The 55,851-nt window shown below is 67.6% G+C and carries 54 protein-coding genes and 1 tRNA gene (2 of these 55 cut by a window edge); 23 read left to right on the top strand and 32 right to left on the bottom strand.

The window, feature by feature from the left end; translation table 11 throughout:
• A protein-coding gene (locus CR918_RS13460) for a ligase-associated DNA damage response exonuclease (RefSeq protein ID WP_033831729.1) crosses the window boundary here: on the bottom strand, positions 1–71 show its 5' end (the start). 928 nt of this gene lie to the left of the window's left edge; 71 of the gene's 999 nt are visible here — the first part of the coding sequence; the start codon lies at positions 69–71; its stop codon lies off the left edge, out of view.
• Positions 72–185: 114 nt separating this feature from the next.
• On the opposite strand from CR918_RS13460, the gene CR918_RS13455 reads away from it, so the two are divergent.
• Entirely contained in the window at positions 186–1,823 is a 1,638-nt protein-coding gene (locus tag CR918_RS13455) for an acyl-CoA dehydrogenase family protein (RefSeq protein WP_099843265.1), read from the top strand.
• A 277-nt stretch (positions 1,824–2,100) separates the two neighbouring features.
• On the opposite strand, the gene CR918_RS13450 is transcribed toward CR918_RS13455, so the two are convergent.
• The 3 genes from CR918_RS13450 to CR918_RS13440 all read right to left on the bottom strand — a co-directional run bounded on the left by CR918_RS13450 (position 2,101) and on the right by CR918_RS13440 (position 4,302).
• Positions 2,101–2,511 (bottom strand): hypothetical protein, encoded by a 411-nt coding sequence (locus CR918_RS13450; protein WP_025879171.1) that lies wholly within the window; start codon positions 2,509–2,511, stop codon positions 2,101–2,103.
• Positions 2,512–2,660: 149 nt separating this feature from the next.
• Positions 2,661–3,002, bottom strand: a complete 342-nt coding sequence (locus CR918_RS13445) for a hypothetical protein (RefSeq protein WP_025879170.1) — start codon at positions 3,000–3,002, stop codon at positions 2,661–2,663.
• A 124-nt stretch (positions 3,003–3,126) separates the two neighbouring features.
• Positions 3,127–4,302 carry a thiolase family protein gene (locus tag CR918_RS13440; RefSeq protein ID WP_025879169.1) on the bottom strand — a complete coding sequence of 392 codons (1,176 nt, stop codon included), beginning with the start codon at positions 4,300–4,302 and terminating at the stop codon, positions 3,127–3,129.
• Between the two features lie 181 nt (positions 4,303–4,483).
• Between CR918_RS13440 and CR918_RS13435 the strand changes: the two genes are divergently transcribed.
• A complete protein-coding gene (locus CR918_RS13435; protein ID WP_099843263.1) occupies positions 4,484–7,321 on the top strand; it encodes a S8 family serine peptidase in 2,838 nt (945 codons plus the stop codon).
• An 85-nt stretch (positions 7,322–7,406) separates the two neighbouring features.
• Here CR918_RS13435 and CR918_RS13430 read toward each other — a convergent pair whose 3' ends face one another.
• Positions 7,407–8,504, bottom strand: coding sequence for a Glu/Leu/Phe/Val dehydrogenase dimerization domain-containing protein (locus CR918_RS13430; protein WP_025879167.1), 1,098 nt, complete (start codon positions 8,502–8,504; stop codon positions 7,407–7,409).
• Positions 8,505–8,776: 272 nt separating this feature from the next.
• Between CR918_RS13430 and CR918_RS13425 the strand changes: the two genes are divergently transcribed.
• The gene (locus CR918_RS13425; RefSeq protein WP_059064774.1) at positions 8,777–9,856 is read left to right on the top strand and encodes an HDOD domain-containing protein; all 1,080 of its coding nucleotides are present in this window, start codon (positions 8,777–8,779) and stop codon (positions 9,854–9,856) included.
• 2 nt (positions 9,857–9,858) lie between these two features.
• On the opposite strand, the gene CR918_RS13420 is transcribed toward CR918_RS13425, so the two are convergent.
• The 3 genes from CR918_RS13420 to CR918_RS13410 form a co-directional block, all read right to left on the bottom strand.
• Positions 9,859–11,427, bottom strand: coding sequence for a phospholipase D family protein (locus tag CR918_RS13420; protein WP_099843261.1), 1,569 nt, complete (start codon positions 11,425–11,427; stop codon positions 9,859–9,861).
• A 246-nt stretch (positions 11,428–11,673) separates the two neighbouring features.
• Positions 11,674–12,372 (bottom strand): RNA pseudouridine synthase, encoded by a 699-nt coding sequence (locus tag CR918_RS13415; RefSeq protein ID WP_025879164.1) that lies wholly within the window; start codon positions 12,370–12,372, stop codon positions 11,674–11,676.
• A 46-nt stretch (positions 12,373–12,418) separates the two neighbouring features.
• Positions 12,419–12,919, bottom strand: coding sequence for a M48 family metallopeptidase (locus tag CR918_RS13410; RefSeq protein WP_059064772.1), 501 nt, complete (start codon positions 12,917–12,919; stop codon positions 12,419–12,421).
• A gap of 61 nt (positions 12,920–12,980) precedes the next feature.
• Between CR918_RS13410 and CR918_RS13405 the strand changes: the two genes are divergently transcribed.
• Positions 12,981–13,538, top strand: coding sequence for a DUF2058 domain-containing protein (locus tag CR918_RS13405; protein ID WP_033831722.1), 558 nt, complete (start codon positions 12,981–12,983; stop codon positions 13,536–13,538).
• 158 nt (positions 13,539–13,696) lie between these two features.
• Entirely contained in the window at positions 13,697–13,963 is a 267-nt protein-coding gene (locus CR918_RS13400; RefSeq protein ID WP_025879161.1) for a DksA/TraR family C4-type zinc finger protein, read from the top strand.
• Positions 13,964–14,549: 586 nt separating this feature from the next.
• Here the strand turns inward: CR918_RS13400 and CR918_RS13390 are convergent.
• Positions 14,550–15,143: a mechanosensitive ion channel family protein gene (locus CR918_RS13390; RefSeq protein ID WP_025879067.1), complete on the bottom strand. Its 594-nt coding sequence runs from the start codon at positions 15,141–15,143 to the stop codon at positions 14,550–14,552.
• A 35-nt stretch (positions 15,144–15,178) separates the two neighbouring features.
• Entirely contained in the window at positions 15,179–15,358 is a 180-nt protein-coding gene (locus CR918_RS13385; RefSeq protein WP_032977115.1) for a hypothetical protein, read from the bottom strand.
• A gap of 126 nt (positions 15,359–15,484) precedes the next feature.
• Between CR918_RS13385 and CR918_RS13380 the strand changes: the two genes are divergently transcribed.
• The 3 genes from CR918_RS13380 to CR918_RS13370 are packed head-to-tail and all read left to right on the top strand — an operon-like array spanning position 15,485 to position 17,475.
• Positions 15,485–16,063, top strand: a complete 579-nt coding sequence (locus tag CR918_RS13380; RefSeq protein WP_032977116.1) for an RNA polymerase sigma factor — start codon at positions 15,485–15,487, stop codon at positions 16,061–16,063.
• A complete protein-coding gene (locus tag CR918_RS13375; protein WP_099784998.1) occupies positions 16,060–16,584 on the top strand; it encodes a hypothetical protein in 525 nt (174 codons plus the stop codon). The genes CR918_RS13380 and CR918_RS13375 overlap by 4 nt, the downstream gene beginning before the upstream one ends.
• Before the next feature lie 12 nt (positions 16,585–16,596).
• On the top strand, positions 16,597–17,475 hold the full coding sequence (locus tag CR918_RS13370; RefSeq protein ID WP_099843257.1) for a DUF4097 family beta strand repeat-containing protein: 879 nt from the start codon (positions 16,597–16,599) through the stop codon (positions 17,473–17,475).
• Between the two features lie 49 nt (positions 17,476–17,524).
• Here the strand turns inward: CR918_RS13370 and CR918_RS13365 are convergent, their stop codons facing one another.
• The 3 genes from CR918_RS13365 to CR918_RS13355 all read right to left on the bottom strand — a co-directional run bounded on the left by CR918_RS13365 (position 17,525) and on the right by CR918_RS13355 (position 19,604).
• A complete protein-coding gene (locus CR918_RS13365; RefSeq protein WP_025879072.1) occupies positions 17,525–17,707 on the bottom strand; it encodes a hypothetical protein in 183 nt (60 codons plus the stop codon).
• Between the two features lie 11 nt (positions 17,708–17,718).
• On the bottom strand, positions 17,719–18,012 hold the full coding sequence (locus tag CR918_RS13360) for a YkgJ family cysteine cluster protein (RefSeq protein ID WP_051501656.1): 294 nt from the start codon (positions 18,010–18,012) through the stop codon (positions 17,719–17,721).
• A 230-nt stretch (positions 18,013–18,242) separates the two neighbouring features.
• On the bottom strand, positions 18,243–19,604 hold the full coding sequence (locus CR918_RS13355; RefSeq protein WP_025879074.1) for an Hsp70 family protein: 1,362 nt from the start codon (positions 19,602–19,604) through the stop codon (positions 18,243–18,245).
• Between the two features lie 179 nt (positions 19,605–19,783).
• On the opposite strand from CR918_RS13355, the gene CR918_RS13350 reads away from it, so the two are divergent.
• Complete coding sequence (locus CR918_RS13350) at positions 19,784–20,119, top strand: zinc ribbon domain-containing protein YjdM (protein WP_025879075.1); 336 nt, start codon at positions 19,784–19,786, stop codon at positions 20,117–20,119.
• A gap of 7 nt (positions 20,120–20,126) precedes the next feature.
• Here CR918_RS13350 and CR918_RS13345 read toward each other — a convergent pair whose 3' ends face one another.
• Positions 20,127–21,284, bottom strand: a complete 1,158-nt coding sequence (locus tag CR918_RS13345) for a tetratricopeptide repeat protein (protein WP_099784996.1) — start codon at positions 21,282–21,284, stop codon at positions 20,127–20,129.
• A gap of 229 nt (positions 21,285–21,513) precedes the next feature.
• Here CR918_RS13345 and CR918_RS13340 point away from each other — a divergent pair, with 229 nt between their 5' ends.
• The 4 genes from CR918_RS13340 to CR918_RS13325 all read left to right on the top strand — a co-directional run bounded on the left by CR918_RS13340 (position 21,514) and on the right by CR918_RS13325 (position 24,390).
• Positions 21,514–22,116 carry an HD domain-containing protein gene (locus CR918_RS13340; RefSeq protein ID WP_099843256.1) on the top strand — a complete coding sequence of 201 codons (603 nt, stop codon included), beginning with the start codon at positions 21,514–21,516 and terminating at the stop codon, positions 22,114–22,116.
• Between the two features lie 49 nt (positions 22,117–22,165).
• Positions 22,166–22,345, top strand: a complete 180-nt coding sequence (locus tag CR918_RS13335; protein WP_099844378.1) for an oxidoreductase-like domain-containing protein — start codon at positions 22,166–22,168, stop codon at positions 22,343–22,345.
• Positions 22,342–22,959 (top strand): DUF998 domain-containing protein, encoded by a 618-nt coding sequence (locus tag CR918_RS13330; protein WP_099843254.1) that lies wholly within the window; start codon positions 22,342–22,344, stop codon positions 22,957–22,959. Before CR918_RS13335 ends, CR918_RS13330 begins: the two co-directional genes overlap by 4 nt.
• A 96-nt stretch (positions 22,960–23,055) precedes the next feature.
• Complete coding sequence (locus CR918_RS13325; protein WP_279323983.1) at positions 23,056–24,390, top strand: virulence factor family protein; 1,335 nt, start codon at positions 23,056–23,058, stop codon at positions 24,388–24,390.
• Positions 24,391–24,484: 94 nt separating this feature from the next.
• Here the strand turns inward: CR918_RS13325 and mprF are convergent, their stop codons facing one another.
• The gene (gene mprF / locus CR918_RS13320; protein ID WP_032977132.1) at positions 24,485–27,049 is read right to left on the bottom strand and encodes a bifunctional lysylphosphatidylglycerol flippase/synthetase MprF; all 2,565 of its coding nucleotides are present in this window, start codon (positions 27,047–27,049) and stop codon (positions 24,485–24,487) included.
• A 192-nt stretch (positions 27,050–27,241) separates the two neighbouring features.
• On the opposite strand from mprF, the gene CR918_RS13315 reads away from it, so the two are divergent.
• Entirely contained in the window at positions 27,242–27,589 is a 348-nt protein-coding gene (locus CR918_RS13315; RefSeq protein ID WP_025879081.1) for a RidA family protein, read from the top strand.
• A gap of 82 nt (positions 27,590–27,671) precedes the next feature.
• On the opposite strand, the gene CR918_RS13310 is transcribed toward CR918_RS13315, so the two are convergent.
• The 10 genes from CR918_RS13310 to CR918_RS13265 form a co-directional block, all read right to left on the bottom strand.
• Positions 27,672–28,046 (bottom strand): hypothetical protein, encoded by a 375-nt coding sequence (locus CR918_RS13310; RefSeq protein ID WP_099843252.1) that lies wholly within the window; start codon positions 28,044–28,046, stop codon positions 27,672–27,674.
• A gap of 814 nt (positions 28,047–28,860) precedes the next feature.
• Positions 28,861–29,274, bottom strand: coding sequence for an Rnf electron transport complex subunit RnfB (gene rnfB / locus CR918_RS13305; protein WP_032952130.1), 414 nt, complete (start codon positions 29,272–29,274; stop codon positions 28,861–28,863).
• A 24-nt stretch (positions 29,275–29,298) separates the two neighbouring features.
• Positions 29,299–29,889 carry an HAD family hydrolase gene (locus CR918_RS13300; protein WP_025879084.1) on the bottom strand — a complete coding sequence of 197 codons (591 nt, stop codon included), beginning with the start codon at positions 29,887–29,889 and terminating at the stop codon, positions 29,299–29,301.
• Between the two features lie 76 nt (positions 29,890–29,965).
• Entirely contained in the window at positions 29,966–32,056 is a 2,091-nt protein-coding gene (gene metG / locus CR918_RS13295) for a methionine--tRNA ligase (protein ID WP_099844375.1), read from the bottom strand.
• Positions 32,057–32,158: 102 nt separating this feature from the next.
• Positions 32,159–32,608, bottom strand: a complete 450-nt coding sequence (locus CR918_RS13290; RefSeq protein ID WP_025879086.1) for a DUF2147 domain-containing protein — start codon at positions 32,606–32,608, stop codon at positions 32,159–32,161.
• Positions 32,609–32,981: 373 nt separating this feature from the next.
• Entirely contained in the window at positions 32,982–33,386 is a 405-nt protein-coding gene (gloA2, locus tag CR918_RS13285) for an SMU1112c/YaeR family gloxylase I-like metalloprotein (protein WP_099843250.1), read from the bottom strand.
• Positions 33,383–34,453: a serine hydrolase domain-containing protein gene (locus CR918_RS13280; protein WP_099843248.1), complete on the bottom strand. Its 1,071-nt coding sequence runs from the start codon at positions 34,451–34,453 to the stop codon at positions 33,383–33,385. The genes gloA2 and CR918_RS13280 overlap by 4 nt, the downstream gene beginning before the upstream one ends.
• Before the next feature lie 16 nt (positions 34,454–34,469).
• Positions 34,470–36,413 (bottom strand): DUF885 domain-containing protein, encoded by a 1,944-nt coding sequence (locus CR918_RS13275; RefSeq protein ID WP_032975066.1) that lies wholly within the window; start codon positions 36,411–36,413, stop codon positions 34,470–34,472.
• 96 nt (positions 36,414–36,509) lie between these two features.
• The gene (locus tag CR918_RS13270; RefSeq protein WP_025879090.1) at positions 36,510–37,295 is read right to left on the bottom strand and encodes a queuosine precursor transporter; all 786 of its coding nucleotides are present in this window, start codon (positions 37,293–37,295) and stop codon (positions 36,510–36,512) included.
• Entirely contained in the window at positions 37,292–37,975 is a 684-nt protein-coding gene (locus CR918_RS13265; RefSeq protein WP_032975065.1) for a DUF502 domain-containing protein, read from the bottom strand. Before CR918_RS13265 ends, CR918_RS13270 begins: the two co-directional genes overlap by 4 nt.
• Before the next feature lie 108 nt (positions 37,976–38,083).
• Between CR918_RS13265 and CR918_RS13260 the strand changes: the two genes are divergently transcribed.
• On the top strand, positions 38,084–39,331 hold the full coding sequence (locus CR918_RS13260; protein WP_243379093.1) for a hypothetical protein: 1,248 nt from the start codon (positions 38,084–38,086) through the stop codon (positions 39,329–39,331).
• A 7-nt stretch (positions 39,332–39,338) separates the two neighbouring features.
• Here the strand turns inward: CR918_RS13260 and CR918_RS13255 are convergent, their stop codons facing one another.
• From CR918_RS13255 to trxA, 5 genes are all read right to left on the bottom strand, one after another.
• Complete coding sequence (locus CR918_RS13255) at positions 39,339–40,058, bottom strand: hypothetical protein (RefSeq protein WP_099843244.1); 720 nt, start codon at positions 40,056–40,058, stop codon at positions 39,339–39,341.
• A 53-nt stretch (positions 40,059–40,111) separates the two neighbouring features.
• Complete coding sequence (locus CR918_RS13250; protein WP_032975063.1) at positions 40,112–40,564, bottom strand: DUF4442 domain-containing protein; 453 nt, start codon at positions 40,562–40,564, stop codon at positions 40,112–40,114.
• 89 nt (positions 40,565–40,653) lie between these two features.
• Positions 40,654–42,288: a CHASE2 domain-containing protein gene (locus CR918_RS13245; protein ID WP_033831706.1), complete on the bottom strand. Its 1,635-nt coding sequence runs from the start codon at positions 42,286–42,288 to the stop codon at positions 40,654–40,656.
• Positions 42,285–43,985 (bottom strand): FecR family protein, encoded by a 1,701-nt coding sequence (locus CR918_RS13240; RefSeq protein WP_099843242.1) that lies wholly within the window; start codon positions 43,983–43,985, stop codon positions 42,285–42,287. The genes CR918_RS13245 and CR918_RS13240 overlap by 4 nt, the downstream gene beginning before the upstream one ends.
• A gap of 107 nt (positions 43,986–44,092) precedes the next feature.
• Positions 44,093–44,950, bottom strand: coding sequence for a thioredoxin (gene trxA, locus CR918_RS13235; protein WP_032975060.1), 858 nt, complete (start codon positions 44,948–44,950; stop codon positions 44,093–44,095).
• Between the two features lie 153 nt (positions 44,951–45,103).
• Here trxA and CR918_RS13230 point away from each other — a divergent pair, with 153 nt between their 5' ends.
• From CR918_RS13230 to CR918_RS13195, 8 genes are all read left to right on the top strand, one after another.
• Positions 45,104–45,712, top strand: coding sequence for a DUF998 domain-containing protein (locus tag CR918_RS13230; RefSeq protein WP_099843240.1), 609 nt, complete (start codon positions 45,104–45,106; stop codon positions 45,710–45,712).
• Positions 45,713–45,817: 105 nt separating this feature from the next.
• The gene (gene leuS, locus CR918_RS13225) at positions 45,818–48,457 is read left to right on the top strand and encodes a leucine--tRNA ligase (protein ID WP_099844370.1); all 2,640 of its coding nucleotides are present in this window, start codon (positions 45,818–45,820) and stop codon (positions 48,455–48,457) included.
• A 139-nt stretch (positions 48,458–48,596) separates the two neighbouring features.
• Entirely contained in the window at positions 48,597–49,172 is a 576-nt protein-coding gene (locus CR918_RS13220) for an LPS-assembly lipoprotein LptE (protein ID WP_033831702.1), read from the top strand.
• 12 nt (positions 49,173–49,184) lie between these two features.
• A complete protein-coding gene (gene holA, locus CR918_RS13215) occupies positions 49,185–50,222 on the top strand; it encodes a DNA polymerase III subunit delta (RefSeq protein WP_059064761.1) in 1,038 nt (345 codons plus the stop codon).
• A gap of 3 nt (positions 50,223–50,225) precedes the next feature.
• Entirely contained in the window at positions 50,226–50,891 is a 666-nt protein-coding gene (gene nadD, locus CR918_RS13210) for a nicotinate-nucleotide adenylyltransferase (RefSeq protein ID WP_025879296.1), read from the top strand.
• Between the two features lie 58 nt (positions 50,892–50,949).
• Positions 50,950–51,363 carry a ribosome silencing factor gene (rsfS, locus tag CR918_RS13205; protein ID WP_025879295.1) on the top strand — a complete coding sequence of 138 codons (414 nt, stop codon included), beginning with the start codon at positions 50,950–50,952 and terminating at the stop codon, positions 51,361–51,363.
• Between the two features lie 63 nt (positions 51,364–51,426).
• Entirely contained in the window at positions 51,427–51,897 is a 471-nt protein-coding gene (gene rlmH / locus CR918_RS13200) for a 23S rRNA (pseudouridine(1915)-N(3))-methyltransferase RlmH (RefSeq protein ID WP_025879294.1), read from the top strand.
• A 22-nt stretch (positions 51,898–51,919) separates the two neighbouring features.
• Positions 51,920–51,996: transfer RNA gene (locus CR918_RS13195), tRNA-Asn, on the top strand.
• 128 nt (positions 51,997–52,124) lie between these two features.
• Here CR918_RS13195 and arcD read toward each other — a convergent pair.
• Positions 52,125–53,546 (bottom strand): arginine-ornithine antiporter, encoded by a 1,422-nt coding sequence (gene arcD / locus CR918_RS13190; RefSeq protein WP_099843238.1) that lies wholly within the window; start codon positions 53,544–53,546, stop codon positions 52,125–52,127.
• A gap of 108 nt (positions 53,547–53,654) precedes the next feature.
• A protein-coding gene (locus CR918_RS13185) for a TonB-dependent receptor (RefSeq protein WP_025879291.1) crosses the window boundary here: on the bottom strand, positions 53,655–55,851 show its 3' portion. 629 nt of this gene lie beyond the right edge of the window; 2,197 of the gene's 2,826 nt are visible here — the last part of the coding sequence; its start codon lies beyond the right edge, outside the window; the stop codon is at positions 53,655–53,657.

Genomic DNA, 55,851 nt, shown 5'->3' with positions numbered 1-55,851 from the left:
ATATGGAAATCGCCTGCCGCGCAGTACAGCCCTTCCGGCCGCAGTACTACCAGATCGTCGTTGCCTGCCATGCCGTCACTGTGGCGGTCCGGTCGTGCACGTGGCGAGAATCGGCCTGAACGCGGGGTTGCCGGGCGATACGGCACAATCGGACCGCACACCTCTTGCCGGCGGGGAAGGAACCGATGAGTGGACCGAGCTTCAACAGCAGCGCCCCCTACGAAACCCATGTGGTGCTCAACCAGCCGCCGCCGTTCGCCGGCCGGCAGCTGTGGACCGACGACATCGCATTGATGGAGGCCGTGCAGCGCGAGGGCGCGGCGGCGTTCGCACCGCGGTTGGCGGTGTACGGAGGGCTGGCCGGCGACGCGCTGTACCGCATCGGCTTCGACGCCAACCGCGATCGCCCACGCCTGCGTACCCATGATGCACAGGGCCATCGCATCGATACCGTGGAATTCCATCCGGCGTATCACCAGTTGATGCAGACGGCGAAGGAACATGGCGTGGCAGGGTTGTCCTGGCACGAGCCGCAGCCCGGCGCGCATGTCGCGCGCGCTGCGCTGAGCTACCTGCACCACCAGGCCGAGGCCGGCACCAGCTGCCCGTTGACCATGACCCACGCCGCGGTAGCCGTGCTGCGCGGGCAGCCGCATCTGGCCGAGTGGTCGCGCAAGGCCGCCGCACCGGTATACGACCCGCGCGATGTGCCAGTGGCCGACAAGGCCGGCATCACCCTGGGCATGGGCATGACCGAGAAGCAGGGCGGTTCGGATGTGCGCGCCAACACCACCCGCGCCGAACCCATCGACGGCGAGCGCTATCGGCTGATCGGCCACAAATGGTTTTTCTCCGCACCCATGTGCGATGGCTTCCTGGTACTGGCGCAGGCGCCGGCCGGATTGACCTGCCTGCTGATGCCACGGCGCCTGGCCGACGGCGATCGCAATGCATTCCGCCTGATGCGCTTGAAGGACAAGCTGGGCGACTGGGCCAACGCATCCAGCGAAGTGGAGTTCTGTGGCGCACAGGCCTGGCGTGTGGGCGAGGAGGGACGCGGGGTGGCCACCATCATCGGCATGGTGATGATGACCCGGCTGGACTGCATGCTGGGCGCGGCGGCGGAAATGCGCATGGCGCTGGCGCAGGCGCTGCATCACGCGCGGCATCGGCGCACCTTCGGCAAGCCACTGATGGACCATCTGCTGATGGGCAACGTGCTGGCCGATCTGGCGCTGGAATCGGAAGCGGCCACGGTGCTGGCTATGCGCATCGCACGCGCGGTCGATCGCGCTGGCAGCGATCCGGCCGAGGCCGCGCTCGCGCGGCTGGGTACGGCCTTGGGCAAGTACTGGATATGCAAGCGCGCACCTGCGTTCGTCAACGAAGCGCAGGAATGCCTGGGCGGTGCCGGCTACGTGGAGGAATCGATGTTGCCGCGGCTGTACCGGCAGGCACCGTTGAATTCGATCTGGGAAGGCAGCGGCAACATCCAGTGCCTGGATGTGCTGCGCGCGCTGGCGCGCGAGCCGGAGGTGCTGGCGGCGCTGCACGGTGAACTGGAGGCGGTGGCCGATCGTGATGCGCGTTATGCGTCGGCACTGCAGCAGTGGCGCGATGCGGCGGCGCCGGAGGAGGCACAGGCACGGGTCTTCTGCGAACGCACTGCCTTGCTGCTGCAGGCGGCGCTGTTGCTGCGTGCACGCAGTCCAATGGCCGAAGCGTTCATCCGCAGCCGGTTGCACGGCGAGCATGGGTTGGCATTCGGCACGCTGCCGGCGGGGTTGGATGTGGCGGCGATGCTGGCGCGTGCGCTGCCGTAGGTGACGGCCAACGGCGAAGCCCCTCGTGGTGGGCGCTGCTGGAGTGTGAGCAGGGCCGCGCGGGTGGGCTGCGCAGGGGGCGCCGTAAATACGACCATTTAGGCTCGGTCGCGCCATTCATGGCGCTTACGCCCCTGCGCAGCCCACCCGCGCGGCCTTGGACGGTTTCCGTGCGCGCCCAGCACGGAATCAACAGAAGAAGCGAAAAGCAGAAAAGCCGCGGCGATGCCGCGGCTTTTCCGGTTGCGCCGGGCGATGCCCGACGAACGCGAAGGCCTTAGTGCTTGGCTTCTTCCTTGGCGGCAGTGGCCTTGGCGTCGTCAGCAACATCGCGGGCCTTGTCGGCAACCTTCTGCGCGGCATCGGCCGTGGCGTCGCTGGCGTGGGCGGCGGCATCGGTGGCTGCGACCTTGGCCTTGTCGGCGGCGGTGGCGGTCGCGGCTGCGGCGCTGTCCAGCGCCTGCTGGGTATCGGCGGCAGCCTGTTCAGAGGCGGCAGCGGTCTTGTCGGCAGCGTCGCGGGTGGCGGCAGCGGCCTTGTCGACGGCATCGCGTGCGGCGACACCGGCGCTGTCGGCGGCCTGCGCGGCATCCTGCTTGGCCTGTTCGGCTTCCGGGCCCTTGCAGGCAGCCAGTGCGAGCAGCAGGGAGGCGGCCAGCAGGGTAGTGGTCAGCGGACGGATCTTCATGGCGGTCTCCGGTACTGCAATGGATGGGGACGCCAGCCTATTCATACCGTTGTGAAGACCTAGTGGTGACCTGCGCACGGAACTGCGCGCAAAGAAAAAGCCGCTGGCGAACCAGCGGCTTCTTCAGAACAGCTTGAAGAAAGAAGTTATTACTTCTTGGCTTCTTCAGCAGCGTCCTTGGCCTGCTCAGCGGTAGCTTCGGCAGCCTTGGCGGCGTCCTTGGCTTCGCCAGCAGCGGCGTCGGTGGCAGCGCCAGCAGCCTGGGCAGCGGCGTCGACCGAAGCGTCAGCAGCGGTGGCGGCGGTGTCAGCGGCCTGCTGGGCAGCGTCGGCGGTCTGGGCGCCAGCAGCGGCGGCCTGGTCGGCAGCAGCCTGGGCTTCGGTGGCGGCCTGGTTGGCCGAAGCAGCGGCGTCCTGGGCAGCTTCCTGCTTCGAGCAGGCGGCCAGAGCCAGAGCCAGGGACATCGCGACCAGCAGCTTGTTGATGCTCATTGTGTAAATCCTCGTCGTTAGAATTAGGCAACGCGCATGCTGCGCGCCGACAACATGATGACAAGCCAAGATTGGGTGTCAAGCGATCCCGCATTCATTTTTGCGAAATAGACGTTAAACCCTTTCAGATCAACTCGATGGCGATAGCCGTCGCTTCGCCGCCGCCGATGCACAGGGTGGCAATGCCGCGCTTGCCGCCGCGCGTGCGCAATGCGTTGACCAGAGTGACCACCAGGCGTGCGCCGGAGGCGCCGATCGGATGGCCCAGCGCGCAGGCACCGCCATTCACGTTGAGCTTGTCGTGCGGGATGCCCAGTTCGCGCATCGGTGCCATCGCCACCACGGCGAAGGCCTCGTTGACTTCGAACAGATCGACCTGGTCCAGCGACCAGCCGGTCTTCGCCAACAGGGTGTGGATGGCACCGATCGGGGCCGTGGTGAACCACTCCGGCTCCTGCGAATGGGTGGCATGGCCGACGATGCGCGCCAGCGGCTGCAGGCCGCGTGCGGCAGCATCTTCTTCGGTCAGCAGGACCACGGCGGCAGCGCCGTCGGAGATGCTGGAGGAACTGGCGGCGGTCACGCTGCCGTCCTTCTTGAAGGCCGGGCGCAGGGTCGGGATCTTGGCAATGTCCGAACGACCAGGCTGTTCGTCGCTGGCGACCTCGACTTCACCCTTGCGGGTGGCGACCTTCACCGCAACGATCTCGTCGGCGAAGGCGCCGTTGGCCTGGGCTGCCTGCGCGCGCTTGACCGATTCGATGGAGTAGGCGTCCTGCTCTTCGCGGGTGAACTGGTACTTGTCCACGGCGCATTCGGCGAACTCGCCCATGGCCTTGCCGTCATAGGCATTGACCAGGCCGTCGTGGGCCATGTGGTCCACCGCCTGGAAGTTGCCGAAACGGTTGCCGGTGCGCGAATTGGGCAGCAGGTGCGGCGCGTTGGACATCGACTCCATGCCGCCGGCGACCACGACCTTGGCCGAACCGGCCTTGATCAGGTCATGCCCGAGCATGATGGCCTTCATGCCCGAACCGCAGACCTTGTTGAGGGTGGTGGCGCCGACCGACAGCGGAATACCGGCGGCGATCGCTGCCTGGCGGGCAGGGGCCTGGCCGAGATTGGCCGGCAGCACGCAGCCCATCAGGACTTCGGAGACGTCGCTGGCAGGCACGCCCGACTGTTCCAGCGCGGCGGCGATGGCGGCCGCGCCGAGGGTCGGGGTCGGAACGCCGTTGAACTGGCCGAGGAAGGAGCCGATGGCGGTGCGCTTGGCGGCGGCGATGACGATGTTGGACATGGCAATCTCGTTGATGCGTGAGCAATGTTCGGAAAGGAGACGACGGGCGTTGGATACGGCGCCGTTTCCCGGCAGACTGCGTGGGGGCCGGCCCAGTATAGAGGGTCGGCGAAGACTGCCGCTGGGCAGTACTGGATGCCTGCCCGGATGGCGGCAGGCCAACGTTCATGGGAAGGAAACGATGGAACGTAAGACGATGGGAAGGTCGGTCCTGGCATCGGCGCTGGCGGTGGCGCTGTCGGCGTGTGGCGGTGGAGGCGGCGGCAGCAACGTGCGCATCGACCCGCCCCCGACCACGCCTCCGGTCACGCCCCCGGTCACCCCGCCTCCCGCTGCCAGACCGCTGGAGCCGGCCGTGGATGCGCATCTGGCACAGACCAACGCGCGTGCCGCACAGGCCACCGGCGCGACCGGTCGCGGCGTGCGCATCGGCATCGTCGATTCGGGCGTGCTGCGCAGTGCCGAGGCGCTGAACGGACGGGTGGTGGCCAACCTCAACTACATCGACCCGAGCCGCAACAATCTCAACGTCGATGACGTGCTCGGCCATGGCACGGCCGTCGCCAGCCTGGCGGCCGGTGTACCGGTGGGGGTCTGGCCCGGCGGCATCGCACAGGGGGCGGAGATCGTCTCGGCACGCATCATTTCCGACACCACGCCCAAGGATGACGGCAGTGGCCGGGGCAACTCCTTCAGCGGCACGCTGGGCGTGGCCGGGGTCCACCAGGACCTGATCAACTACGGCGTGAAGGTGATGAACAATTCCTGGGGCGGCCTGTACTGGACCGACCTCGGCACCACTGCGCAGGTCGCGGGCGAATACCGCCCCTTCATCATCAATCACGGTGGCCTGGTGGTGTTCGCCGCAGGCAACGAAGGGCGCGACCAGCCCAGCAGCGTGGCCGCGCTGCCCAGCCAGCGTGGCTTCGGCGGATCGCTGCCGGCAGCGGATCTGGAAAAAGGCTGGCTGGTAGCTACTGCGATCGATCCGAACAAGCCCGGTGAACGTGCGCCGTGGGCCAATGCCTGTGGCGACGCCGCGCGCTATTGCCTGACCGCTCCCGGCAGCGCGGTGTTTCCGGAGCCGGGTACCGGCAAGTACCTGTGGAACTACGGTACGTCCTTCGCCGCGCCGCTGATCTCCGGTGCTGCGGCGCTGGTCTGGCAGCGCTATCCCTACTTCGACAACGACCTGGTACGGCAGACCCTGCTCGGCACCGCCACCGACATCGGTGCGCCGGGCGTCGATCCCATCTACGGCTACGGCATGCTCAACGTCGGCAAGGCGGTGAACGGTCCCGGCCGCTTCGACTGGGGCGATGCCACGGTCAATGTCGACGCGGCCTCTTCGGGCTCGATCTGGAGCAACGACATCGCCGGCGCTGGCGGCCTGATCAAGCGCGGCGATGGCCGGCTGGAGCTGAGCGGCAACAACAGCTACAGCGGTGCGACCCGCATCGAGCGCGGCAGCCTGGCCCTGCGCGGTGGCGCCGTGATCCGTTCCAACGTGAGCGTCTCCGGTTCCGGTGGTGCCTCGATGGCCGGCCTGCAGTTCATGCCCGGCACGCCGCGGGTGATCGGCAACGTCGACAACGGCGCCAGCGTGGTGCTGGTCAACGCCAACACCACCGCGACCATCGAAGGCAATTACAGCCAGCGGCCGGATGCGCAGCTGATCGTCGCGCTGGGGGTGAACGCGCTGCAGGTGACCGGCACCGCGCGCCTGGCCGGTGGCGTCGTGGTCGATGGCATCGTGTCCGGTTACGTGCCGCAGGTCGGCAGCCGCCAGGGTCTGGTCCATGCCAACGGCGGTATCAACGGCACGTTCACCACGCCGGTGGCCAACACCGGCGCCAACGGCCTGACCCTGCTGCAGGCGCAGTACGGCTATGGCAGCAACGACGCGTGGATGGACCTGACCCAGGTCAACGTTTCGGCAGCCGCATCGGGCCTGGGCGCCAATGCACAGGCATCGGCACTGCGGGTGCAGTCGGCATTCACCGCGCTGGACCGCAATGCGGATCTGCAGGGCTCGGCGTTCGGCGTGGCCGCAGGCGCGCTGCAGCGTACGTCTGGCGGAACCGATGGCCTGTCGGCGAGCCTGGAGAGCCTGTCCGGACAAGCGCATGCGCGCGCTGAAGCGTCGACCTTCGACAGCGTGGACATGTCGCGCCGCGCGGTTGCCGAGCGCTTCGACCGCGTGCAGGCTGCGCCGAAGCTGCGTGGCGCCTGGCAGAGCGCGCTGGGTGAAGCCGGGCAGGGCAGCTTTGCCGGCAACGCCGCCGACAGCCAGGGCTGGATGGCCGGCCAGGACGTGGCACTGGGCAGCAACGGCCTGCTGGGCATGGCCTTTGGCGAAACCCGCAGCAACGGCGGCAGCAACTTCAGTGGTGATCGTGGGCGTGACCGCCAGGCGCAGGCGCAGTTGTATGCCGGCTGGAACCTGGGGCGTGGCTATGCGCTGGCCCAGTTCGGCACCGGCCAGTTCACCCGGGAACTGGATCGCCAGTTGCTGCTGGGTGCCGGTGCCTACGGTGTGTCCGCGCGCTACGGCGGACGTTTCAGCAGTGCCAGCGTTGAAGGCGGCTATCGTTTCGGGCGCATCGGTGCGTCGTTGACACCGTACTTGGGGGCAAGCAGCACCCGCCTGGATACCGATGGCTTCAGCGAGCAGGGCGGCTTCGGCTTCGGCCTGCGCGGTGAGGCGTCGCGTGCACAGCGCAGCCAGATGCTGGCGGGCCTGCGGGGTGAGCGGCAGTGGGGGCGCTGGACGCTGCGCGGCCATGCCGAATGGCAGCAACGGCTGGATGGCGGTGAACAGGCCTGGCAGGCAAGTTTCGTCGGCGTTGATGCCTGGGCGCCGTTGGCCGGTGTTGACGCACCGCGTGGCAGTGCCTTGTTCGGCCTAGCGCTGGAATCGTGGTGGGGCCGCAATGGCCGCCTGAGCCTGGGCATCGACCAGCGCGTGGGTGGCGATGATGCACGTCAGGCGGCGCTGCGCTACAGCACCGGTTTCTGATCATGGCGCCGGGCGTGCTGCCCGGCGCGTACATCCGGCGGTGCCGACCCACGGTCGGCACGCGTCCGGTTGCCGGGGGCGGCGCTCAGCCGCCGCGCAGGTCGCCCAGGCGCGGTGTGCTGCGGCCCAGCGGCATCTTCAGCTTGCCGATCGACAGGATGCGCGCTTCTGCGATCCGGTCAGCCGCGCGCTGCGGGGCAATGTTCTCGCGCTGCGACAGTTCGAAGATGCGCGTCAGGTTGTGGTAGATGCTGCGGATCAGCCGCATCGCGCGCTCGCGGTTGTAACCGTCGATTTCCAGCGACACGTTCATCACGCCACCAGCGTTGACCGCGTAGTCGGGGGCATACAGGATGCCGCGCGCATGCAGCTCGTCGCCGATCTCCAGGCTGGACAGCTGGTTGTTGGCGGTGCCACAGATGATCTTCGCCTTGATCCGCGGCAGCGTGTCAGCGTTGATCGCGCCTTCCAGCGCGCACGGCGCGAACACATCGGCGTTCACTTCGTGGATCTCGTCCGGCTTGACTGCCTCGGCGCCGAAATCGTTGACTGCACGATCCACCAGCGCGCTGTCCAGATCGGTCACGTACAGCTTGGCGCCACGGTCGCGCAGCAGCTTCACCAGTTCCATGCCGATATGGCCCAGGCCCTGCACCGCGATGCTGGTCTTGCCCACTTCCTCATGGCCGAACTTGAAGCGCATCGAGGCCATCAACGCCTGCAGCGCGCCATAGGCGGTGAACGGCGCCGGATCTCCCGAGCCGCCATGGACCTGGTGCACGCCGGTGACGAACTGGCTCTCCAGGTAGATGTTCTCCATGTCGTTGACGTCGGTGCCGACGTCCTCGGCCGTGATGTAGCGACCACCCAGCGAATCGACATAGCGGCCGAACGCGCGGAACAGCACTTCGGTCTTGTCGACCTTGGGGTCGCCGATGATCACCGCCTTGCCGCCACCGACATTGAGACCGGCCAGCGCATTCTTGTAGGTCATCGTGCGGCTCAGCCGCAGCACATCGGCCAGCGCATCGTCGGTGCTGGCGTAGGGGCGCATGCGCACCCCGCCCAGGGCGGGGCCCAGGGTGGTGTTGTGGATGGCGATGATTGCCCGCAGGCCGGCATCCTGGTTGTGGCAGAACACCACCTGTTCGTGGCCGGTGGTTGCGAGGGTTTCGAATAGCATGGGGTCTCCGATGGCGCGATCTGCGGTGAACTGCGGCGAACTGCCAATGAACGGTAGGGTCCGAAAACAAAAAAAGCGACGTCGTCGGTACAGGGGGACGGGTCGCGCGGCGCCATTCTAGTCCATTCGCCCGGGATATGCCGTCGACGCCGGACGCGCCCGGGTTAAAGAAGATGAAAGTGCGGCCGATGCTGCGACGACGGCAGGTCGCCGGATGTGATGAAGGCGCAGGGGCAGGCAGTGGCAGCAGGACAACGACAGGATGGGCGGCGATGACCGCAGCGTGGTGGCGATCTGTGCTCCGTTGGCTGTCGCAGCTGACCGGGCAGGCCCCGGCACGCCTGGCCGCAGCCCCCCGCCAGGCCGTGGCGGCCGCGGCGGCCAGCCTGCAGGGCGACGCCTTGCCGGCGGCCGAGGTCGCCGCCCACCTGCAGCGCGGACTGCACGCGCTGGCCCTGTATCCGCGCTTGGCAGGCGAACCGGCGGCGGTCAGCGCATCGGGCCTGGCCGAAGCGGTGGACCGCGCGCTGCAGGACCGCGACTGGGCTACCCGGCAGCTGCCGCGGCGCCCGCAACTGCTGCCGCAGCTGATTCAGACGGTCAATGACGACGTTGCATCGGCGCGGGTGATGGCGGCGATCATTGGCCAGGATCCGGTGCTGACCGGCAACCTGCTCCGGATCGCCAACAGCCCGGCCTACAAGGTGCACGAGCGGCCCGTGGAAAGCCTGCAGCGGGCGGTGACCCTGGTCGGCACCGAAGGTGTGCGGCAGATCATCAGCGCCGTGCTGGTGCAGCCGGTGATGCAGGTGCAGTGCGAGGTGTTCCCGCAGTTCAGTTCGATCATATGGGAGCACGCCCTGCTGGCGTCGCGCGCGGCCGCCGACCACGCCCGCACGGTCACCTTCGGCGATGCCTTCGCTGCGCAATGGCTGGGCCTGGTGCAGGGCCTGGGCGCGGCGCTGGTCATGCGTCAACTGCTGCAGGAAGCACAGGTGCGTGGCGAAGAAGTGGAGCCCGCGCTGGCCCTGCAGTTGCTGCAGCAGTGGTCACTGCCGTTGGCGCAGCGGGTGGCAGCAGCGTGGGAACTGCCCGAACCGGTGCATCAGGCCCTGGCGCCTGATGCAGACGGTCCGCTGGCCGACAGCCTGCGCCTGGCCAGCGCCGCTGCGGCGGCCAGCCTGCTGTGCCGGCACGGGCATGCGAGCCAGGGCCGCATGCTGGCCTTGCTGGAACAATTGCCGGCAGCGCCGCCACACGCGCTGCGCTGGATCTGGCGGCGCCTGCATGGGCGCAATGTGGAAACCCTGGACGAAAGCCTGCACGGCGATGGCGAGGGGAACGCCCCCTGACGTTACAGCTGGGATTCCAGCGGCAGCCAGCTGATCACCCGTGCCGTCCAGCGTTTGCCGAGGCTGCTGCCGGGCTCGGCATCGACCCAGTGCGGCGGCGGCTCGCGCTGCAGCCAGCGCAGCTCATCATCAGCGCCGAGCGCAAGCCACCAGCTGTGTTCCGGGCTGGCCAGGCGCAGGTATTCCGCGCGCAGCTGTGCGCCCAGCACCGGGTCGTCGAACAGCACGCCCATCTCGGTGTTGAGATAGGCCGAACGCGGATCGAGGTTGAACGATCCGACGAACCCGCGCCGGTCGTCGACCAGCAATGCCTTGGTGTGCAGGCTGGCGCCGCTGCTGCCGAACAGGCTGCCGTCACCGGCCTGGCCGTTCGCCTTCAGTTCGTACAGCTGCACGCCTGCCTTCAGCAGCGGCACCCGGTAGCCCATGTAGCCACCGTGCACGGCAGCCACATCGTTGGCCGCCAGTGAGTTGGTCACCACGCCGACCTGGGCGCCGCGGCCGGCCATCGCCGAAAGGCCGTCCAGCCCTTCGCTGCCGGGGACGAAGTACGGCGAGATCAACAGTGCCTTGTAGCGCGTCGACTGCAGCTGTTGGACCAGCTCGGTGACCAGCCAGTCGTCGTGTGCATCGCCGTGGTGCTTCATCGGTGGATCGGACACGATCCGTACCTGCCTGCTCCAGTGCAGCGGCTCCGGGCTGGCACGCTGGCGCTGGCGCGACTCGGCCACGCGCTGCAGGTACGGTTGGGCCTGCGCATGCAGCGCGTCCAGATCGGACTGGCGCACCAGCTGGCGCAGCTGTGCATCGGTATAGGTCGCCAGCGCCGAGATCGGAATCGCCGCGTCGCTGTTCCAGTAGTCGTCGAAGATCTGGTTGGCCTGCTGCACGGCCGGGCCGGCCACCACCAGGTCCAGGTCCTGGAAATTCACGTCGCTGCGCGCGCTGAAATATTCCTCACCGATGTTGCGGCCACCCACGATCGCAATGCGGCCATCGGCGATCCAGCTCTTGTTGTGCATGCGGTGGTTCACGCTGAAGGCGCGTTGCACCAGCTCCAGCGTGCGGGCCATGCCGCTGCGGTTGCGGAACGGGTTGTACAGGCGAAGCTCGATGTTGGGATGCGCATCGAGCGCCATCATCAGCGCATCCTTGTCCTTGGCATTCATGTCATCAAGCAGGATGCGCACGCGCACGCCACGTTCGGCAGCGTCGTACAGCGCCTTGGCCATCAAGTGGCCGATCAGGTCGTCGTGCCAGATGTAGTACTGCAGGTCCAAGCTGCGGCCGGCGTGCTCGGTGATCATCGCGCGGGCAGCGAACGCATCCATGCCATCGCTGAGGAAGGCTACGCCAGACTGCCCGGGATGGGCGGCCTGCAGGGGCATCATCTGCCGATCGATGGGCGTCTGCGCAGGTTGCAGCGGCAGTATCTGCGACGCTTCGCCGCGCGCCTGCGGGGCCAGGTGGTCGGCCAGCAGCAGGCCGGACAGCACCAGCAGAAGCAGGGCGGCGATGATGATCGCGGCCACGCGCAGCAGGCGTCGCCATAAAGGTTTGCGCAGACTCATGACGCCGATGGTAGATCCTGGCTACGCATGGCGGTAGATCCACGCCATGCGTGGATGAACTGCCACCGGTAGATCCACGCCATGCGTGGATGAGCTGTCACTGGTAGATCCACGCCACGCGTGGATGAGCTGTCACCGGTAGATCCACGCCACGCGTGGATGAGCTGTCACCGGTAGATCCACGCCACGCGTGGATGAGCTGCCACCCCAGTAGATCCACGCCATGCGTGGATGAAGCGCCGTGACTCAGAACCGCTCGTCGCTGCCCAGATAGCGCCACTGGCCCACGGCCAGCGGGCCCAGCGCCACCCGGCCGATGCGCAGGCGGCGTACGGCCACCACCTGCAGGCCGGCAGCCGTCACCGCAGTCCTCAGGCCCTTCGCGGTCAGTCCCTTGCCTGCAAAACGCAGGCGCTGCTCGCTCTGCCAGCTGACCTTCGGGCCGCCTGCTTCATGCTGCAGCCGGGCCATCAGCCACGGGCCACGTTCCGGGCCGCCTTCAGCCACTTCGACCAGGTACTCCTGTTCGGTGCGGCCCAGGTTGCGCTGCAGGTGCGCGAGCACCGCCGGATCCTGGCTGACCACCACCAGCCCGTTGTCGTCGGCCGGCAGCGAGGATGCCAGCTGCAGACCGTGGAAATGCCGTTGCAGCGGACGGATGTCGCTGGCATCCAGTTCGCTGCGGGTCTCGGTGCGGATCAGCGCGCACAGGGCATCGGCTGGCACGCCCGCCGGTTTGTGCAGCAGCATGCTGGCGCGCTCGGCCTTGCTGTCGCTGGCCTGCTCGGCCACCACGATGCTGGCGCTCTCGTCCACCGGGCGCTGCGGCTGTTCCACCACTTCGCCATCGACGCTGACCCAGCCGCCCTCGATATAGCGCCGCGCTTCACCACGCGGGATGCCGAGCAGGGCGGACAGGCGTTTGTCGAGTCGGGTCGGTTCCATGGCGAAAGGTCGGGCAGGGGGCGCGCAGTGTAGCCGCTACGCCGGCTCAGCGCTGGCCGCGGTTGGCCAGCTCGGTCAGGTACAGGCGGGTATCGAACTCCAGCTGCAGGTAATCCGGCTCCATGTGCTGGCACAGCTGGTAGAAGGCCTTGTTGTGGTCGGCCTCCTTCAGATGGGCCAGCTCGTGCACCACGATCATGCGCAGGAAGGCGGCTGGCGCCTGCCGGAACACGGTGGCGATGCGGATCTCGCGGCTGGCCTTGAGCCGGCCGCCGTGTACACGGGAAATGGCGGTGTGGGTGCCCAAGGCATGCTTGATGACCTCCAGCGTGTTGTCGTAGCAGACCTTGTTGAGCGGCACCGACTTGCGCAGGTAGCGATCCTTCATGTCCTGGGTGTAGTCGTACAGCTGGCGGTCGCTGCGCACCTCATGCGGGTCGGGGTAGCGCTGCTGCAGCCAGGGGCCGAGCTTGCCCTGTGCCAGCAGATCGCTGACCTGGGCGACCAGGGGTTCGGGGTAGCCGGTGAGGTACTTCAGGACAGCCATGCAGGGGCGTCGGCGCGTCGGTAGAATGGGGCATCCAGATTACACGCGGTACGTATCGACCATGGCAAAGCCCAACGCGCTGCAGGAACAATTGCTCAAGGCCGGCCTGGCCAAGAAGTCGCAGGCCAGTGCCGCCGCGCGTGAACAGGCCAAGGCCCGCCAGGGCAAGGCCGAGTCGACGTCGGCGGAGGTCCAGCGTGAAGCTGAACGCGCGCGCGCCGAGAAGATCGAGCGTGACCGTGCGCTGGCTGCCGAGCGCAACGCGCAGGCCAAGCAGGCTGAGCGCAAGGCGCAGGCCAGGCAGATCATCAGCGCCCACGCCGTGCCGCACAAGGGCGAGGACGAGTACCGCTTCAGCGATGGCGCGGTGATCCGCACCCTGTTGATCGATACCAAGCTGCGCAAGGCACTGTCGGTGGGCGTGCTGGTGATTGTGGCCCATGGCGATGGCTACGCGGTGCTGCCACGCGCGGCAGCGGAGAAGGTGCGTGAACGCGCCCCGGAAGCCATCATCGTCGACCATGGCACGCCCGGCTCCAGCGCCGAGATCTCCACCGGCAACGCCGAGGACGACGCCTACTACGCACAGTTCCAGGTCCCCGACGACCTGGTCTGGTAAGAAAGTGGGGACGGAGGGGATTACGTCGTTTCTGCCACAAACGACGTAATCCCCTCCGTCCCCTTTTCTGCTCAGGTTGCTGAAGCGCTGCGGACGCAGATGCCTTTTCCGTGGGTGTATTGTCCCCATATCAGGCGACACACCTGCGGAGGATGGCCATGGCTACCGGTTGGGCCGGAGATGGCGCGGTCCAGGACCAGATCGACGCCACCGTCGACGATGCGATTGCCCGCGCGCGGCGCCAGCTGCGCCAGGGCCCGGGTCTGGAACACTGTGAGGAATGCGACGCGCCAATTCCCTTGGCGCGGCGTCAGGCAGTGCCTGGCGTACGGCTGTGCGTGAACTGTCAGCAGGCGCACGACGAAGAGGAACAGGCGCAGAGTGGCTACAACCGCCGGGGCAGCAAGGACAGCCAACTGCGGTAAGGGTGTTCGGCAGGGCTGCGCCCTGCACCCGCGGTAGTGCCGGCCGCTGGCCGGCAACTTTAAAAGCAATAGCAACAGCAACAGCAACAGCAACAGCAACAGCGGCATTCCGTGGGATGGCGGGGCGGTGTCGGATTACGGGGACGCCGTGAATCCATCCCTGGAGGCTTGGCCGCGGCATCCATGCCGCGGACACCCCGCAATCCGACACCGCCCCACCTCTGGCAGTTTCCTGATGTCTGTTGGATCCACGTTGCGCGTGGATGAATTTCGATGGAAATCGAATATTTCGATATTGGATCGAAGAGCATCCACGCGTGGCGTGGATCTACGTGTCGACCAAGGTCGACACCTACCAACAGCAGCGGAGATATGTCGAAGGCGGGGTGGGGCCGGTGGCAGGGGCGTGAGCCGCATGGATGCGGCGACCGAGCTTACATGGACGTACTTGCAGCGGCCCCTGCCACCGGCCCCACCCCGCCATCCCACAGGAATGCCGCTGTTGCTGTTGCTGATGAGGTTGCCGGCCAGCGGCCGGCACTACAGCCTCTGCGGGTGCAGGGCGCAGCCCTGCCGGACAATCCCCTCAGCCGTCGCCCTGGATGCCGCCGGGCGCCTGCGTCGGGTCGCGCCAGCGCCGCACCGTGCGCTGGAAGAACAGGTTGTTCGGCAACTGCAGCACCGTGCCCTCGTGGCCGTTGCCGGTTTCCTGCAGCGTGGTGTAGATCAGGTTCACGTCGATCACCCGGCCCTTCAGCCCGGGCTTTTCGCCGTTCTCCAGCACTTCGATGTAGTCATGCAGGCGGAACGGTCGCGTGGTGAAGATCAGCAGCGTGCAGAAGATGTTGGACAGCACGCTCCAGGCCGCGAAGAACGCCACCGCGCCCACCGCAGCGAAACCGGTGAAGGCCGTCCACAGCACCGAGGGCGATGCACCGAGCAGGCTGAGGATGTACAGCACCGCGCTGAAATAGACCACGAAGCTGGTGATCCGGCGCGCGCCCATCACCATTTCCGGCGGCAGCGTGTAGTGGTCGGCGAAGCGGCGGATCAGGCGCCGCGCCAGCACCCGCAGCAGCCAGGCGGCGAGCAGGGTGATCAGGATCTGCAGGGCGATCCCGATGTCATGCAGCCAGGGGTGGGTCCAGGCGGGCAGGTGGTCCTTCAGCGACAACATCATGGGGCGACAACGCGTGACGGAAACGGGGCTTGATGTTACCCGGCGCGTGTCGACGTTTCGACCGCCTGTGCCCAGGCAAGGCAGACAAGGTCCTGTTTGTGCTGCTGCAGGCAGGCGCGGCCGCTTTCGGCACGCCAGTGCAGGGAAACGTCGAACGCCTGCAGCAGCATGCAGGCCGCGATCGCCAGCAGGGCGGCGCAGGAAGGGCTGGACATGGGAGGCTCCTGGCCGGGCAGGCCTGCGGGGGACCTGTGATGGATGCAGCCAGGCGCGAAAAGGTTGCAACCGAAAAGCGCTCCGGAAGATCTAAACCTTTTTCCGGCAGGCCGCATCCAACGGATATGCTCGACACCACCATGCCCGCGCCGCCTGCCGCCAACGACGTCGTCGACGAAACCGCCTTGGTACGTGCAGCGGCGGCCGGCGATACCGCTGCCTATGAACAGCTGTATCGGCAGCATGCGCCGCGGGTGTTTGCCACCCTGTGGCGGCTGTGTGGCGGGCAGCAGGCGCGTGCCGAGGATGCACTGCAGGAAGCGTTCCTGCAGGCATGGAAGGCACTGCCCGGCTTCCGTTTCGAGAGCAGCCTGTCGACCTGGCTGCATCGGTTGGGAGTGAACGCCGCGCTGATGGAACTGCGCGGTCGTGCCGCCGGGCATGACCATGACAGCCTGGACGACGTGGACGGTGGGCTGCCGGAGATGGCGGTGCATGACGGCTGCGCCGGCACCGAACGCGACCTGGAACGCGCGTTGGCGACCCTGCCGCCGCGCGCGCGTGCGGTCTTGGTGCTGCACGATATCGAAGGCTGGAAACACCATGAAATCGCCGGCCAGCTGCAGATGGCGGTCGGCAGTTCCAAAGCACAGCTGCATCGCGCGCGTGGCCTGCTGCGCGCGCGCCTGGGAGACATGACATGAGTACGCACGACCCCGATCACGACCTGCTGGCGCGCCTGCGCGCCCTTCCCGCGGAACGCAGCGCACCGGCCGATGGCTGGGAACGCCTGTCGGCGCGGTTGCCACCCCGCGAGCCGGTTGCCGTGCAGCCGCCGGTGGACAACGTGGTGGCCTTGCCACTGCGCACCCGTCGACGCTGGTGGCTGCCGGTTGGCGCGGCGTTGGCAGCCAGCCTCGCGCTCTACGCGGTGGCGCCGTGGCGGCACGCGCCCGAGTCGCTGCCTGCACCCAGCGGCCTGCAGCTGCAGGCCGATGCGATGACCGAACAGTACCGGCAGGCAGTGGCGTCGCTGCCTGATGGCACTGCGCCGGAGTGGCAGCCCGCGCTGCATGAACTGGATCGCAGCGCGGAACAGATCCGCGCCGCGATGGCGCAGGACCCGCGTGCGCCGCACTTGCTTGGACAGCTCAAGCGGACCTATGCGCTGCGGCTCGAACTGACCCGGCAGGCGGCCCAGGCCGCCTCCGGTCTGACAACCTGAGGAGACCCCCCGATGCGAACCCTTTCCCCTTTCTGCGCGGCCCTGCTGCTGGTGCCCGCCATGGCGCTGGCCGATACACGCGTCGATGAACGCCACAATGTTGCTGCAGGCGGCCGCATTGAACTGAGCAACGTCGCTGGCAAGGTGACTGTACGCGGCTGGGACCGCAATGACGTGCAGCTCACCGGCACGCTCAGCGACGGCCTGCAGCTGCGCCAGGAAAAGAGTGCCAACCGGGTGCGCTGGGAAATCGAGTATCCGCGACGCGGCAACAATGGCGGCGCCACCTTGACCCTCAACGTGCCGCGCTCGGTGGAGCTGCTGCTGAGCACGGTCAGTGCCGACCAGGACATCAGTGGCGTGGACGTGCGGCGGCTGCAGGCAGATACCGTCAGCGGTAACCTTGCCGCCGCCGGTCGTAGTGGCGACAGCGTGCTCAACACGGTCAGCGGCAATGTCACTGCGCGGTTGCAGACCCCGCGGCTGGACCTGAACACGGTCAGCGGCCGAATCGAGGCCGGCGGGGGCGTTTCCGGTGAGATCGGGGCGCAGACGGTGTCTGGCCGGGTAGGCGTCGATGCCGGTCGCATCCAGCGCCTGGTGGTGGAGACGGTATCCGGAGGCATCGACCTGTCGGCGACGGCACTGGCACCAGGCGGGCGCATCGACGTCGAGTCGGTCAGTGCCTCGGTCAGCCTGCGCCTGCCGCGCACGGTGTCGGCGCAGCTGTCAGTGAACAGCTTCAGCGGGTCGATCAACAGCGACGCCGGCAAGGTGGAGCGGCCGCGCTATGGGCCGGGCAGCAGCCTGGATGCGCGGCTGGGCAGCGGCGACGGCGATATCCGCGTGCAGTCGCACTCGGGTAGTGTGCAGGTGCGCCTGGACCGCTGAGCGCGGTCCGGCAGGCCGCGGCGGCAGCGCCGCCGCGGTCGGGGGAGGGTCAGCTGGCTTTCTTCAGCGCCCAGGTGGTACCGAGAACTTCAATCTTGCCACCGCTCTTGCGGAACGCGGCCAGGTCGGAGGCGATCGAGTCGCTGTTGACCACGGTGCTGGCGGATGCGCCCTTGCGTTCGCTGCGGATGCTGTTGCTGGCCTTCGCGGGGGTCTTTGCCTTGCGGGGCATGGTTGCTCCTGTCAGGTGGAAGGGGAGGAAAGCGCGCAGGATTCAGCCTGGCGCAGGTAGTCCTGCCGCTCGCGGCGGCAGTCGTCGCCGCCCATCGAAAACTGGCGGCAGATCGCCGGGCGCTGCGAATAGATCGTGCAGCGCAGGTGATACGGATCGATCGCCGCGCACCAGCCTTCCTCGTTGCGCGCCATCACGGCACGGCCGTGTGCATCGCGCGACAGGAACTGGCCAGGCACGTGGTCGCCGGGCTGCAGCAGGACCGGCAACCGGCAACAGACCGCGTCACAACGGCGGCAGTCGATGGGTGCTGGTTCAGCGTCAGGTTGTACGGCCACGGGGGCCTGGCGGGTGCCCAAAGCGGGTCTCGATGGCGGCTCGGGTAATACGCGGACCATGATCGAGCCAGAGGGCATGGTCGCCAGACCCGCTGGGCGGGTCAGGCTGCACCATGGGTACACACACCGGCGAGGCCAGCGGAAGGTGCAGCGGTTTTCCAGCCGGCCAAGGGTAGCTCAGACCGCGTAACGTTTTGTTAATCCCGGCTGGCTGCCGCCAGCGCGAGGCCCTGGACGACCCCCAGCGAGGGCTCGCCGTGCACCATCCGGGCGCCCGGGAACGCCTCGGCAGCGGCCTGCCGCAGGTAGCCGGCGCGGGACATGCCGCCGGTCAGGAACACCGCGTCAGGGTCGCCGCCGATGTCGCTGCGGACCTGGGCCAGCAGTTCGCGGATCTGGCTCAGGTAGCCATGGGCGGCGGCGGCCAGGCCGTCGGCGCTGTTGTCCACGTGCAGGTCGCGGGCGATGTAATCCAGCGTGCTGCGGTGTTCGCTGGCACCGCTGAGGGCGATCTTGGCGCGCTCGACATCGCGGTACAGGCGGGCGGTGTTGCCGGTGTCCTGCAGCGCCTGCAGGCGCGCGCCCCACGGCGCGTCGACGTTGTCGTAGTTGTGCTGGCGGAACTCGCGCTGGCGGGTCATGTCCTGCACGGTGGCCGCTTCCACGTAGTGGTGGGTGGGCACGCGGGTGATGCCGCGGCCGAACAGCGGCATGTAGCCGGACAGGCTCAGGGCCAGGTCGATATCGGTGCCGCCGCGGGCAATACCCCAGGCACGGTGGATGCGCGGGGCCTGGCTGCCGCCCACTTCGGCGTGCGCGATATCGGTGGTGCCGCCGCCGATATCGACGATCACCGCCTGATGGCGATCGCGGCTTTCAGCGTGGTAATGCATCGCTGCGGCGGCAGGCTCTTCAAGGAAATCGATGTGGTCGAAGCCGGCCTGGCCGGCCGCTTCGCGCAGGATGTCCAGGGCCTGGTCGTTGCCGGCCTCGCCGATCGAGCTGCGGAACTGCACCGGGCGGCCGAGCAGGGCGCTGCGCAGCGGCTGGCCGAGCTGGGCGCTGGCGGTCAAGCGGATGTGTTCGAGGATGTGCGCGGCAATGCCGGTGATGGTCTGCCGCGCGCGTGGGTGCAGGTTGTAGCCGAGCATGGACTTCGGGCTCTGCACGAGGTTGCCTTCGTGCTCCTCGAAATACGCTTCCAGCGCGTCGTCGCCATAGACGGCGTTCTGCAGCAGGTCGCTGGCGCTGCGTTCCTTTCCGGCGCGAGCCTCCATCCATTCCCGGCGCAGGGCGCGCAGTGCCTCGCGGCGCAGGGCCTGTGGCGTGCGCTCCTGGCCAGCGGCGCGGGCGGCACGGGCGGCGCTGTCGATCAGCTGCTGCAGTTCGTGTTCCTGCCCGGCGTCGAGCTGGAAATCGTCCGGGTCGGGCACTACGCCGGGGAAGTACACGCTGGTGCGGAACTGCTCGGCCTCGCCGAAGCGGATCGGCAGCAGCTTCCCATCACGCACGATGGCGGCGGCGGAGTTGCTGGTACCGAAGTCGATGCCGAGGCGCATGGGGAGGTCCGGGGACGATCAGGGGCCGCGCACTCTGCTGGAGTTTGCCGCGCGCTGCAAGTTCCAGTGCCTGCCTCGGGCGGGGTGGGGCGAGGTCCGGTCCGGACCGACGTCGGAAAATGAACGAAAAGGCAGGGCGGTTACAATGGCCGCTGTTGATTCATTTTGAGGTACTTGCAATGTCTTCTGTTCCCGCCTGCCCGCAGTGCACCCTGGAAAACACCTATGCCGATGGCGCGCTGTGGATCTGCGCCGACTGCGGCTTCGAGTGGACGGCCGAAGAAGGTACCGGTTCGACCCTGGTCGTGCGTGACAGCAACGGCAATACCCTGCAGACCGGCGACACCGTCACCGTGATCAAGGACCTGAAGGTCAAGGGCTCCTCAATCCCGCTCAAGCAGGGCACCGTGATCCGCAACATCCGCCTGGTCGAAGACGATGCCGAGCACATCGAGGGCAACTCGGACAAGATCAAGGGCCTGGTGCTGAAGACCTGCTTCCTCAAGAAGGCCTGATCGCGCCTCAGCGCTTGGCCTGCTGCGCACGCCAGCGGGCCAGGCTGTCCAGCTTGGCCTGGTAGCGTGCCTGCTGCGTTGATCCGCCCAGTTCCTGCGCCCGCAGCAGTTCGCGGTCCGCACGCTGCAGCCGGCCCGTCAGGAAATACACCCGCGCCAGGCCGAAGTGGAACTGGTGCGCGGTGTCGTACAGGCGCACCGCCCGCCGGTAGTACGTGATCGCCTTGTCCAGGTCGCCAGCGCGTTCGGCCTGGGCACCCTGCATGTACTGCGCGAACGGGTCCTCGCGCTGCACCGACTGCAGCTTCTTCTGCATGGCTTCCGCCTGCGCCGTCATGCCCAGTTTGCGATAGAGCGCACTGGCGTTGTTCAGCGCTGCACTCTGGCGTCCGTCCAGGCGCAGTGCCGTGTCCAGCGCCGTGCGGGCCGCCTGGTCATCGCCCAGGCGGTTGTCGAGCACGCCGATGTTGTTCCATGTCGAGGCGAACTCCGGATCCTGCGCCAGCGCGGCATCGAAGAAGGCACGTGCTCCGCTCAGGTCGCCATCGGCCAGCTGCTCCGCGCCCCGGTTGTTGTAGTAGTGCGCCAGCGCCCGTTCGCGGCCAATCGGTTGCGGCCCGTGGCGGTCGTACAGCACGTTGCGGTCCAGGTCGACCGTACCGTAGCGGCCACCGACATCCACGCCGGCGTTGACGTGCCCGACGTTGTAGACAACGCCTTGGTCCTGGTCCTGGTACCACGACACCACCTGGCCGACTTCCTGCACCCGCGCCTGGATGCCGGCCTCACGGGCGAGGGTGACGAACAGCAGGGTGAAGGCGAGGCAGTTGGCGCGCTGGTGCTGCCAGATCTCGCTGACGGTGTAGGTCGCATCGGCGTCGTACTGCAGGTCCAGGCCGTGCTGGCTGAAGATCATTTCCACCAGCGCCTGCAGGCGCTGGTCGCGCGAGTAGCTGCGGCTGATCACCTGCTTCTGCAGCATCTCGCGCATCGCCGGCGGGATCGCGAGCACCTGTTCGGGTGTCGGCACGCTGGCGGCGGTGACCTTTACGGTGGAGATGGTCGGGATGGCGGGCGCAGCGGCTGGAGCATCCTGCGCGGACAGGGCTGGCGCGCCGAGCGCGAGCAGTGGCAGGAGAAAGCATCGGGCGGCAAGACGGCGCATGACGGTTTCCGGCAGCGGCGGGCGCTCCCGCCTGCGGCCAGTGTAGACCCGGGCGTGGCGGTCCGCATCCACCGGCGGTCAGCGCTGCGCTTCGTCCACAGCCGGTGTGGACCAGCACGCGACAAACCTGTGGACAACTGTCCTGCGCCCTTGCCCGGCACGGGATGTGAGTGGCTGGTGAAAAAACAGCCAGCTTGCCCGGCGGTGCCAAGGGCGGGATCATCCCTGCATGGACTTCGCCCCGCTGACTCTCGCTCCCGCGCATTGGCAGGCACTGCAGGATGCCTATGCGACGCCACCGCGCGCCTACCACCACTTCGGCCATGTGCGCGCGGTGCTGCAGCATTGCCAGGAGGTGGCTGCAGGTCCGGGCTGGCAGCAGCCGGCCGAGGTTTATCTGGCAGTGCTGTACCACGATGCGATCTACCAGGCCGGCCGCAAGGACAACGAGGCCAGGTCGGCCGCGCTGGCCCTGCAGGCGATCGCAGACTGGCCCGAGCTCGCATCGGTCGATGCCAGCCGGGTCGAGCAGTTGATCCTGCTCACCGCCCGCCATGGCGAGCTGGGCCCGGCCGATGTCGATGCCGAAGCGGCGCTGTTCCTCGACTGCGACATGGCGATCCTGGCGGCACCCGAGGAGGTGTTTGCCGCGTATGACCGCGGCGTGGCCGAAGAGTACAAAGGCGTGGTGCCGGGCTTCCTGTACCGCGCCGGACGCCGCCGCTTCCTGCAGGGGCTGCTGCGCGCGCCGCGGATCTTCCTCAGCGACTTTTTCGACCAGCAGCTTGATGCCGCCGCGCGAGCCAACCTGCGCCGCCAACTGGGCGCCTGAGCGCGCCGCTACACTACCCACCTGCCATTGCGTGGTGTTGTTTGCAGCCGTGACCGTCTCCGATACTCCTGCCGATCCCCGTCCGCTGCCGCCGGAAGAACCCGGTCCCAACGAGTGCTGCGGCAGTGGCTGCCCGTTGTGCGTGCTCGACCTGTACACCGAGGAGCTGCAGCGTTACCGCAAGGCGCTGGCTGAGTGGCAGGCACGGCATCCGGACGCTGGCCCATGACGCGGGCCCGTCCGGCCGCGACGCTGGCGCTGGTGGCACTGCTGTTGTTCGTGGTGACCGCGTTGTGGACGCAGTTCGCGCGGGCCGACCTGGATTGGGTGAAGGCCACCTTGAGCCTGTACCTGCATGGGCCGTGGGGCCTGGCGCTACGCAGCGCCTACTGCCTGCTGGCACTGGCCATCGCCGTGCTCGGTATCGCGTTGTATCGGCACAGCGTGGGGCCGCGGCGCAGCGCAGCGGCACCGCTGTTGTTCTGCGTGGCTGCCGTTGGCCTGGCCACCGTCGCCATCGGTGACAGCTGGCTGCCTGCGGCAACGCCGTTGCTGGCGCCGTTGATCCACGGCCTGGCCGCCAATACCGCCTTCCTGTGCGCCAGCGTCGGCATGCTGCTGCAGGCCTGGTACCTGCGCCGCGAGCCAGGCTGGCGGGGCAGTGCGGCGCTGTTGTGGGGCTGGGCCTGGCTGGCCTTCGTGCTGCTGTGGGTACACGTGCTGTGGCGCGGTGGCCCACCGCGTGGGCTGGGGCAGAAACTGGTGATCGCGGTGATCGTCGGCTGGCTGCTGTGGTTGGCGCTGGCGCTGTATCGCCGCGGGCGTGCCGCCGGCACCCGCTGAATCAACCACCTGCCCGATTGCAGGGCGCCTGTACCGGTACGTGCCGTGCACGCAGCAGCGGCGTATCGTGTGCGCATTCCAACGGGATGCGAAACGATGCGTGCAGGGCTGGGCAGGGCGATGGGACTGGTGTTGGCGCTGGCGGCGGTGCCAGCGGTGGCGTCAGTGCAGCAGGTCAGCCATGGACGTTTCGATCAGGTGCCGGTGCATGTTCCGGCCGGGGCACCGCAACGGGTGGTGATCTGGTTCCATGACGGCGCCGATGCCGATGACAGCCGCATGCCGATTGAAGCGCTGCGCGCCGATGGTGCACTGGTCGCATCGGTGGATGTGGCCCACCTGCGTGGCGTGCTCAAGCGCGAAGGCAACAGCAGCTGCGCGTTCGGCGCGGGCGATGTCGAGAATTTCTCGCGTTGGGTACAGGCGTTCCTGCATCTGCCGGGGTATCACCTGCCGTTGGTCGGCGGCAGCGGCGAAGGCGCCGAACTGGCCTATGCGCTGGCAGCGCAGGCCGACACCCAGGTCTTTGCCGGCCTGCTGACCTCGGGATTCTGCCCGGCACATGTGCACGAGCGCATGGTCTGCGGTGATGGCGTGAAGCACGACCGCCTGCAGCCCAGCGAACTGAATTTCCCGTGGTTGAACGCGGCCGGCGCGCCGGGGTGTTCGACCAACAGCGCTGGCCCGTTCGTGCAGCAGGTTGCAATGGCGCGTGAATTCAAGCGCACCGCCGCTGGCGATGCGACACCGGGGCTGGTGGCCGCCGCGCGGGTGATCGGCGCACAGGCCGGGGTCGCGCTGGCACCGCCGCCGGATGCCCTGAAGGGGCTGCCGGTAGTGGAAGTGCCGGCGCAGGGCAGCGGTGACACGTTGGCGGTGTTCGTTTCCGGCGATGGCGGCTGGGCCGGCCTGGACAAGGACGTGGCCGGCGCCCTGGCCGAACATGGCGTGGCGGTGGTTGGCATCGATTCGCTGCGTTATTTCTGGAGCGAACGCACGCCGCAGGGATTCGCTGTCGATCTGCAGAAGATCATCGGCCACTACCGCCAGCAATGGCAGCGCGACAAGGTGATGCTGATCGGTTTCTCGCAGGGCGCCGACGTGCTGCCAGCCACCATCAACCAGCTTGATGCAGGCACCCGCGCTGGCCTAGAGCGCATCGTGCTGCTGTCGGTGGGCAGGAACGCCGACTTTGAATTCCATGTCAGCAACTGGCTGGGCGGCGGTGGCGGCGGCCTGCCGATCGCGCCGGAAGTGGCGAAGCTGCCGGCGGACAGGACCCTGTGCGTGTACGGCGACAAGGACGAGGATGCGCTGTGCCCCGATCTGCCGGGCAACGACGGCGTGCACAAGGTCAAATTGCCGGGTGACCATCACTTCGGCGGTGACTACGATCGCCTGGCCGAGGTGATCCTCAAGGGCGGCGTGTAATCGGCCTCATGGAACCACCGCCGGGCATGGCCCGGCGCTACCCGTGCGGACGATCCATCAGGTGGCGCCGGGCCATGCCCGGCGGATCGGGGCGTCAGTTGCGCCGCGGGTCCAGCGAGATCAGCCGCGTGGCATCCAGCAGTGCAGCCGGCAGGTGCATGCCGCCGGGCGCGGCCAGGTAGCGCGGTCGCCACTGCGGATCGAACTTCGACTTGAACCTGCGCAGGCCGCTGAAGCCATAGAAGCGCTCGCCGTGTCGTGCGAGCAGGCCGGCCAGGCGGTTCCAGCGACCGGCCAGGCGGTGCTGGGCCAGGCCGGACAGCGGTGCCATGCCCAGCGAGAACCGTGCATAGCCCTGCGCGCGGCCCCACAGGAACAACTCGATGAACAGGAAATCCATCGTGCCCTTCGGCGCGTCGCTGACGTGGCGCATCAGATCCACCGACAGTTCGGCGCCCGCCGGTGCCTGCCACAGGTTGGCAAAGGCCACGATCCGGCCTTCAGCTTCGACCAGGGCGATCGGGAAACGCACGAGATAGTCCGGGTCGTAGCTGCCCAGCGAGAAGCCTTTCTCGTCGCCTGACTTGTCCTCCAGCCAGGCGTTGGAAATCGCATGCAGGCGTGGCAGCAGGGCAGGGATCTCTTCCGCCGGTGCTACGCGGAAGGACAGCCCGCCGCGCTTGCCGCGGTTCCAGGCTTGCCGCAGGTCGGCACGCTCGCGGCCTTCCAGACCGAAGTCGTGCAGCGGCACCATGGCCTCTTCGCCCAGCTTGACCAGGCCCAGGCCGAGATCGAGATAGGTCTGCCAATACGCCTCACCCACCTGGTAGAACACCGGGCGCAGTCCGAGCCGGTCGGCTTCTTCGCGGAAGCGCCAGATCAGTGCGCGCGCCACCTCCGGTGGCCCGACCGGATCGCCCATCGCGATCAGCGAGCCGCCGTAGCGCTGCATCATCACAAAGCCCTTGTGCTGCTCATCGCGCAGCACCGCCTTGTCGGCAGTCAGCACCAGGCAGGCCTGGGTGTCGGTGGCGCCGGCCAGCACCGGTGCCAGCGCCTGCAGGGTTGCGTCGTCGGCAGGCGGCAGCGGGCTGCGCGTGCTGTGCAGCAGCCGCGCCAGGCCGAACATCACCAGCGCCATCGCCACCAGCAGCAGTGCACGCAGCGCGCGCGGCGCATTGCCGGACACGGCGAACTGCCACCACAGCTCGTTCTGGTATTCGACGTGGCTGTAAGTGAAGAACAGCAGCCACGTCACCGCCACCAGCACCAGGCCGAGGTTGCGCAGCCATGGCCACGACCAGGCTTCGTCCAGCAGCGCGCCCTGGCGATAGAACTCGCGCCGCGCCGCCCACAGCGCCATCGCCACCAGTAATGCCGACAAGGCGATCAGCGGTTGGCCACCGCGCAGCCAGATCGGCAGCGGTGCGATCACGCAGATCGCCATCGCCAGCATCCAGGCCGCGTGGCTGCGGCGGGCCAGGCCCTGGCCGATCAGCAGCAGGGCGACGCCGGCCAGGCTGCCGATCAGGTGCGAGGTTTCCAGGATCGGCAGCGAGGCATTGATCAGGTGCCGTCGCGGTGTGGGCAGGGTGCCGTCGATGACCAGCGCGGCACCGACACTGAAGGCGGCCAGCGCGATGATCTGCGGCAACCACGGACGCAGCGCGTACCAGCCGGCGCGGGTGGCACCTGCGCTGGCCTGCAGCGGCTGCCGCAGCGCGGGCGCCAGGGCCAGCACGGTGGCCAGCAGCAGCGGCAGCACGTAGTAGCTGACGCGGTAGATCAATGCCGCCGCCAGTACTGCAGCCGGCGCCACCTGCGGCAGCAGCTTCAGCAGGCTCCACTCGAACACGCCAAGGCCGGCCGGTACCGTCGACACCAGGCCGGCCAGCACGGCCACCAGATACAGGCCGACGAAACCGGGCAGGCCGGTCGGCGTGGAATCGGGCAGCAGCACATAGAACGCGGCACTGGCCAGGACCAGTTCAACCACGCTCAACACGGTGACCCCGAGCATGGTGCGCCGGTCGGGCAGCCACAGGCCATGGCCGAAGATGCGGAACTGGCGACCGTTGCGGCCGACCAGGACGAAGGTGGCCGCATAGGCGAGCAGCGCGACGATGCCGACCACGCGCACCGCGCCGGGGTCCAGCGGCAGCGCAAGCGCGGCAGCGGCCGGCTCCATGCACAGCGCAACGCCGATCAGCAGCCACGCGCCGAAGATGAAGCCGAGCGTGCTCATCAGCACCACCTGGCCGATCTGCGCCAGGTCCAGGCCGGCACTGCGGTAGCCGCGCAGGCGCACTGCGCCGCCGGTGAGGGCGGCAAAGCCCACGGTCTGGCCCAGGGTGTGGGCGAGGAAGGCGGTGATGCCGATCCGTGCCGGGTGCACGCGGATACCACTGCGGCGCAGGCCGATCGCATCGAAGCCGATCAGGCAGGCGTAGCTGGCCAGGCCGAGCAGCACGGTCAGCGCGATCTGCGCAGCGCTGAGCTCGCGGAAGGCCTGGCGGATGGCGCGGTAGCCATGCTCGTCGAATTCGCCGGCCAGCCCATGCAGGGCCAGCGCGAGGATCAACAGCGGGACGACGATGGTGACGACCCGCTTCCAGGTCGGTGTGGAAGGGGAGGCAGTGGAATCGGTGGGTGCGGTCATCGGCGCAAGGGTGCGTCAGAAAGGGCGAGGGCGGTGTCAACGCAGGCGTGGCGCATCGTGCGCCTGTCCACGCCGTTTGACCAGCACTGCCGCTGTGCTGGTGGTGGCGGTATCCAGTGGCCGCACCGGGCACACACTTCCAACGCCGGCTGGGTGAGAATGCAGTCCAGACCACCCGCAGGAGCCACGCCCATGATGGAGCGTTACGACGTCGGACCGCGCATGTCCGAGATGACCGTGTACAACAAGGTCGCCTACCTTTCCGGCCAGATTCCGGAAGACACCAGCCAGGACATCACCGGCCAGACCCGGCAGGTGCTGGCCGAGATCGACAAGCTGCTGGCGCTGGTGGCCAGTGACCGCCAGCACGTGCTGCGTGCGGAGATCTTCCTGGCCGACATGGCCGATTTCGAGGGCATGAACAAGGCGTGGGACGAGTGGGTGGTGGAGGGCGCGACCCCGGCCCGCGCCACGGTTGAAGCCAAGCTTGCGCACGCCGAATGGAAGGTCGAAATCATCGTCACGGCGGCAGTGCCGTAATGACCGGACAGGGGTCAGATCCCTTTTCCTCCGGAAAAGGGATCTGACCCCGTTTGCCGGGGGGCTGACGCTGCAACATCCGTTACAGCTGCGGCTGCAGTCGTGTGCTTGCCTGCGTGCACAAGGCCAGGCAGGCCAGCATCAGGCCTTCCATGACCCGGTCGCCGACGTACTCCTCCGGCGCGCCGTTCTGCCGGGTGCGTTCGGCGGCCAGCAGGACCTCCTGCACCACGCGCAGCCCGGCCAGCGCGCAATCGGCATCGGCCAGCGCCATGCACCGGCTGGGAAGTTGATACCGCTCCGGCCACGGCTGACCGTCAGCGGCGGCGCCGGTACCGATGCGTCGCAGGGTCGCAACCAGCGTGGTGGGATCAAGCGATGGCGACGATTCCGTGTCCTCGTCGGCGTCTGCCGGGCCGAGGTAGGCGTGCAGATGGGGGAAATCCGATGCGTTCATGGCAAGGCTCCGTGCAGGACAGACGGTAGCCGCCACTCAAAGGTGGCGGACGGAGACGTGGCTCGAAAACCGGTGTCGAACGCTCCGGCTGGCCCGAAGGCCCCCACGCCCCGCCCGCCATAGCCGGCAGACGGATTGCCAGCCGGCGCCACGCAAGGTGACGCCGGCTGGCAAGCGTAAACAACGTTCGACAAAGCGGGTTTTCGAAGCCCGGCCACCCTTTTCGGCGGCTCACCATCTGTAAACCCGTCGTAGCGGAATGCCAATCAGACAAGTTGTAATGTCCGCAACGTCAGGACGCTTCCCGCATTTTTGCATGCTGTTAAGCCGCCTCGAACGCAGGTGGCGCCACGGTCGCGATAGACCGAGCAATCTGCGACATGCATCGTGATTCGATAGTCGCCAGCGTGCGCAGGCAAGGTCGATTGCGACGACGGTTCATGACATCGGGCAGATAGTGCAGACCAAGGTCCGCACCCACCAACACCCAGCCATACCATTGCAGTTGCTCGACCGTCCGCCACGGATATCTGTCGGGGGCTGGTGGGCGGGGGCAATCGGGACCGTTGGCGCCATGGGCCAGGCGCATGCGCCTGGCGGGTTGGGCAGGACGCCCAACCCAGGTCTTGCCGTGTGCGCAGGATAGCGCACACGAGCAAGGCGCCATCGAGCCCCCATGGATGGGTTCACGGCGTGTCCCGCTTGCCCCCGCCCACCCGCCCAGATCATCAAACCCAGGCAGCCGACGCTCCCAGCTGTTGCTGTTGCTGTTGCTCTCAGCACAACGCGACGCCGCGGCGTCGCAAAAAAAAACCTACACCAACACCAGCTCGATGCAATCCACCGGGCACGGTGGAATACACAACTCGCACCCCGTGCACAGATCGGCAATCACCGTGTGCATGTACTTCGCCCCGCCGACGATCGCATCCACCGGGCACGCCTGTATGCACTTGGTGCAACCGATGCAGTCAGCCTCCACGATCAACGCCACCTGCGGCGGCTTGTGCTCGCCCCGGCTGCGATCGAACGGCAACGCCGGCACACCCAGCACCTGCGCCAACGCCCGCGCACCGGCATCGCCGCCGGGCGGACAACGATCCACGCCTGCCTCGCCACGTGCCATCGCCTGCGCATACGGGCGACAGCCGTCGTAACCGCATTGCCCGCATTGGGTCTGCGGCAGCAAGCGGTCCAGGCGTTCGGTCAGGGGCGGAATCAGGCTCATGCGTGGCGAAGGCTGCGCGTTGGGTTACTTCAGGGGTTTGCCGCGGTACCAGCGCTCGTGCGCCAGGGCCAGCATCGGGCGATCCTCCGCGCTGTCACCGTAGGCATGGATGCGTGTGTAGCGTGACAGGTCGAACTGGCGGCGGATGTGCTCGACCTTGCGCGGACCACAATCGCCACCGGCGTAGCGGCCGGTCAGGCGTCCGCTTTCGCTTTCCAGTCGATTGCAGATCAGCTGCAGGCCCAGTTGTTCGCACCACGGCCGCAGGTACAGGTCCAGTGAACCGGACACCACCACCACGGTGTGCTGCTGCTCCTTGTGCCAACGGATCTGCTCCAGCATTTCCGGTCGCACGACATCGGGCAGGAACTCGCGGGAGAAGCCCGCAGCCAGCGTCTCGATGTCATCGGCGTGGCGCTCGCTGAAGGTCAACCGGGTCACCCGTGCGCGGATGCGCTCGGCGGAGATCAGTTTCAGCTTGTAGGCCAGCAGCCACGGGCCGACTTTCCACCAGGCCTGTGCCAGCTGTTCGGCGGTGGCGACCCGGCGCAGGAAGCGGCCATAGGTGTCGCAGGTGGTGACAGTGTGGTCGAAGTCGAACAGCGCCAGTTCCAACGCAGCATCTCCCATCACGGTACCTCCCTTCGCGGTGCTCATGACCGGGCGCGGCCAGGGCCGCGCCCGTACTGCATCAACGAACCGGCATGCCCGGCTGCGCGCCGCTGTCGGCGTCCAGCAGCGCCAGCGCGCCGCCATCGAAACCGGCCGACAGGATCATGCCTTCGCTCAGGCCGAAGCGCATCTTGCGCGGTGCCAGGTTGGCGATGAACACCACGCTGCGGCCGACCAGCGCTTCCGGCTCGCCGTAGCTGGCGCGGATGCCGGAGAAGATCTGGCGCTTGCCGAGGTCGCCGGCATCCAGTTCGAAACGCAGCAGCTTGTCCGAGCCTTCCACGAACTCGCACACCAGCACCTTGCCGATGCGCAGGTCGAGCTTGGCGAAGTCGTCGATGCCGATGTAGGCCGGCGCGTCGGCGCTCTTTGCTTCGTCCTTGGCCACTACCGGTGCGGCGGGCTTGCTTGCTTCAACCTTGGCAGCGGGGGCAGCGGGGGCAGCGGGGGCAGCGGGGGTCAGGGTGTCCTTGGAGGCGTCGATCATGGCGTCAATCTTCTTCGGGTCGATACGGGTGAACAGCGGGGTGTAGTCGGTGATGCGGTGGCCCAGCAGCGGCTGCGCCAGCTCGGTCCAGTCATTCACCGGCGCGGCCAGGAAGGCCTCGGCCTGCGCCGCGGTGGCCGGCAGCACCGGCTTCAGGGCGGTGACCAGTACGCGGAACAGGTTCAGGCCCTGGCTGCAGACCGCCTGCAGCTGCGCATCGGCGCCTTCCTGCTTGGCGATCACCCACGGCTTGACGTCGTCGATGTAGCGGTTGGCTTCGTCGGCCAGGGTCATGGTCAGGCGGATCGCCGCGGCCGGGTCGTTGCGCTCGTACGCCTCACGGATCGGCGCCAGGCCATCGACGAAGCGCTGGTACTGCGCCGCGTCGGGCAGCTGCGCGGCCAACTGGCCATCGAAGCGCTTGCTGATGAAACCGGCGCAGCGGCTGGCGAGGTTGACGAACTTGCCGACCAGATCGGCGTTGACGCGCGCGATGAAGTCGCCCAGGTTCAGGTCGAGGTCGTCGACGCCACCACCGGACTTGGCGGCGAAGTAGTAACGCAGTGCCTCCGGCTCCAGGCCGGCATCGAGGAACGTACGCGCCATCACGAAGGTGCCGCGCGACTTGCTCATCTTCGCGCCATCGACGGTCAGGTAGCCGTTGACGTGCAGGCGGGTCGGCGCGCGGTGGCCGGTGCCGTGCAGCACTGCCGGCCAGAACAGGCCATGGAAATTGACGATGTCCTTGCCGAGGAAATGATGCAGCTCGGTGCTGGTGCCGGCGCGCAGATGCGCTTCGAAATCCTCGCCGATCCTGCTGCACAGGGTCTGGAAGCTGGACAGGTAGCCGATCGGCGCGTCCAGCCAGACGTAGAAATACTTGCCCGGCTGGCCGGGAATCTCGAAACCGAAGTACGGCGCATCGCGCGAGATGTCCCACGCACGCAGGCCGCCTTCGGCGTTGAGCCATTCACCCAGCTTGGCCTTCACGCCCGGCAGGGCGACATCGCCGGCCAGCCAGTCGCGCAGGAAGCCGTCGAAATGGCCGACCTCGAAGAAGAAGTGCTCCGAATCGCGCATTTCCGGGGTGGCCCCGGAGATCACCGAGCGCGGCTCCTTCAGGTCGGTCGGCGCATAGGTGGCGCCGCAGACCTCGCAGTTGTCGCCGTACTGGTCGGCGCTGCCGCAGTTCGGGCAGATGCCCTTGACGTAGCGGTCGGGCAGGAACATGCCCTTGGCCGGGTCGTAGAACTGCGCCACCGAACGGCGGCTGATGTGGCCGGCCGCTTCCAGCTTCAGGTAGAACGCTTCGGTCAGCGCCTTGTTGGCGGCGGAGTTGGTCGAGTCGTAATGGTCGAAGGCGACGCCAAAGGCGGCGAAATCGCGCTCGTGGCTGGCCTGGATGTTGGCGATGAAGGTTTCCGGGGTGACCCCGGCCTTTTCCGCAGCCAGCATGATCGGCGTGCCGTGGGTGTCGTCGGCGCACACGAACCAGGCCTTGCCGCCACTCATTCGACGCGCCCGCACCCAGATGTCAGCCTGGATGTAGCCGACCAGGTGGCCCAGGTGCAGCGGGCCGTTGGCGTAGGGCAGGGCGGTGGTGACGAGCGCGGTACGGGTCATGGTCACGGGGTGCAGCCAGGGGGAACCGGGGATTATCGCATGCCCGCAACGCGGTGACCCGGCCGGAGCCGGGTCACCAGGGCATTGCCGGGGCCGTGACGCTTACTCGCGGACCCAGGTCTGCGCGCGGCAGATGAAGGCGATGCAGCCGGACACGTCCAGCTTGCCGCCGCCCGGCTGCAGCTCGATCTTCGAGCGGTAGGTCTTGCCGTTGGCCGGGTCGAGGATGGTGCCACCGGACCACTTGCTGGTGGTGCCCTTGTCCTGGCTCAGGTTCCAGAGGATGGTCATGCCCTTCACCGGCTTGTTCTTGTTGGCGCCCTCGCAGCCATCGCAGACCGGGTTCGGGCCCTTGTCCGAGTGCAGGATCTCGACCACCTTGCCGGACAGCGTGCCGTTGGCGGCCTGGCTGATCTCGACGATCGACTTCACCTTGCCGGTCTTGTCGTCGATGGTCTTCCAGCGGCCGGCGGCACTGTCGGCGGCCTGCGCGGAGAGCGCGGCCAGGCACAGCGGCAGCGCCAGCAGCAGGGTCTTGAAGGTCTTGCGCATGGTCCCCTCCCAGGGTTCATTCCGGCACGATGCCGGTACGGGTCGACTGTATACCCATTCGGCGGGGTATGGGGAAGGGGGGCTTGGGCCGGGTTGCACCCGGCACCCGCTACGGCAACAGCAACAGCACAGCAACAGCGTGCATTCCGTGGGATGGCGGGGTGGGTCCGGTTGCGGGGGACGCCGTAAACCCGTCCATGGGGGCTTGGCCGCGGCATCCATGCCGCGGACACCCCCGCAACCGGACCCACCCCGCCTTCGACAGGTTCCGCGATCGGTTGGAATGGCGTTGCCTGCTCTTGGTGGGTGTCGACCTTGGTCGACACGCAGATCCATGTCATGCGTTGATGAATGCTTGTCGATTGAAAATCGCTCAGCCGGTCTCGTACAGCTCCAGTGGCAGGTCGTCGGGGTCGGCGAAGAAGGTGAAGCGGCGGCCGGTGTATTCGTCCACGCGGATCGGTTCGCATTCCACGCCGTGGCGGGCCAGGCGTTCGATGAAGGGTTCCAGCGCGGCTACCCGGAACGCGAGATGGCGCAGGCCCTGGGCTTCGGGGCGGCTGGGCCGTGCGGGGGGCGAGGGGAAGGAGAACAGTTCCAGCTGGCCGCCATCGGGCAGGGCCAGGTCCAGTTTCCACGAGTCGCGTGCCGCGCGGTGGTTCTCGGCCAGTATGCGCAGGCCCAGCACGCGCACGTAGAAGTCTTTCGAGCGGGCGTAGTCGCTGCAGATCAGTGCGGCATGGTGGATGCCCAGCAGGCCGGTGGTCGTGGTGGTCATTGCAGGGTGTCCAGCCAGCGCCGGGCGATCTTCAGCGCCAGCGGATAGGGTTCGGGGGCGTTGCGGTTGCTCAGCACGATGACTGTCAGGTGCTTGTCCGGGTAGCGCAGGATCACGTTGCGGAAGCCGATGCTCTCGCCGCTGTGCCAGTGCATGCGGCCGTTCAGCCGCCAGCCGAAGCCGTAGTGCGGTACGTCCGCTTCGGTGGTGGCGGTGGCCGGGCTGAACATGGCCTTGCGTGATGCGGCCGACAGCAGGCGGTCGTCGTACAGGGCCGCGTCCCAGCGGGCGAGGTCGTCCAGCGAGGAGTAGATGCCACCATCGCCGAGCACGGCGCTGGTGGTGCTCTGGTCGGTACGTTGCCAACGTCCGTCAACTTCGCTGTAGCCATAGGCACGCTGCGCGACCTGGTCGACCTCGTCCTGGTGGGCCACTGTGTGCGCCATGCCCAGCGGCTGGAAAATGCGCTGCTGCAGGAAGCTGGCAAAGTCGCTGCCGGCGGCGCGGCCGACGATCAGCGCCAGCAGTGCGTAGCCGCTGTTGCTGTAGCGGTACTGGCTGCCGGGTGCGAAGGCGAGTCGATCTTCGCGGGCCAACAGCGCCAGCACATCGGTGTCGTGCACCTGCCGGGTGTCGGCAGGGTCCATCAGGTCTTCGTAGTCCAGCAGGCCGCTGGTGTGCGACAGCAACTGGCGCAGGGTGATGCCGGCAGCAGCGGGCGGCAGTTCCGGCAGCCAGCGCCGCGCGGGCTGGTCCAGCGCCAGGCGGCCGTCCTCGACCAGCAACAGCACCGCCGCAGCGGTGAACTGCTTGCTGACCGAGGCCAGGCGGAAGTTGCTGGCCGGCGTGACTGCGCTGCCATCTTCAACCACGGCCAGGCCGTAGCCGCGACGGAACACCGGCTGCCCGTCGTGCAGCACCAGCACCGCTGCGCCCGACACCTGGCCGTCGTAGGCCTGCATCAGTCCATCGATGCCTGCATCCGGAGGTGCCAGCGGTGCCGCTGCCAACGCTATCGACGGCAGCAGAGCGAGAACCGTGGCACACAGCAGGGCGGCAGGGCGCATGGCAGCTCCGTGGCGGTCAGGGCGCGGGCGCAGGCGTTGCAGCGGCCGGCTGCGCCAGCCAGCGTTCGATCTTGTGGTCCAGTACATCCAGCGGCATCGAACCGTCCTTCAGCACTTCGGCATGGAAGCGGCGCAGGTCGAACGCAGCGCCTTGGCGTGCCTTGGCCTTGTCGCGCAGGGCGATGATCGTGGTCAGGCCGGCGACGTTGGACAGCGCCTGGCCAGGCTGGGCCATGATCCGTTCCACTTCCGCGTTGGCATCGTCAGCACTCATGTCCACGGTTTTCTGCAGATAGGTCACGGCCTGCTGCTTGCTCCAGCCCTGCGCATGCACGCCGGTATCGGCGACCACGCGCGCGGCGCGCAGCAGGCGCGAATACAGATAGCCGATGCGGTCGTACGGATCGGTGTACGCGCCGAGCTCGTCGCCCAGGGTTTCCGCATACAGGCCCCAGCCTTCGACGAAGGCAAGGTCACCGCCGAGGCGGCGGAAGCGCGGCAGCTTGGTCAATTCCTGCTGCAGGCCCAGCTGCACATGGTGGCCGGGAATGGCTTCGTGCAGGTACTGCACCGGCACGTTCCAGCGCTTGCGGCTGGGCAGGTCGCGGGTGTTGACGAACAGCACGCCGGGTTGTCCCGGCGGCGACGGCTGGTAGGAGGCTGCGGCGGCGGTCATGGCACGCTCCGGTTCCACTGCACGGATCTGCAGCGGCGCCTTCGGCAGGGTGTCCAGTACCTGCGGCAGGCGTGCATCGACCTGCTGCTGCACCTGCCGGTAACGGTTGAGCAGCGCGTTGGCATCGCTGTACTGGAACTGGCGGTCGTTGCGCATGCTGCGCAGCAGCTTGGCCTGCGAACTGCGCAGCTTGCCGTCGCGCATCACCGTGGTGATCTGCGCCTGCAGCTCCTGCACACGCTGCTCGCCCAGCGCATGCAGCTGCGCGGCGGTCTGCTGGCTGGCGGTGGTCTGTACGATCAGGTTGGCGTACCAGGCCTGGCCGTCGGGAAGTGCGCCAAGGCCGCTGCTGCTGCGCGTGGCAGGCAGGTATTCGGTGGCGATGAAGCCACGCAGGGCGCGGTAGGCCGGCATGATGCGCAGTTCGATCATGCGCTTGTACTCGGCGCTGATGCGCGCCTTGTCTTCGGCGGAGATGGACTCGGGCATGGTCCGGATCGGCGACCAGAAGATGCTCTCTTCGGCGGTCGGCTTGATCACCGCGTCCAGCTGCGGCAGTACCTTTTCCATCAGGTCGCGCGGCTGCACCACGCCGGCCTTCATGCCCTGGCGCATGTTGTCGATGGCCTGCTCGAACAGGTCGGGGATGCCCAGCGAGCGTCGCGACCAGGTGTCGTAGTCCTTGGCCGTGTTGAACGGCTGTGCGCCAGCACCGGCGCCGAGGATGGCCATGATGCTGCCGACGTTGTAGTACTGGCTGATCGGCATCATCCAGCTCGGATAACGCTCGGCGGCCAGCGAAGCGCGGGCATCACGCACGAAGATCTCGTAGCTGAGCAGGTCCTGCCCCTGCAGGCCGTCGCTGCCGATCTTCTCGACCTTGCCCAGCCATTCGGTAGTGAAGTCGTGCGATTGCTGGCGCCAGGCGGCAGAAAGGATGTTGGGCAGCTGGTCGTTGTAGCGCGGCTCGCCCTGGAAGGTGGCCTGCAGCGGGTTCAACCGCATGGAGGCATCCCAGTATTCGTCGTACAGCCGCTCCAGCTGCACCTGCTTGGGCACCGCACGGGCAGGGGCGACCGGGCGCGGCGCGGCGCGGCGCGCCGAACTGCCGCGGGCGGGCGTGGTGGCACGTGTGCCGGCGCGGGCCTTCGGCTTGGCCGCCTGGCGGGTCTGCGCGGCGGCGGGGCGGCTGCCCTTCTTCTTCGCTGCTTCGGCCGGCGGAACGGCGCTGAACAGGAACAACGCGGCGATGGCGGCGGCCAGGACGCGGGGGGAATACGGCATCAAGAAGCTTCCGTGGAACACAGACCGTGGAGCTTGCACGATCCGCGCGCGTACGGCCAGCGTGGGGGCGCAGTCAGCTTGCGCGTCGCTGGGGCTTCAGTCAGCCGCGGCCGCAGCGCGCAGGTCGGCGGCGCGGTGTTCGCCCAGATAGCGGGTGATTGCACGCCGCATCAGGTACAGCAACGGAATCAGGGCGATCGCAAAGCCCATCTTGTAGACGTAGTTGACGCTGCTCACTGCCAGGAACAGCGATGTCGGCCAGTGCTGCGGGCCAAGCACGAAGGCGATCCAGATCACAACGAAGCTGTCCACCAGCTGCGAGACCGCGGTGGAACCCGTTGCACGCAGCCATACATGGCGCTCGCCGGTTGCCTGGCGGATGCGGTGGAACACCGCCACGTCGATCAACTGGCCGAACAGGAACGCCACCAGCGAACCGGCGATGGTCCACATGCCCTGTCCGAACACCGCCGCGAACGCGGCCTGGTAATCGGGCACGCCGTGGGCATCCATCGAGGTTACCCACCAGCTGGCCGGTGCCAGCGAGATCGCCGCGAAGGCGAACAGGAAACCGTAGGCGATCAGCACCACCGCCAGCCACGAGATGAAACGCACCCCGCGCTTGCCGAAGAATTCGTTGATGGTGTCGGTCATGATGAACACCACCGGCCACAGCAGCGTGCCGGCGGTGAAGCTCAACGAGCCGGTCTGGCCGAACAGGTTCCAGTTCAGCGGGTCGATGCCGAGGGTGTCTTCCAGGGCGAAGATCTTCACCCCGATCAGTTCGGCCAGCACCGCGTTGCCGCAGAAGAACGCAGCCAGCACGATGAACAGCAGGACCGCGCGGTCCTGCAGCGGGCGCGCGTGCGACGCCTCGCTCATTCGGAACGATCGCCGGCGCGGGTGAACGGAACGCTGGCTGGTGCCACTGCACCGCCGGAAATGATGAAGCTCATTGCCTGGTCCACCGTCCAGTCGGTCGGGGTGAGCAGTTCGACAGGCACGATCTCCAGATAACCCGAGGTCGGGTTCGGCGTGGTCGGCACATAGACGGCCGCCAGTTCGCGGTCGGTGCCCTGTTCCTTGATGACCCGGGTGACCAGGCCCACCGACTTCATGTCGCGGTGCGGGAAGTCGATCAGCACCACGCGCTGGGTACTGCCCGGTTCGGTCTGCAGCATGTCCAGCAGCTTCTTGGCGCTGTCATAGATGATGCTGGCCAGCGGAATGCGCTTGATGACCGCGCCGACCCAGCGCAGCAGGCGCTGGCCGACCACGCGGCGGCTGGCCACGCCCACCGCCAGGATCACCAGCAGGGTGGCCAGCAGGGCAATGGTGTTCTGGATCCATTCGGCGCGGACCCAGCCGAGGTAATGCGGGAAGCTGGTCGCGATCTGTTCGGACAGTGGCACCACCAGCGGGCTGGAGATGCCCGACAGCAGCACGAACACGAATTTGACCACCACCCAGGTCAGCCAGATCGGCAACAGGGTCAGCAGGCCGGTCAGGAACAGGCGCTGCAGGGAGGGACGGGGAACCAGGGCGGGGGCATCGAGCGACATGCGCGCATTGTAGCGGTCGCGGCCGCTCGTTTACGCTGCCCGTTGGCGGCGCTGGCCATGCAGGGAAGGGATGCTGTGTTGAGGATGCTGCGGTGGTTGGGTTGGGCAATGCTGGGTCTGCTGGTGATCGCCATCGCGGCATGGCTGCTGTCGAGGTTCTGGCCGTTGTCGGCCGCCCAGCGGCAGGATGTCCGCCTGCTTGAAGCCGCGCATCGCAGCGAGGGCAGGAACGGCTTCGCCCTGCTGTGGACGCTGCCCTTCGATGGGCTGGACCTGGCCCAGCGTGAGGCGGCATTGGCCGAAGATCTGCAGCGCTGGCAGACGGCGCCCGCGCAGGCGTCGCAAGCGTCGGTGCTGGCCGCCAGGCACGCACCGTTGAATCCGGGCCGCTCAGGTCGTTGTGCAGTCGGGCCGGTCGGCTGCCTGGCCCAGGTACGCGCTGATCCGCAGCGCTTCGCTGACGCCCACGCGGGGCATGCCGACCTGCACGAGCGACTGGCCCGGATGGCGGACTACGATCGCTTCGATTCCCCGTTCAGGCCCAGCGGAAGCGAGCTGCTGCCTCTGCCGGCCTACGCGCCGCTGCTGGATGGGGCAAGTGCACAGGCATTGGCCTATCTGCAGGGCGATGTTGCCGGTGCCATCGAGGGCAGCTGCAGCGCGGTGCGGTTTGGTCGGCGGATGATGCGGACCGGCAGCACGCTGGTGGACAGCATGATGGGCGCCGCCGTGGTGCGGACCCATGCCGCACTGCTTGGCGAGATGCTGGTCGAGCAATCGCCGGATTACGCGCTGCCCGTCCCCTGCGAGGCGGCGCTGCAGCCACTGGACGCGAACGAACAGAGCCTGTGCCAGGCAATGCAGGGCGAATTTGCGATGAACAAGGCGGCGGTGGAAGCGTCCACGCAGACAGCAGGCAGCCGTCTGCTGCTGGATCGCGACCACACCCTGGCCCGGATCGCCGGCAATTTCGGCTGGGCATGCCGGCCTGCTGCAGCCACGGCGCTGGCGGCCGACGTCCCGCTCCCTGTGTCGCCACCACTCGGATGGGATGTGCGCTGCATGGCCAACCCGTTGGGATGCACATTGAGCGCCATCGCCGGGCCGTCCTATGCGCCGTACGCGGCGCGCAGCCAGGACACGGCGGCGATAATCCGCCTGCTCGGCGCGCAGCGCTGGCTGCGGCAGCAGCCCGGGCCCGCCGGCGAGGCGCTGGCGCGGTTGCCGGCGCAATGGCGTTCGCACGCCCGCACGCCCGAGGTGTCTGCCGATGGCCGCTACCTGCAGGTGGTGCGGCGCGGACCTGCGCGCGAAGGCGAAGGCCCGCATCTGTCGATGCCGTTGCGGGCGGATTGACCCGCGCTCAGCTGCCGTCGCCGAGCGGATTGAACGCCCAGCCATCACCGACGCTGTCCAGCGTCCAGTGCTTGCGGTCACGCAGGGTCTGCCAGCGCACCTGTTCCTTGTCGTCCTGCATGCTGCCTTCGGTCAGCTTCACCTTGCCGGTGGAGTAGTTCACGCTGAGGCCCTCGGTCTGCCCGGAATTGCGCATCATCGTGTCGCGGTCGTAGCCGATCAGCGCGAAGTTGCCTTCCTGCCAGCGGAACGTGAACGTGGTGGTGCCCATCGACCAGCTGCCCGCGCTGGAGAACGAGTACAACCCAACCCGCAGTGCGCCGCGCTGGATCGACACGCCGGTGCCTTCGGCCAGCGCATCGCTGAGCACGGGCGAGTCCGGCCGTGGAATGAGCGTGTGGTTCTGCGCGGCCAGCACGTAACCGGACGGTCGCGCGAAGGCGATGGCGAGGATGCGCGGGTTGCTGTCATACGGCGAAGGGCCAAACCCATCGTGCTCGATGATGTTGCGCGGGTCCTGCTGGCGCAGCACCAGCGCGAGGTCTGCGCGCCCGTCCTGGTCGAGGTCGCCTTCGATCCTGTATTCCAGCGTCCAGCCGGCAGGTACGAAACCCTCGGCCGTGGCGGCGTGCGCGGGCACGGCGGGATAGCGCACCGGCGGCACGTCCAGTGCAGTGGCGGCGAAGGGCAGGGCGGTCAGTGCCGCAGCAAGGAACAAAAGGCGCATTGCAGCCTCCATGGCAGGGCTGCAGAGGATAGCCGGGCGTCAGCCGGCCCGCTTTACCGTGCGTGTGGCTTCAGGCGCACATAGACCTGCTTGCGTACCTGCGCGACCACCTCGCCGGCTTCGTCGACCACGTCGTTGCTGAACCAGCGCAGCACTTTTTCGCCACCGGCCGCCGCCGTGCGCAGTTCATCCAGCAGTGCATCGTCGATGCGGAAAGACGTGCGCACCGTTCCACGACCGGGCTTGAGGAAATCGATCGCACCGGCGCGATCCCAGACGTAATAGTCGCGGCCCAGGGTGTGCATCAGGCCCAGCATCCAGAACGGATCGGTCATCGCAAACAGGCTGCCACCGAAGTGGGTGCCGACGTAGTTGCGGTTCCAGGGGCGCAGGCGCAGTTCCACGTCGATCTGCCGGTAGTCCGGGGTGATCCGGGTGACATGGATGCCGGTGAACAGGAACGGTGGCCACAGGTTGATGCCGAAGCGGAACGTGCTGGCTTTCATGCGGGAACCGGGCAGGGGACGGGGCGCCCAGTCTAACCATTCGCATGCGTATGTTGTAGCCCGCAGCGCCCCGACAGGCCTGCCGGGCGTTACGGTCCGGGCGTGCCGCCGTCGATCACGTAGCCGTCGCGGCCATTGTCCTTGGCCCGGTACAGCGCGTTGTCGGCGCCTTCGACGAAATGATGCGGTTGCAGGTCGCCGTCAGGCACACGGGTATAGACGCCGATGGTCAGGGTGACGCCTGTGTCGCTGCCATCGCCGGGCGGCGGCAGGGCGCGGATGCAGGAGATCAGGTCTTCGATCACCTGCCGCGCGCCTTCAACCGGGGTGTCGGGCAACACCAGTGCGAACTCGTCGCCGCCGTAGCGGGCAGCCATGTCACGGGGGCGCCGGGCATGCGCCTGGATCAGGCGGGCCACTTCGCACAGCACGCGATCGCCGACCTGGTGGCCATGACGATCGTTGTGGTGCTTGAAGTGGTCGACGTCGATCAGGGCCAGGGTCAGTGGCTTGCCACTGCGGCGTGCCGCATCGCATTCCTGTTGCAGCGACTGTTCGAAGCGCAGGCGGTTGCCCAGTCCGGTCAGCGCATCACGGTTGGCCTGGCGGTGCCAGGAGGCGATGCGCCAGGTCGCCCACGCCGTCAGCACCAGCACGACGCCGAGCAGAGCGCTGGCCGGCGCCCACCAGAGGCTGCCGGTGCGCAGCAGCAGCCAGCTCAGCAGCGGCGCGGCCGGCAGCGAGCACAGCGCAACCACCCAGGGCAGGCGCAGCCCGAGCAGCAGCACGCACATGGCCACCAGCAGGCCGGCCAGGGCGTCCTGCCAGGCGCGGGGCAACACGTTGATCTGCTTGTCCTGCAGCAGCATCGAGGCGATGTTGGCCTGGTACTCGCTGCCGCTCATCCAGTATTCGCGGGTGGTGGGGGTCAACAGGCGGAGGGCGATGCCGCTGGCCGTCATGCCCACCACGATGCGCCTGCCACGCAGCATCGAGGCATCCACGCGCCCTTCCAGCACATCGGCGTAGGACACCTGCGGCAAGCGTTCCGGTGGCCCGGCATAACGCACGCGCACGTAATCATTGCGGCGCCATTGATAGGGCGAGTCCAGCGCCGGGTCGGGGTCGGGCAGGCCCTGTGCGCGTTGCGGCGGCAGGCCGGTCAACGCCAGGCCGAGTGCCGGCCAGTGCGCCTGGCCGATGCCGGCGTGCAGGTAGGCCCCGCGGGCGACACCATCGCCGTCGACTTCAACGTCGCTGTGGCCGATGGCGGCAGCGCTGGCGGCAATCAGCGGGATCGGCAGCATCTCCTCGGCCATGCGGTCGCCGGCGGCCGGCGCGGCCAGCACCGGCAGTACCACACGGCCGTTGCGACGGATCGCCGCTGCCAGCTCGGCATCCTGGCGCGCATCGCGACGGTCGGGCTCGGACAGCATGAGGTCCAGCGCGACGCGCTCGGCACCGGCGTCGGTCAAGCGGTCCAGCAGGCGGGCATGCATCGAGCGCGGCCACGGCCACTGGCCCAGCCGCTGCAGGCTGCCTTCGTCGATGGCCACGATCAGCACGCTGGGGTCGGGGCGGTAATCCCAGCTGCCGACCATCAGGTCGTACGCGCTTTCGTCCTGCCGCCACAGCCACTGGCCATGGCTGACCACCGCCGTCGCTACACCCGCCAGCAGGGCCAGCAGGATCCGTCGCGACCACGGCAGCGGCGAGCGCCTCACAGCAACAGCCACAGCAGCAGTGCACCACCGCTGGCGCCGTAGCACAGGCGACACGGCAGCTTGACCTGCTGGGCGGGCGAGAACGGTCCAGCATGGCCGTCGTCATCGATGTACTGCACGCGGATGTGCAGCGTGCCGCGCCACGGGCGCTTGAAACTGACCTGCGGTTGATCGACGGTGGTATCGAGCAGTGGCGCGCTGAAGTCGCCGCGGCGATCGACCTGCACGCGGTAGCGCTGCCCTTCGCTTCCCGCCTGCCAGCGCAGAGTCAGCTCGCCATCGGTGGCTTCGGGCGGCTGCAGTGCCGGGTCCACCGGTTCATCGGTCAGTTGCAGCGTCAGTGCCTGGCCGTAGCGACCCTGGTGGCCCTGGTCATCACGCGAAGCGACCCGCCAGTAGTACTGGCCGGGAGGCAGCGGCTGGCCCAGGCGCAGGTCGGTGCCGCCGGTGCTTTGCTCGCGCAGCGGCTGCAGGAACTGCGGCTCGTCGGCCACCTGCAGCACGCTGCTGCTGGCACCGGGCGCCTGGCTCCAGTGGAAGCGGGGACGGTCGCTGTTGACCGCCTGTCCCTGCAGCGGGGAAATGGTCAGCGGCGGAGGCGGCTGGTCGTCGAGGACGAAATCCTCGCTGGCATCCAGGCCTTCCACACCCTGTGCATCCACCGCCCGCAGCAGCAGGCGCAGCGTTCCTGGCGGCAGCTCGCCGATCAGCAGCCGGGTGTCGGCGGTGTCGGCGGCAAACAACAGGATTTCCGGGGTGGCGGCCTGCACGACTTCCACACGGTAGTGAACGGCGCCGGTCACCGGCTCCCACGCGAGCTGGGCCGGCAGGGCTCCCAGACGGGTCGCATCGGCACGCAGGCGCGGCGCCGGCAGCAAACCGGAAACCGCTTCGGGCCCCGTTCCGCTGCCGGCGCTGCGGCTGGCTTGGCCGGGGTGCACCAGACGCTGGCCATGCGGGTTGCCGACCTGCACTTTGCCCTCCAGTACCTCGGTGGCACCGGCATGGGCATCATCGCCGGCGCTGACCCGGAACACGGTGCCGCGCACGCTGCTGGTGGCCGTAGGGGCATCGATGATGTAGCGCGAGGCCGGCCCGCGCGCAGGGGTGACCCGGTTGCTGGCGCGCCCCTGCTGCAGGCGCAGGCGGGTATCGACCATGCCGGTGCGGCCATAGCGGCTGAGCTGGTCCAGGCGCAGGCGTGAGTATTCGCGCAGCTGCAAGCGCGACGCATCGGCGAACTCAAGGGTGATGCTGGAATCGGCCTTGGTCTGGATCGCGTCGCCGATGTGCAGCTGTTCGCCTGCGCGCACGGCGCGGCTGCTGCTGCCATCGGCCGCGCTCAGTTCAACCTGCCCACGCACGGCCAGTACCCGCGCCGGGGCGGGCTCAACGCGCAGCCAGCCGATCGGGAAGCGCAGCAGTTCACCCGGCGGCAGCCGGTACGGGTTGTCGATGCGGTTGTGCTGCTGCAGCTGCTGCCAGCCGATGCTGGGCTTGAGGTAGGCCGCGCCGAGATCCCACAGGGTATCGCCGGGGCGGACCCGGTAGTTCCAGTCCTGCGCGCCGGCGAGCGCCGGCCACAGGCAGAGGGCACACAGCAGTGTGCGCAGGAAATACTTGATGAAAGACGACGAGCGGCCAACGGTCACGGATAGCTGTCCCGGCAAAGCGGGGGCGCAGCAGCAAGACCCCATGGCCCCGACCTCATCCCCCCGAACGGATCGTGGCGGCCCTGGGGGCCACCATCGCGGGCATTATTGCCCGCGTTCAGTGCAGGGATTCTGAACGATGCCGGTGCCGTTCAGAACAGCAGGGAGGCCATCCGGCGCCGCGAACGGCCGACTAGGTCTTCATCGGCGATGACGTTGAACGCATCGATCAGGGCCTTGCGCGGCAGTCCTTCCTGGAAACTGCGGTCGATCCGCAGCATCTCCAGGAACTGTTCCAGCGCAGCTTCGTCCTCGCCGGCCAGCAGCAGCTGCACACCCCGCAGGTGGCGTGCCTGCAGATCCTTGCCGTCGGCGGCGATGCGCGCATCCAGCTCCTCGGCGGGCGGGGCATCCTTCAGCGCGGCGGCGAAGGAGAGCCGGGCGCGGCCACGCACGGCGCGGTCATCGGTGGCCAGGTTGGCGGGCAGGGCATCGATCAGGGTAGCGGCCTCGTCCACGCCGCCGACCTGCAGCAGCGCCAGGGCCAGGTCGAGCTTCAGCTCATCCTTGTCCGGCTCGGCGGCGATCTGCGCGCGCAGCACGTCGACCTGCGCCTGCGGGTCCAGCGGCGCTTCGTCTTCGGCGATGGTGTCGCCGACATCAGCCGGCACAACGCCGTGCTGGGCCAGGAATTCACGCAGCTGGCCTTCCGGCAGGGCGCCGGGGAAGCCGTCCACCAGCTGCCCACCCTTGACCAGGAACACGGTGGGCACCGAACGGATCTGGAAGGCCGCCGCGATCTGCTGTTCCTTGTCCACGTCGACCTTGGCCAGCTCGAACGCGCCGTTGTATTCGCCGGCCAGCTTCTCCAGCATCGGGCCGAGGGTCTTGCACGGCTCGCACCAGGTCGCCCAGAAATCCACCAGGACCGGCGTCTGCAGCGACTTCTGCAGCACTTCCGCCTCGAAGGTGGCAGTGGTGGCATCGAATACGTAGGTCGTCTCGGTCATGGGGCATCGTTCGGCATCTGGAGACCGATTCTATGGTGACGAACCTTGCCGGTCTCAACCCTGCGGTCACGCCCACCATGAAATCGCGGACGGCTTGGCGCAGGTGCCGGCTGCCGTGACAATGGCCTGATGTTCTCCTGAAGAGTGGCTGCAATGTCCGTGGGTCGGCTGGATCGTTGGGTAGGCATGCTCGCCGCAGCCCTGTTCGTGCTGTCGGTGGCCGGCTTCGGTGCGGCCCTGCCGGACTATTCGCAGGCGATGCATCCGGTGACCTGGCTGGGCGCGCACGGCATCCCCCATGCGCTGGGCTTCAACCTGCTGGGCCTGGTGCTGCCGGGTGCACTGGCGGTGGTCGTGGCCGAGCGCCTGCGCCGGCAGCTGCCGGTGGACGCCGCATGGACGGCACGCGTGGGCAGCCAGATGCTGCTGCTGGCCGGTCTCGCCTTCATCGCGATGGGCCTGCTGCCGCTGGATTTTGAAGACCAGATGGGCATGCAGGGCCCTGCCAGCAAGCTGCACGCCAGCGTGTGGATGGTCTGGGCACTGGCCTTTGTCGCCGGCAGCGTGATGCTGGGCGCGGCACGGCTGCGGCATTCCGGCGGGCGCAGGCTGGGCCTGCTGACGCTGGCCTGCGGAATCGGTGCCGGCCTGCTGGCGTTCGGCCTGCCGGGGGTACTGCCGGCGGCGCTGGCGCAGCGGTTGGCCTTTGCCTGCTGGGCGCTCTGGCTGGCCCTGGCCCTGCCTCTGTCGCGCGGGCGCTGAGACGCTTCCCGCAGCCGCGCCGCGCGCCCGTCCGGCAGGCAGGATTGGAGCCATTTGCCGCACTGCGGTACGCTGTACCGCTTTGCCGCCGCAACCGCGTGTTACATGACCAGCGTCGAACCCAACGTTTACGATCCGCAGCAGGTTGAATCCGCCGCCCAGCAGTACTGGGATGCTACCCGTGCCTTCGAGGTCGATGAAGCCTCGGACAAGCCGAAGTACTACTGCCTGTCGATGCTTCCGTATCCGTCCGGTGCGCTGCACATGGGCCACGTGCGCAACTACACGATCGGCGACGTGATCAGCCGCTACAAGCGCATGACCGGCCACAACGTCCTGCAGCCGATGGGCTGGGACGCGTTCGGCCTGCCAGCGGAAAACGCCGCGATCAAGAACAAGACCGCGCCGGCCGCCTGGACCTACAAGAACATCGACCACATGCGCAGCCAGCTGAAGTCGCTGGGCTATGCCATCGACTGGTCGCGCGAGTTCGCCACCTGCCGCCCGGACTATTACGTCCACGAGCAGCGCATGTTCACCCGCCTGATGCGCAAGGGCCTGGCCTACCGCCGCAACGCGGTGGTGAACTGGGACCCGGTCGACCAGACCGTGCTGGCCAACGAACAGGTCATCGACGGCCGTGGCTGGCGCTCCGGCGCGTTGGTGGAAAAGCGTGAGATCCCGCAGTGGTTCCTGCGCATCACCGACTACGCCCAGGAACTGCTGGACGGCCTGGATGAACTGGACGGCTGGCCGGACTCGGTCAAGACCATGCAGCGCAACTGGATCGGTCGTTCCGAAGGCCTGGAAATCCAGTTCGATGTGCGCGACGTCGATGGCGCCGCACTGGATCCGCTGCGCGTGTTCACCACCCGCCCGGATACCGTGATGGGCGTGACCTTCGTGTCGATCGCCGGCGAACACCCGCTGGCGCTGCATGCCGCGAAGAACAATCCGGAACTGGCTGCGCTGCTGTCGGAAATGAAGCAGGGCGGCGTGTCCGAGGCCGAGCTGGAGACCCAGGAAAAGCGCGGCATGGATACCGGCCTGCGCGCCGTGCATCCGGTTACTGGTGCCCAGGTGCCGGTGTGGGTCGCCAACTTCGTGCTGATGGGCTATGGCACCGGCGCGGTGATGGCCGTACCGGGCCACGACCAGCGCGACAATGAGTTCGCCAACAAGTACAACCTGCCGATCCGCCAGGTCATCGCGCTGAAGTCGCTGCGCAAGGACGAGAGCGACTACGACGCGACGCGCTGGCAGGACTGGTACGGCGACAAGACCCGCGAGACCGAACTGGTCAACTCCGACGAGTTCGACGGCCTGGACTTCCAGGGCGCCTTCGAAGCGCTGGCCGAGCGTTTCGAGCGCAAGGCCCAGGGCCAGCGCCGGGTGAACTACCGTCTGCGCGACTGGGGCGTGAGCCGCCAGCGCTACTGGGGTTGCCCGATCCCGGTGATCTACTGCGACAAGTGTGGCGCGGTGCCGGTGCCGGAAGACCAGCTGCCGGTGGTGCTGCCTGAAGACGTCAACTTCGTCGGCACCGGTTCGCCGATCAAGGCCGATCCGGAATGGCGCAAGACCACCTGCCCGGACTGCGGCGGCGCGGCCGAGCGTGAGACCGACACCTTCGACACCTTCATGGAGTCGAGCTGGTACTACGCCCGCTACACCTCGCCGGGCGCCCGCGATGCGGTCGACAAGCGTGGCAACTACTGGCTGCCGGTGGACCAGTACATCGGTGGCATCGAGCACGCGATCCTGCACCTGATGTATTTCCGCTTCTACCACAAGCTGCTGCGCGACGCGCGGATGGTGGACAGCAACGAGCCGGCGCGGAACCTGCTGTGCCAGGGCATGGTGATCGCCGAGACCTACTACCGCCCGAACCCGGACGGCTCGAAGGACTGGATCAACCCGGCCGATGTGGAAGTGCAGCGCGACGAGCGCGGCCGCATCACCGGCGCCACCCTGATCGCCGATGGTCAGCCGGTAGTGGTCGGTGGTACCGAGAAGATGTCCAAGTCGAAGAACAACGGCGTGGACCCGCAGGCGATGGTCGGCAAGTACGGCGCCGACACCGTGCGCCTGTTCTCGATGTTTGCTGCACCGCCGGAACAGTCGCTGGAATGGAACGAAGCCGGCGTGGACGGCATGGCCCGTTTCCTGCGCCGCCTGTGGGCACAGGTGCAGAAGCACGCTGCCGACGGCGCCGCACCGGCGCTGGACGCGGCTGCACTGGATGCCAGCCAGAAGGCCCTGCGCCGCAAGACCCACGAGACCATCGGCAAGGTCGGTGACGACTACGGCCGTCGTCACAGCTTCAACACCGCCATTGCCGCGGTGATGGAGCTGATGAACGCGCTGGCCAAGTTCGAGGATGGCAGCGAGCAGGGGCGCGCCGTGCGCCAGGAAGCGCTGCAGGCCATCGTGCTGCTGCTCAACCCGATCACCCCGCACGCCAGCCACGCCCTGTGGCAGGTGCTGGGCCATGGCGAAACGCTGCTGGAAGACCAGCCGTTCCCGCAGGCCGACAGCAGTGCGCTGGTTCGCGACGCGCTGATCCTGGCCGTGCAGGTCAATGGCAAGCTGCGCGGCACGATCGAGGTCGCCGCCGATGCCGCGCGCGAACAGGTTGAAGCGCTGGCGCTGGCCGAGCCGAACGCGGCCAAGTTCCTGGAAGGCCTGACGGTGCGCAAGATCATCATCGTCCCCGGCAAGATCGTGAACATCGTCGCTGCCTGATGTACCTGGCACCGGCCGCCATCGTGGCGGTCGGTGCGTTGTCGCCACGCCGGGCACGCCCGGCCGATGGCCCTGCGTTCACGCGGCCTCGGGCACCCTGTCTGTTGCCGTGATCGCCCGGCTCCGCCAGACTGTCTCCATGACCCGAATCCTGCTTGCCCTCGTTCTCGTCCTCGGCCTCGCCGGCTGCGGTTTCCACCTGCGCAACAAGCTGATGCTGCCGACCGACACGGCGCCGGTGAAGGTGGTCTCCACCGCGCCCTACAGCGAGTTGGTCAAGCTGTTGAACCGCAGCCTGCTGGCATCCGGTGCGCGCTTGGCCGATGAGGACAGCGAGGGCCCCAATGCCCAGCTGCAGGTGCTGTCCGAACGCTGGGGCGACCTGCCCATCGCGATCGACTCGCAGGGCCGCGCGCAGGAATACAGCCTGCGCTATGCGGTGATCTTCATCTTCCGCCGCGAAGATGGCAGCGAACTGGTGCCGCAGCAGGTGATCGAACTGTCGCGCGACTACGTGTCGCCGCCGACCGACGCCACCGGTACCACCACCGAGCGCGAGATCCTGGCCGATGAACTGCGCCGGGAAATGTCGGCCTCGATCATCCGCCGCATCGACAGCGTGGTCCGCGCCGAACTGGAAAAGGGCGGCAGCCTGTCGGCGCCGAAACCGGTCGAGCACGATCCGGTCGAGCCCGCACCCGCCGTCCAGCACTGAGCCGGGCGCCTGATGGAACTGCGACCGGAACAGCTGGCCGGGCAGGGCGCTGACACGGCGCTGGCGCCGGTCTACCTGATCGCCGGTCCGGAAACGCTGCGTGTGCTGGAGGCAGCTGATGCCGTGCGTGCCCGTGCACGTGCGGCCGGCATCGACGAGCGCGAAGTGTTCGATGCCGATGGCCGTGATTTCGACTGGAACCAGCTCGACGCCAGCTTCAATGCCCCCAGCCTGTTCAGTGCCCGCCGCCTGGTGGAAGTGCGCCTGCCCAGCGGCAAGCCGGGCAAGGACGGCGGTGAGGTGATCAGCCGGTTCTGCGCCAACCCGGCGCCGGACGTGATCCTGATGATCACCGCCAACGAATGGAGCAAGGCCCACCAGGGCAAATGGGCCGAGGCGGTGAACCGCGTCGGCGTGCTGTCGGTGGCCTGGGCCATCAAGCCGCATGAGCTGTCGGACTGGATCGAACGGCGCCTGCGCAGCAGGGGCCTGCGCGCCGAACCGGCGGCCGTGCAGCGCTTGGCCGAACGCGTGGAAGGCAACCTGCTGGCGGCTGCGCAGGAGATCGACAAGCTCGTATTGCTGGCCGACGGCCAGACCCTGGACGTGGAACGGATGGAGTCGCTGGTGGCCGATGCTGCCCGCTACGACGTGTTCCGGCTGGTGGAAGCCACCTTCTCCGGCCAGCCCCAGGCGGTACTGAGGATGCTGGCCGGGTTGCGCGGCGAAGGCGAGGCCGTGGCCGCGCTGATGCCGATCGTGATCCGCGAGCTGTTGGCCGGTGCCGGCCTGGCACGGGTACAGGCACGTGGCGGCAATCTAGCGGCGGAGATGAAATCCCGCGGTATCTGGGAATCGCGGCAGGCGCCCTACAAGCGCGCGCTGCAGCGGCACCCGGAAGGCAAGCGCTGGGAGCGTTTCGTGGCCGAAGCAGGGCTGGTTGACCGCATCGCCAAGGGCCGCGCAGACGGCGATGCCTGGCTTGCGCTTGAGCGCCTGCTGGTGGCGGTGGCCGAAGCGCGTGCGGTGCGCCTGCTCGCCCGGGCCTGATCCATGAGCCTTCGGATCTATTACGGGGGCACCTTCGACCCGGTGCATCTGGGCCATCTGGCAATCGCGCGCGCCGCGCGCGATGAACTGCAGGTGGCGGTGCGCATGCTGCCTGCCGCCGACCCGCCGCATCGCGCGGTACCGGGCGCGACCGCCGAGCAACGCTGCACCATGCTCGGCCTGGCCATCGGCGATGAACCGGGCCTGCTGCTGGACCGTCATGAGCTGGATCGGGCCGAGCGCTTCCCTGGCCGACCTTCCTATACCGTCGATACCCTGCGCGAATTGCGGGCCGAACTTGGCCCCAGCCGCCCGCTGGCGTGGCTGGTGGGGGCCGACAGCCTGCTGGGCCTGCCCAGCTGGCACGAGTGGCAGGCGCTTTTCGGTCTGGCCCATTTCATCGTTGCCGAGCGGCCCGGCAGCCCGCTGCGGGCCAGTGTCGACGGCGCGCTGGGTCAGGCCACCGAGGGGCGCTGGGCCGACAACGAGCAGGCCCTGTTCACCAGCCCGGCCGGCCGCATCCTGCGCCTGCACCACCCGCTGCGGGTGGAATCGGCCAGTGCCGTGCGCGCCCAGATCGCCGCGGGCGGCCCCTGGCGGGCCATGCTGGCACCGGCGGTGGCCGACTACGTTTCTGGCCATGGCCTGTACCGCCCCGCCACCTCGTGAATACGGTTGCCGCGCTGTGCCCGTATAATCGCCCCCACGTTTATCGAGTCGACCCGCTTTGAGCAACCAGACCCAGCCCCAGACCATCAAGGTCGATCTGCCCAGCCCGCCGCCCTCCGTGCCGGAACTGCTGGCCAGCGTCCGTCAAGCCACCGAAGACCTGAAGGCCAAGGACCCGGTCGAGATCGACGTACGCGGCAAGTCCAGCGTCGCCGACTACATGGTGGTCGTATCGGGTACTTCGACCCGCCATGTGAAGTCCATCGCCGACGAAGTCGTGCGCTTCGCCAAGAACATCGACGTCATGCCGCTGGGTGTTGAAGGCGAGCGTGAAGCCGAATGGGTGCTGGTCGACCTGGGCGACGTCATCGTGCACGTGATGCTGCCGCGCGTGCGCGAGTTCTACGCGCTCGAACGCCTGTGGACCGTTGGCGACCAGCCGCCGTCCTACGATGACGACGAAGTGGCCTGAGCCATTCGTTGATGCAGTTTTCGACGGCGCCGATGGCGCCGTCGACGTTTTGGAGGAATGTTGATGAAAGCCCGCCTGATCGCCACCGGCGAACGCGCGCCCAGTTGGGTGGCGCAGGGGTTCGCCGAGTACCAGAAGCGGCTCTCGCACTGGCTGCCGTTCGAGCTGGTGGAGATCGAGCCCGGCCTGCGTGGCAAAGGGCGCGACGCACGTCGCGCCACCGAGGACGAGGGCAAGCGGGTGATCGCTGCGTTGCCGAAGAATGCCTATGTCGTTGCACTGGACGTACCGGGCCGCCAGCTCAGTTCCGAACAGCTGGCGCAGCGCCTGGAGCACTGGCGTGGACAGGGCAGGGACCTGGCGTTCCTGATCGGTGGCCCGGAAGGGCATTCGCCGGAAGTGTCTGCGCTGGCCGACGAAAAGTGGTCGATCGGCCCGCTGACGCTGCCGCACATGCTGGTGCGGCTGGTGGTGGCCGAGCAGTTGTATCGCGCTGCTGCGATGTTGGCCAATCACCCCTACCATCGCGCGTGAAGAGTCGTTATACTGGCGGTCTGCCCGAATAGCTCAGCCGGTTAGAGCACTTGACTGTTAATCAGGGGGTCGTTGGTTCGAGTCCAACTTCGGGCGCCACATTCAAGAGGCCTGCATCGCAAGATGCAGGCCTTTTTTGTGGTGTCGCGCCGTGCAGTCGCGTGCGGCGGTGGATCCACCCCATGCGTGGATGCATGGCGCGAGATCCTCCGACAACAGACACGGGACTACAAGGTCAGCGCGCCACGGGCGAACGCCACCAGCGTAGCGATCGCCACCACCAGGATCGCGCCGAACAGCACCCATTCCCAGCGCGTGAACACCCGCTCGCCGCGCTGGCGTCGAGTCAACGCGTACAGCACTACGCCCGGCACATACAGCAGTACCGACAGCAGCAGGTTGTCCAGGCCACCGGCATACACCAGCCACAACGCATAGGCGCTGGCCAGCAGCGCGACGATGAAGTCGCGCCAGCGGGCGCCGGCCGCGCTGGCGTATGCCTCGCCCTGCCAGGCCAGCTTCACACCGAATGCGCTGGACAGGAAGTACGGCACCAGGCTCATCGACGCCGCCAGCAGCACCAGGCTGGTGTAGCTGCCCGAATTGAACAGCACCAGCAGCAGGAACAGCTGGATCAGGCCATTACTCAACCACAGCGCATTGGCGGGCACGCCGCGCGCGTTCTCGCGGCCGAGAAAGGCCGGCATCGTGCCATCGCCAGCGGCGGCAAACAGCACTTCGGCGCACAGCAGCACCCACGCCAGCAGCGCGCCCAGTACCGAGATGATCGAGCCGATGATGATCACCGTCGCTCCCCATTCGCCAACGATCGCGCGCAGCACATAGGCCATCGAGGGATTGGGCAGGCCGGCCAGTTCGGCCTGCGACAGCACGCCCATCGACAGCAGGCTGACCAGCACCAGCAGCAGCCACACGCCGATGAAGCCGATCACGGTGGCGCGGCCGACATCGGCGCGTCGTGCCGCGCGCCGCGAATAGATGCTGGCACCTTCGATGCCGATGAACACCCACACGGTGACCAGCATCATCCCGCGCAGCTGCTGGCCCATGTCGCCCAGCGCGGGAGCGCCGAAGAAGTCGGCGCGGAAGACGTCCATGCGGAACGCACCGGCCGCCAGGACCAGGAACAGCGCGATCGGCACCAGCTTGGCCACGGTGACCAGGCCATTGATGATCGCCGCGGTACGCAGGCCGCGCAGTACCAGCAGGTGCACGGTCCACAGCAGCAGCGACGATGCGGCGATGGCGGCCGGTGTATTGCCTTCGCCGAACACCGGTGCGAAGTGGCCGAGACCGCTGAAGATCAGTACGAAGAAACTGGCGTTGCCGAGTACCGAAGCGACCCAGTAGCCCCACGCGGCGGAGAAACCGATGTAGTTGCCGAAGCCTTCGCGCGCATACGCATAGATGCCGGTGTCCAGGTCGGGGCGACGATTGGCCAGGGCCTGGAACACGAAGGCAAGCATCAGCATGCCGGCACCGCTCACCGCCCAGCCGATCAGCGCGGCGGCCGGGCCGGCGCTGCGCGCCACGTTCTGCGGCAGCGAGAAGATGCCGGCGCCCACCATCGAACCAACCACCAGCGCGGTCAGTGCGGCCAGGCCAAGGCGTTGAGTGGAGGAGGGCATCGCGCCTGTCGCAGGAGAAGGTGCCCCCATGATGGACGCTGACGGGTGTGTAGAAAAGCAAAGGCCCGGGCGTGAGCCCGGGCCTTTGCGGGTGACGCTGCAGCAGGATTACTTGAAGGTGTACTTGGCGCCGACGGTGAAGTAGCGACCAATGGCACCGCTGAAGTGCAGCGGGTTGTAGTTCACGCCACCGTAGGTGGTCGGATCGAGCGGAGCGATGCGATCAAACACGTTGGCCACCGAGGCGTTCAGCTCGAAGGCTTCGGTGATGTTCCAGCGGCCGGACAGGTCGAAGGTGGTGAACGAGGAGATCTTGGTGACGTCGGTACCGTCGGCATAGGAGAACTGGTACGAGCCGTCCGGACCACGGAAGTCCTTGTTGTCCATCTTCGAGATGTAGTTGGCAACGCCGCTGACGCTCCAGTTGCCCTGCTTCCAGGTGGTGCCGAAGTTGATGCGGTCCTTCGGCGTGCCGATGCAGTTGGTCACGTCGCAGTTGCCGTGGGTACCGGCGTAGTCGACGGTGACGTCAGCGTCGGTGCGCTCGAACTTGAGCACGTGGCTCCACTGCAGGTCCATCTCCAGCTGGCCCGGACCGATGTCGAAGGTCTGGCGGATATCAGTGTCGATACCGCGCACGCGGGTGGAGGCCGCGTTGATGTACGCGGTGTTGACCGCCAGGATGCTGCCGGTGCCAGCAATGCCGTTGATCAGGTCGATGTCACGCAGCACGTTGCCGGCGGCGATGGCATCAGCGGTGGCGCCCTGGGCGATTTCGTTGGTGCGCTTGATCTGCCACGCATCGACGGTCAGCGAGGTGCTGGAGGTCGGCTGCAGCACGATGCCGACCGAGTAGCTCTTGGACTCTTCCGGCTTCAGGTCTTTGTTCGGACGGGTGATGATCGCCACCGGCCGCGAGCTGCAGTTGGTGCCGACATCGGCAGCCGGGCTGGCGGCGCAACGCACCGGATCGCGGGCGTTGGAGAAGGCAGCCAGGCCACCGTCACCGTTCTCGGCCGGGTTCGGCGCGCGGAAGCCTTCGGCGTAGCTGGCGCGCAGGGCGATCCAGTCTGCCGGGGTCCACTTCACGCCCAGCTTCGGCGTGGCCTTGCCTTCACCGCTTTCGTACTTGTCGTAGCGCATGGCGGCCGACAGTTCCAACTGCTCCAGCACTGGCGCGGACAGCTCGACGTAGCCGGCATACACGTTCTGGGTGCCGTCATAGGCCGAATAGCCCAGGCCGATGATGTCACCCTGGTCGGTGTAGGTCTGCGGGGTCAGGCTGTTGCTGGTCTTGCGCCACTCGGTACCGAAGGCCAGGCCCAGCGGGCCGCCCTTCAGGTCCATCAGGCTGCGCGAGATGGTGAAGTCGAACATGTCCAGGCTGGACTTGGCGCGTGCGCTGATCTGCGGCGAGATGTAGTCGTACAGCGCCTGAGAGTTGAGGTTGGCGTTGTCGCCGATGCGCCACACGCCGCCGGCGCAGTTCGGGTTGCCCAACGCACACTGCACAGCGCTGTAACGCAGGAAGCCGGTGCGCTTGTTGGTCAGGTCGGTGCCCGAGTGCAGGTAGGCGGTGTCGTAGCTCCAGTCACCCCAGTTGCCCTTCACGCCCACCAGCAAGCGGTTGAACTCGTTGGTGTTGTTGGTCACGCGCGGACCGACATCCCATGCCGAATAGCGCAGGCGCGAGGCCTGGCCCTGGATCGGGTTGTCCGGGTGGGTCGGCGACAGCACCACAGCACCCGGACCGCTGCTGGCATTGCGCGGACCTTCCGGGTAGCCCCAGCTGCCGGACACGCCGGACGGGGTGTTGCTGAAGGTGGTTTCCTTCTTCGAGTAGCCGATCTCGGTGTAGACCTCGCCGCCTTCGCCGAAGGCGAAACTGGCACGGCCGAACACGTTGACGTACTTCTCTTCAGGGGTGAGGTCGCGGTACTGCTGGTTCGGATCCCACAGGCAGCCCTGGGCAGCCACTGAAGCGTCGGTCTGGCCACCGATGGTGGTCAGGCCCTGGCAACCCGGCAGCGGAACCAGCTGCGCGGAGGTGCCAGGCGGAACGCGGTCGTCGAACACCGAGCCGTTCGGACCGACACCGCCGCTGGTGCGGTTATTGAGGTAGGCGCCACCCAGGAACTGGGCATTGTTGCCATAGCCCCACGGACGGATGTCGCCGGTGCCGATCCACTTGCGGTTCTTGCGGTCGCTGATCTTGATCGCGTCGGTCTTGCCGACATCCAGGCTGAAGAACGCATTCCAGCCATCGGTGGCCAGATCGCCGGTACCGGCGGTCAGGGTGGCCTTT

The sequence above is a fragment of the Stenotrophomonas indicatrix genome, assembly GCF_002750975.1.
GTDB lineage: Bacteria > Pseudomonadota > Gammaproteobacteria > Xanthomonadales > Xanthomonadaceae > Stenotrophomonas > Stenotrophomonas indicatrix.
The sequence above is the reverse complement of the archived record's forward strand: the minus strand, read 5'-3'. Positions and strand labels throughout refer to the sequence as shown.

Excerpts from the sequence above, each read along its gene's own strand:
- CR918_RS13455 (WP_099843265.1), top strand. The coding sequence starts at position 186 with ATGAGTGGACCGAGCTTCAACAGCAGCGCCCCCTACGAAACCCATGTG.
- CR918_RS13450 (WP_025879171.1), bottom strand. The coding sequence starts at position 2,511 with ATGAAGATCCGTCCGCTGACCACTACCCTGCTGGCCGCCTCCCTGCTG.
- CR918_RS13445 (WP_025879170.1), bottom strand. The coding sequence starts at position 3,002 with ATGAGCATCAACAAGCTGCTGGTCGCGATGTCCCTGGCTCTGGCTCTG.
- CR918_RS13440 (WP_025879169.1), bottom strand. The coding sequence starts at position 4,302 with ATGTCCAACATCGTCATCGCCGCCGCCAAGCGCACCGCCATCGGCTCC.
- CR918_RS13435 (WP_099843263.1), top strand. The coding sequence starts at position 4,484 with ATGGAACGTAAGACGATGGGAAGGTCGGTCCTGGCATCGGCGCTGGCG.
- CR918_RS13430 (WP_025879167.1), bottom strand. The coding sequence starts at position 8,504 with ATGCTATTCGAAACCCTCGCAACCACCGGCCACGAACAGGTGGTGTTC.
- CR918_RS13425 (WP_059064774.1), top strand. The coding sequence starts at position 8,777 with ATGACCGCAGCGTGGTGGCGATCTGTGCTCCGTTGGCTGTCGCAGCTG.
- CR918_RS13420 (WP_099843261.1), bottom strand. The coding sequence starts at position 11,427 with ATGAGTCTGCGCAAACCTTTATGGCGACGCCTGCTGCGCGTGGCCGCG.
- CR918_RS13415 (WP_025879164.1), bottom strand. The coding sequence starts at position 12,372 with ATGGAACCGACCCGACTCGACAAACGCCTGTCCGCCCTGCTCGGCATC.
- CR918_RS13410 (WP_059064772.1), bottom strand. The coding sequence starts at position 12,919 with ATGGCTGTCCTGAAGTACCTCACCGGCTACCCCGAACCCCTGGTCGCC.
- CR918_RS13405 (WP_033831722.1), top strand. The coding sequence starts at position 12,981 with ATGGCAAAGCCCAACGCGCTGCAGGAACAATTGCTCAAGGCCGGCCTG.
- CR918_RS13400 (WP_025879161.1), top strand. The coding sequence starts at position 13,697 with ATGGCTACCGGTTGGGCCGGAGATGGCGCGGTCCAGGACCAGATCGAC.
- CR918_RS13390 (WP_025879067.1), bottom strand. The coding sequence starts at position 15,143 with ATGATGTTGTCGCTGAAGGACCACCTGCCCGCCTGGACCCACCCCTGG.
- CR918_RS13385 (WP_032977115.1), bottom strand. The coding sequence starts at position 15,358 with ATGTCCAGCCCTTCCTGCGCCGCCCTGCTGGCGATCGCGGCCTGCATG.
- CR918_RS13380 (WP_032977116.1), top strand. The coding sequence starts at position 15,485 with ATGCTCGACACCACCATGCCCGCGCCGCCTGCCGCCAACGACGTCGTC.
- CR918_RS13375 (WP_099784998.1), top strand. The coding sequence starts at position 16,060 with ATGAGTACGCACGACCCCGATCACGACCTGCTGGCGCGCCTGCGCGCC.
- CR918_RS13370 (WP_099843257.1), top strand. The coding sequence starts at position 16,597 with ATGCGAACCCTTTCCCCTTTCTGCGCGGCCCTGCTGCTGGTGCCCGCC.
- CR918_RS13365 (WP_025879072.1), bottom strand. The coding sequence starts at position 17,707 with ATGCCCCGCAAGGCAAAGACCCCCGCGAAGGCCAGCAACAGCATCCGC.
- CR918_RS13355 (WP_025879074.1), bottom strand. The coding sequence starts at position 19,604 with ATGCGCCTCGGCATCGACTTCGGTACCAGCAACTCCGCCGCCGCCATC.
- CR918_RS13350 (WP_025879075.1), top strand. The coding sequence starts at position 19,784 with ATGTCTTCTGTTCCCGCCTGCCCGCAGTGCACCCTGGAAAACACCTAT.
- CR918_RS13345 (WP_099784996.1), bottom strand. The coding sequence starts at position 21,284 with ATGCGCCGTCTTGCCGCCCGATGCTTTCTCCTGCCACTGCTCGCGCTC.
- CR918_RS13340 (WP_099843256.1), top strand. The coding sequence starts at position 21,514 with ATGGACTTCGCCCCGCTGACTCTCGCTCCCGCGCATTGGCAGGCACTG.
- CR918_RS13330 (WP_099843254.1), top strand. The coding sequence starts at position 22,342 with ATGACGCGGGCCCGTCCGGCCGCGACGCTGGCGCTGGTGGCACTGCTG.
- CR918_RS13325 (WP_279323983.1), top strand. The coding sequence starts at position 23,056 with ATGCGTGCAGGGCTGGGCAGGGCGATGGGACTGGTGTTGGCGCTGGCG.
- mprF (WP_032977132.1), bottom strand. The coding sequence starts at position 27,049 with ATGACCGCACCCACCGATTCCACTGCCTCCCCTTCCACACCGACCTGG.
- CR918_RS13315 (WP_025879081.1), top strand. The coding sequence starts at position 27,242 with ATGATGGAGCGTTACGACGTCGGACCGCGCATGTCCGAGATGACCGTG.
- CR918_RS13310 (WP_099843252.1), bottom strand. The coding sequence starts at position 28,046 with ATGAACGCATCGGATTTCCCCCATCTGCACGCCTACCTCGGCCCGGCA.
- rnfB (WP_032952130.1), bottom strand. The coding sequence starts at position 29,274 with ATGAGCCTGATTCCGCCCCTGACCGAACGCCTGGACCGCTTGCTGCCG.
- metG (WP_099844375.1), bottom strand. The coding sequence starts at position 32,056 with ATGACCCGTACCGCGCTCGTCACCACCGCCCTGCCCTACGCCAACGGC.
- CR918_RS13290 (WP_025879086.1), bottom strand. The coding sequence starts at position 32,608 with ATGCGCAAGACCTTCAAGACCCTGCTGCTGGCGCTGCCGCTGTGCCTG.
- gloA2 (WP_099843250.1), bottom strand. The coding sequence starts at position 33,386 with ATGACCACCACGACCACCGGCCTGCTGGGCATCCACCATGCCGCACTG.
- CR918_RS13280 (WP_099843248.1), bottom strand. The coding sequence starts at position 34,453 with ATGCGCCCTGCCGCCCTGCTGTGTGCCACGGTTCTCGCTCTGCTGCCG.
- CR918_RS13275 (WP_032975066.1), bottom strand. The coding sequence starts at position 36,413 with ATGCCGTATTCCCCCCGCGTCCTGGCCGCCGCCATCGCCGCGTTGTTC.
- CR918_RS13270 (WP_025879090.1), bottom strand. The coding sequence starts at position 37,295 with ATGAGCGAGGCGTCGCACGCGCGCCCGCTGCAGGACCGCGCGGTCCTG.
- CR918_RS13265 (WP_032975065.1), bottom strand. The coding sequence starts at position 37,975 with ATGTCGCTCGATGCCCCCGCCCTGGTTCCCCGTCCCTCCCTGCAGCGC.
- CR918_RS13260 (WP_243379093.1), top strand. The coding sequence starts at position 38,084 with ATGCTGGGTCTGCTGGTGATCGCCATCGCGGCATGGCTGCTGTCGAGG.
- CR918_RS13255 (WP_099843244.1), bottom strand. The coding sequence starts at position 40,058 with ATGCGCCTTTTGTTCCTTGCTGCGGCACTGACCGCCCTGCCCTTCGCC.
- CR918_RS13250 (WP_032975063.1), bottom strand. The coding sequence starts at position 40,564 with ATGAAAGCCAGCACGTTCCGCTTCGGCATCAACCTGTGGCCACCGTTC.
- CR918_RS13240 (WP_099843242.1), bottom strand. The coding sequence starts at position 43,985 with ATGGGGTCTTGCTGCTGCGCCCCCGCTTTGCCGGGACAGCTATCCGTG.
- trxA (WP_032975060.1), bottom strand. The coding sequence starts at position 44,950 with ATGACCGAGACGACCTACGTATTCGATGCCACCACTGCCACCTTCGAG.
- CR918_RS13230 (WP_099843240.1), top strand. The coding sequence starts at position 45,104 with ATGTCCGTGGGTCGGCTGGATCGTTGGGTAGGCATGCTCGCCGCAGCC.
- leuS (WP_099844370.1), top strand. The coding sequence starts at position 45,818 with ATGACCAGCGTCGAACCCAACGTTTACGATCCGCAGCAGGTTGAATCC.
- CR918_RS13220 (WP_033831702.1), top strand. The coding sequence starts at position 48,597 with ATGACCCGAATCCTGCTTGCCCTCGTTCTCGTCCTCGGCCTCGCCGGC.
- holA (WP_059064761.1), top strand. The coding sequence starts at position 49,185 with ATGGAACTGCGACCGGAACAGCTGGCCGGGCAGGGCGCTGACACGGCG.
- nadD (WP_025879296.1), top strand. The coding sequence starts at position 50,226 with ATGAGCCTTCGGATCTATTACGGGGGCACCTTCGACCCGGTGCATCTG.
- rlmH (WP_025879294.1), top strand. The coding sequence starts at position 51,427 with ATGAAAGCCCGCCTGATCGCCACCGGCGAACGCGCGCCCAGTTGGGTG.
- arcD (WP_099843238.1), bottom strand. The coding sequence starts at position 53,546 with ATGCCCTCCTCCACTCAACGCCTTGGCCTGGCCGCACTGACCGCGCTG.